The sequence below is a fragment of the Flavonifractor plautii ATCC 29863 genome (genome assembly GCF_000239295.1).
GTDB classification, from domain to species: Bacteria; Bacillota; Clostridia; order Oscillospirales; family Oscillospiraceae; genus Flavonifractor; species Flavonifractor plautii.
In genome coordinates this window covers 5,765-47,582 of sequence record NZ_JH417853.1, presented here as the reverse complement: position 1 = coordinate 47,582, position 41,818 = coordinate 5,765, and the positions used below count along the sequence as shown (strand labels likewise).

At 64.7% G+C, this 41,818-nt stretch carries 42 protein-coding genes; 18 read left to right on the top strand and 24 right to left on the bottom strand.

The window, feature by feature from the left end; genetic code table 11:
* The first annotated feature begins 134 nt into the window (after window positions 1–134).
* From HMPREF0372_RS18210 to HMPREF0372_RS18195, 4 genes are read left to right on the top strand one after another with little or no spacing between them, the layout of a single operon-like run.
* The gene (locus HMPREF0372_RS18210) at window positions 135–857 is read left to right on the top strand and encodes a WecB/TagA/CpsF family glycosyltransferase (protein ID WP_007495789.1); all 723 of its coding nucleotides are present in this window, start codon (window positions 135–137) and stop codon (window positions 855–857) included.
* A gap of 2 nt (window positions 858–859) precedes the next feature.
* Window positions 860–1,531 carry a dTMP kinase gene (locus HMPREF0372_RS18205; RefSeq protein ID WP_007495787.1) on the top strand — a complete coding sequence of 224 codons (672 nt, stop codon included), beginning with the start codon at window positions 860–862 and terminating at the stop codon, window positions 1,529–1,531.
* 29 nt (window positions 1,532–1,560) lie between these two features.
* Window positions 1,561–2,106 (top strand): DJ-1 family glyoxalase III, encoded by a 546-nt coding sequence (locus HMPREF0372_RS18200; protein WP_007495785.1) that lies wholly within the window; start codon window positions 1,561–1,563, stop codon window positions 2,104–2,106.
* A complete protein-coding gene (locus tag HMPREF0372_RS18195) occupies window positions 2,084–2,707 on the top strand; it encodes a 5-formyltetrahydrofolate cyclo-ligase (protein ID WP_007495783.1) in 624 nt (207 codons plus the stop codon). The genes HMPREF0372_RS18200 and HMPREF0372_RS18195 overlap by 23 nt, the downstream gene beginning before the upstream one ends.
* 5 nt (window positions 2,708–2,712) lie before the next feature.
* Here HMPREF0372_RS18195 and HMPREF0372_RS20230 read toward each other — a convergent pair whose 3' ends face one another.
* Window positions 2,713–2,883 (bottom strand): hypothetical protein, encoded by a 171-nt coding sequence (locus tag HMPREF0372_RS20230; protein WP_007495781.1) that lies wholly within the window; start codon window positions 2,881–2,883, stop codon window positions 2,713–2,715.
* Between the two features lie 99 nt (window positions 2,884–2,982).
* Between HMPREF0372_RS20230 and mltG the strand changes: the two genes are divergently transcribed.
* From mltG to HMPREF0372_RS18155, 8 genes are all read left to right on the top strand, one after another.
* Window positions 2,983–4,167: an endolytic transglycosylase MltG gene (gene mltG, locus HMPREF0372_RS18190; RefSeq protein WP_007495779.1), complete on the top strand. Its 1,185-nt coding sequence runs from the start codon at window positions 2,983–2,985 to the stop codon at window positions 4,165–4,167.
* Window positions 4,160–5,377, top strand: a complete 1,218-nt coding sequence (locus HMPREF0372_RS18185; RefSeq protein ID WP_007495776.1) for a peptidase U32 family protein — start codon at window positions 4,160–4,162, stop codon at window positions 5,375–5,377. Before mltG ends, HMPREF0372_RS18185 begins: the two co-directional genes overlap by 8 nt.
* Window positions 5,374–6,504, top strand: a complete 1,131-nt coding sequence (locus HMPREF0372_RS18180) for an acyltransferase (protein WP_039998031.1) — start codon at window positions 5,374–5,376, stop codon at window positions 6,502–6,504. Before HMPREF0372_RS18185 ends, HMPREF0372_RS18180 begins: the two co-directional genes overlap by 4 nt.
* 202 nt (window positions 6,505–6,706) lie before the next feature.
* Entirely contained in the window at window positions 6,707–7,207 is a 501-nt protein-coding gene (locus HMPREF0372_RS18175; protein WP_007495771.1) for a hypothetical protein, read from the top strand.
* 261 nt (window positions 7,208–7,468) lie between these two features.
* A complete protein-coding gene (gene alaS / locus HMPREF0372_RS18170; RefSeq protein ID WP_007495769.1) occupies window positions 7,469–10,138 on the top strand; it encodes an alanine--tRNA ligase in 2,670 nt (889 codons plus the stop codon).
* Between the two features lie 361 nt (window positions 10,139–10,499).
* Complete coding sequence (locus HMPREF0372_RS18165; RefSeq protein WP_007495767.1) at window positions 10,500–10,679, top strand: DUF4250 domain-containing protein; 180 nt, start codon at window positions 10,500–10,502, stop codon at window positions 10,677–10,679.
* 120 nt (window positions 10,680–10,799) lie between these two features.
* Window positions 10,800–11,138, top strand: a complete 339-nt coding sequence (locus HMPREF0372_RS18160; RefSeq protein WP_007495764.1) for a histidine triad nucleotide-binding protein — start codon at window positions 10,800–10,802, stop codon at window positions 11,136–11,138.
* A gap of 2 nt (window positions 11,139–11,140) precedes the next feature.
* Window positions 11,141–13,159 (top strand): hypothetical protein, encoded by a 2,019-nt coding sequence (locus HMPREF0372_RS18155; RefSeq protein ID WP_007495762.1) that lies wholly within the window; start codon window positions 11,141–11,143, stop codon window positions 13,157–13,159.
* A 49-nt stretch (window positions 13,160–13,208) separates the two neighbouring features.
* Here HMPREF0372_RS18155 and HMPREF0372_RS18150 read toward each other — a convergent pair whose 3' ends face one another.
* The 6 genes from HMPREF0372_RS18150 to HMPREF0372_RS18125 form a co-directional block, all read right to left on the bottom strand.
* Complete coding sequence (locus HMPREF0372_RS18150) at window positions 13,209–14,189, bottom strand: lysozyme inhibitor LprI family protein (protein WP_007495760.1); 981 nt, start codon at window positions 14,187–14,189, stop codon at window positions 13,209–13,211.
* 139 nt (window positions 14,190–14,328) lie between these two features.
* Window positions 14,329–14,523: a helix-turn-helix transcriptional regulator gene (locus HMPREF0372_RS18145; RefSeq protein WP_039998035.1), complete on the bottom strand. Its 195-nt coding sequence runs from the start codon at window positions 14,521–14,523 to the stop codon at window positions 14,329–14,331.
* On the bottom strand, window positions 14,520–14,819 hold the full coding sequence (locus HMPREF0372_RS18140) for a hypothetical protein (protein ID WP_101707374.1): 300 nt from the start codon (window positions 14,817–14,819) through the stop codon (window positions 14,520–14,522). Before HMPREF0372_RS18140 ends, HMPREF0372_RS18145 begins: the two co-directional genes overlap by 4 nt.
* Before the next feature lie 84 nt (window positions 14,820–14,903).
* Window positions 14,904–16,289: an alanine/glycine:cation symporter family protein gene (locus HMPREF0372_RS18135; protein ID WP_007495754.1), complete on the bottom strand. Its 1,386-nt coding sequence runs from the start codon at window positions 16,287–16,289 to the stop codon at window positions 14,904–14,906.
* Window positions 16,290–16,316: 27 nt separating this feature from the next.
* Window positions 16,317–17,003, bottom strand: coding sequence for an MgtC/SapB family protein (locus HMPREF0372_RS18130; protein WP_007495752.1), 687 nt, complete (start codon window positions 17,001–17,003; stop codon window positions 16,317–16,319).
* A 3-nt stretch (window positions 17,004–17,006) separates the two neighbouring features.
* The gene (locus tag HMPREF0372_RS18125; RefSeq protein ID WP_007495750.1) at window positions 17,007–19,196 is read right to left on the bottom strand and encodes a DNA topoisomerase III; all 2,190 of its coding nucleotides are present in this window, start codon (window positions 19,194–19,196) and stop codon (window positions 17,007–17,009) included.
* Between the two features lie 131 nt (window positions 19,197–19,327).
* On the opposite strand from HMPREF0372_RS18125, the gene HMPREF0372_RS18120 reads away from it, so the two are divergent.
* Entirely contained in the window at window positions 19,328–19,525 is a 198-nt protein-coding gene (locus tag HMPREF0372_RS18120) for a hypothetical protein (RefSeq protein WP_035301048.1), read from the top strand.
* 21 nt (window positions 19,526–19,546) lie between these two features.
* On the top strand, window positions 19,547–19,732 hold the full coding sequence (locus HMPREF0372_RS18115) for a hypothetical protein (protein WP_007495746.1): 186 nt from the start codon (window positions 19,547–19,549) through the stop codon (window positions 19,730–19,732).
* A 44-nt stretch (window positions 19,733–19,776) separates the two neighbouring features.
* Here HMPREF0372_RS18115 and HMPREF0372_RS18110 read toward each other — a convergent pair whose 3' ends face one another.
* The gene (locus tag HMPREF0372_RS18110) at window positions 19,777–20,103 is read right to left on the bottom strand and encodes a winged helix-turn-helix transcriptional regulator (protein WP_007495744.1); all 327 of its coding nucleotides are present in this window, start codon (window positions 20,101–20,103) and stop codon (window positions 19,777–19,779) included.
* A gap of 120 nt (window positions 20,104–20,223) precedes the next feature.
* On the opposite strand from HMPREF0372_RS18110, the gene HMPREF0372_RS18105 reads away from it, so the two are divergent.
* The gene (locus HMPREF0372_RS18105; protein ID WP_007495743.1) at window positions 20,224–20,835 is read left to right on the top strand and encodes a LysE/ArgO family amino acid transporter; all 612 of its coding nucleotides are present in this window, start codon (window positions 20,224–20,226) and stop codon (window positions 20,833–20,835) included.
* Window positions 20,836–20,881: 46 nt separating this feature from the next.
* Here the strand turns inward: HMPREF0372_RS18105 and pepT are convergent, their stop codons facing one another.
* Window positions 20,882–22,099, bottom strand: a complete 1,218-nt coding sequence (gene pepT, locus HMPREF0372_RS18100) for a peptidase T (protein ID WP_353936643.1) — start codon at window positions 22,097–22,099, stop codon at window positions 20,882–20,884.
* Between the two features lie 83 nt (window positions 22,100–22,182).
* Between pepT and HMPREF0372_RS18095 the strand changes: the two genes are divergently transcribed.
* Complete coding sequence (locus HMPREF0372_RS18095; RefSeq protein ID WP_007495739.1) at window positions 22,183–23,118, top strand: alpha/beta hydrolase; 936 nt, start codon at window positions 22,183–22,185, stop codon at window positions 23,116–23,118.
* A gap of 4 nt (window positions 23,119–23,122) precedes the next feature.
* Here HMPREF0372_RS18095 and HMPREF0372_RS18090 read toward each other — a convergent pair whose 3' ends face one another.
* The 14 genes from HMPREF0372_RS18090 to mraZ all read right to left on the bottom strand — a co-directional run bounded on the left by HMPREF0372_RS18090 (window position 23,123) and on the right by mraZ (window position 37,808).
* On the bottom strand, window positions 23,123–23,473 hold the full coding sequence (locus HMPREF0372_RS18090) for an arsenate reductase family protein (RefSeq protein ID WP_007495737.1): 351 nt from the start codon (window positions 23,471–23,473) through the stop codon (window positions 23,123–23,125).
* Between the two features lie 109 nt (window positions 23,474–23,582).
* A complete protein-coding gene (gene ftsZ / locus HMPREF0372_RS18085) occupies window positions 23,583–24,683 on the bottom strand; it encodes a cell division protein FtsZ (protein WP_007495735.1) in 1,101 nt (366 codons plus the stop codon).
* 61 nt (window positions 24,684–24,744) lie between these two features.
* Window positions 24,745–25,131 carry a small basic family protein gene (locus tag HMPREF0372_RS18080; protein WP_007495733.1) on the bottom strand — a complete coding sequence of 129 codons (387 nt, stop codon included), beginning with the start codon at window positions 25,129–25,131 and terminating at the stop codon, window positions 24,745–24,747.
* Window positions 25,131–25,886, bottom strand: a complete 756-nt coding sequence (locus tag HMPREF0372_RS18075) for a DUF881 domain-containing protein (protein WP_226916534.1) — start codon at window positions 25,884–25,886, stop codon at window positions 25,131–25,133. The genes HMPREF0372_RS18080 and HMPREF0372_RS18075 overlap by 1 nt, the downstream gene beginning before the upstream one ends.
* On the bottom strand, window positions 25,864–26,745 hold the full coding sequence (locus HMPREF0372_RS18070; protein ID WP_007495729.1) for a cell division protein FtsQ/DivIB: 882 nt from the start codon (window positions 26,743–26,745) through the stop codon (window positions 25,864–25,866). The genes HMPREF0372_RS18075 and HMPREF0372_RS18070 overlap by 23 nt, the downstream gene beginning before the upstream one ends.
* 84 nt (window positions 26,746–26,829) lie before the next feature.
* The gene (gene murA / locus HMPREF0372_RS18065; RefSeq protein ID WP_007495726.1) at window positions 26,830–28,077 is read right to left on the bottom strand and encodes a UDP-N-acetylglucosamine 1-carboxyvinyltransferase; all 1,248 of its coding nucleotides are present in this window, start codon (window positions 28,075–28,077) and stop codon (window positions 26,830–26,832) included.
* 59 nt (window positions 28,078–28,136) lie between these two features.
* The gene (murG, locus tag HMPREF0372_RS18060; protein WP_039998026.1) at window positions 28,137–29,264 is read right to left on the bottom strand and encodes an undecaprenyldiphospho-muramoylpentapeptide beta-N-acetylglucosaminyltransferase; all 1,128 of its coding nucleotides are present in this window, start codon (window positions 29,262–29,264) and stop codon (window positions 28,137–28,139) included.
* 175 nt (window positions 29,265–29,439) lie between these two features.
* The gene (gene ftsW, locus HMPREF0372_RS18055; protein ID WP_007495722.1) at window positions 29,440–30,588 is read right to left on the bottom strand and encodes a putative lipid II flippase FtsW; all 1,149 of its coding nucleotides are present in this window, start codon (window positions 30,586–30,588) and stop codon (window positions 29,440–29,442) included.
* 88 nt (window positions 30,589–30,676) lie between these two features.
* Window positions 30,677–31,657 (bottom strand): phospho-N-acetylmuramoyl-pentapeptide-transferase, encoded by a 981-nt coding sequence (gene mraY / locus HMPREF0372_RS18050; RefSeq protein WP_007495720.1) that lies wholly within the window; start codon window positions 31,655–31,657, stop codon window positions 30,677–30,679.
* 121 nt (window positions 31,658–31,778) lie between these two features.
* Window positions 31,779–33,215, bottom strand: a complete 1,437-nt coding sequence (locus HMPREF0372_RS18045) for a UDP-N-acetylmuramoyl-L-alanyl-D-glutamate--2,6-diaminopimelate ligase (protein WP_007495719.1) — start codon at window positions 33,213–33,215, stop codon at window positions 31,779–31,781.
* 35 nt (window positions 33,216–33,250) lie between these two features.
* Complete coding sequence (locus tag HMPREF0372_RS18040) at window positions 33,251–35,674, bottom strand: penicillin-binding transpeptidase domain-containing protein (protein WP_007495718.1); 2,424 nt, start codon at window positions 35,672–35,674, stop codon at window positions 33,251–33,253.
* A 179-nt stretch (window positions 35,675–35,853) separates the two neighbouring features.
* The gene (locus HMPREF0372_RS18035) at window positions 35,854–36,408 is read right to left on the bottom strand and encodes a hypothetical protein (protein WP_007495717.1); all 555 of its coding nucleotides are present in this window, start codon (window positions 36,406–36,408) and stop codon (window positions 35,854–35,856) included.
* 40 nt (window positions 36,409–36,448) lie between these two features.
* On the bottom strand, window positions 36,449–37,390 hold the full coding sequence (gene rsmH, locus HMPREF0372_RS18030; RefSeq protein WP_007495716.1) for a 16S rRNA (cytosine(1402)-N(4))-methyltransferase RsmH: 942 nt from the start codon (window positions 37,388–37,390) through the stop codon (window positions 36,449–36,451).
* A gap of 1 nt (window position 37,391) precedes the next feature.
* Window positions 37,392–37,808: a division/cell wall cluster transcriptional repressor MraZ gene (gene mraZ, locus HMPREF0372_RS18025; RefSeq protein WP_007495715.1), complete on the bottom strand. Its 417-nt coding sequence runs from the start codon at window positions 37,806–37,808 to the stop codon at window positions 37,392–37,394.
* A gap of 450 nt (window positions 37,809–38,258) precedes the next feature.
* On the opposite strand from mraZ, the gene HMPREF0372_RS18020 reads away from it, so the two are divergent.
* On the top strand, window positions 38,259–39,683 hold the full coding sequence (locus tag HMPREF0372_RS18020; protein ID WP_007495713.1) for a Na+/H+ antiporter NhaC family protein: 1,425 nt from the start codon (window positions 38,259–38,261) through the stop codon (window positions 39,681–39,683).
* On the opposite strand, the gene HMPREF0372_RS18015 is transcribed toward HMPREF0372_RS18020, so the two are convergent.
* Window positions 39,677–40,369: a Crp/Fnr family transcriptional regulator gene (locus HMPREF0372_RS18015; protein ID WP_101707372.1), complete on the bottom strand. Its 693-nt coding sequence runs from the start codon at window positions 40,367–40,369 to the stop codon at window positions 39,677–39,679. The genes HMPREF0372_RS18020 and HMPREF0372_RS18015 overlap by 7 nt on opposite strands.
* A 156-nt stretch (window positions 40,370–40,525) precedes the next feature.
* Between HMPREF0372_RS18015 and HMPREF0372_RS18010 the strand changes: the two genes are divergently transcribed.
* Window positions 40,526–41,770 carry an aminotransferase class V-fold PLP-dependent enzyme gene (locus HMPREF0372_RS18010; RefSeq protein WP_007495709.1) on the top strand — a complete coding sequence of 415 codons (1,245 nt, stop codon included), beginning with the start codon at window positions 40,526–40,528 and terminating at the stop codon, window positions 41,768–41,770.
* The last annotated feature ends 48 nt before the right edge of the window (window positions 41,771–41,818 follow it).

The window sequence follows — 41,818 nt, the reverse complement described above, 5'->3', positions numbered from 1 at the left end:
TCAGATGTCCAATATGTATTGTAGTCCTACACTTTCCCGCCCCTGATTTCCCGGTTTCCGCATGGACTTTTTTCGCTATCTATGGTAAAATGGCATGAAATTATGGACAGAATTCCAATCGGAGGCAATGTATTTTGAGGACTGATGTTTTGGGCGTCGGCTTCGACGACCTGACGCTGGAGGAGGCTGCGGCGGCCGGCGCAGCCCTGGTGGAGGCCGGGGGCTTCCACTACGCGGTCACCCCCAACCCGGAGTTTCTGCTGGCCGCCAAGCACAATCCGGCCTTCCGGCAGGCCTTGCTGGGGGCCGATCTGGTGCTGGCCGACGGCGTGGGGGTGGTCTACTCCGCGAAAATCCTGGGCCGCCCGCTGAAGGGCAAGGTACCGGGCATCGACTTTGCCCAGCGGCTGCTGGCGTGGATGGCCCGTCACGGCAAGCGGCTCTTCCTGCTGGGGGCCAAGCCCGGCGTGGCGGAGCTGGCCGCCGCCAACCTGAAGGACGCCCACCCCGGCCTCATCGTCTGCGGCACCCATGACGGGTATTTCCGGGAGGACGGCCCGGTGGTGGAGGAGATCAGGGCCGCCGCCGCCGACGTGGTGTTCGTCTGCCTGGGGGCCCCCAAGCAGGAGCTGTGGATGGTGGAGCACGGCCCCGCCACCGGCGCCCACCTGATGGTGGGCCTGGGCGGCTCCCTGGACGTGTTCGCCGGCGTGGTGGAGCGGGCCCCGGAGGGCTTTCAGAGGTTGGGGCTGGAGTGGCTCTACCGCCTGGCCAAGGAACCGAAGCGCATCGGACGCATGGCCAAGCTGCCTCTGGTGCTGGTCCAGGCGGCGGGCGCCCGGCTGCGGGGGAAGTGAGCATGCAGGGAAAGCTGATTGTGTTTGAGGGCACCGACGGGTCGGGCAAGTCCACCCAGTTCCGCATGCTCTGTGAGCGGATGGAGCGGGAGGGACGCCCCTTCCGGCGGCTGATCTTCCCCCAGTACCAGGAGCCCTCCTCCGCCCTCTTGAAAATGTATCTGAACGGGGAGTTCGGTTCCCACCCCTCCGACGTGAATCCCTACGCGGCCTCCACCTTTTACGCGGTGGACCGCTATGCCTCATGGAAAAAGGTGTGGGGGGACTACTACCGGGGCGGCGGGCTGGTGCTCTCCGACCGGTACACCACCTCCAACGCCGTCCACCAGGCCAGCAAGCTGCCCGAGGCGGAGTGGGAGGGCTTTTTCCGCTGGCTGTTTGACTTCGAGTGCGGCAAGCTGGGCCTGCCCCTCCCCGATCTGGTGGTCTATCTGGACATGCCCACGGAGCAGGCGGTGCGCCTCCTCCGCAGCCGGGAGGCGTCCACCCATACCAAGGGTGACATCCACGAGGTGGACACCGGCTATCTCGCCCTGTGCCGCAAAACCGCCCTCCGGGCGGCGGACTGTCTGGGCTGGGTCAAAATCCCCTGTGTAGACGGGGCGGGTGCGCTCCGCTCCACAGAGGACATTCACCGTGACATCTGGGCGGTGGCCGCCCGTATTTTAGGATAGAAGAACAGAAAAGAAAGGTGCTGTTTCACATGGTAGCGATTCTGTTGGGAACCGGATTTGAGGAGAGCGAGGCCCTGGTGCCCGCCGATCTGCTGCGCCGGGCGGGCGTTGAGGTCCGACTGGTGGGCGTGGACGGCCCCGCCGTCACCAGCGCCCACGGCGTCACTGTCACCGCCGACCTGACGCTGGCCGAGCTGGACCGGGAGGCGGTGGACATGCTGGTGCTCCCCGGCGGTCTGGGGGGCGTGGAGGTGCTCCAGGGCGACCGCCACGTACAGGCCCTGATCCAGCACTGCTACGACGAGGGCCGGTGGCTGGCCGCCATCTGCGCCGCCCCCACCATTCTGGCCAACCTGGGCTTTCTGGACCGGCGCAGGGCGGTGTGCTACCCCGGCATGGAGGAGCTGATGGGCTCCGCCGTGGTGCAGAAGGGCGCTCCCGTGGTGGCGGACGGCCACATCATCACCGGCGAGGCCGCCGGCTCCTCCTTCCCCTTCGGCCTGAAGCTGGTGGAGGTGCTCAAGGGGGCGGAGGCCGCCCGGCAGGTCTGCCATGCCGTCCACTACCACGGCTGAGAAGGCGGAGCTGCGCCGCCGGGCCCGCCAATATCTGAGCGGGCTCTCTCCCCAGGCCCGGCGGACGAGCGATGACGCCCTGTTCGCCCGCTTTCTGGCCCTGCCCCAGGTGGAGGCGGCGGATACCCTGCTGCTCTACCACGGCATGGGGGGCGAGCCCGACACCGCCCGCCTCCTCCCCGCCCTCTGGGCGCGGGGCAAGGCGGTCTGCCTGCCCCGCTGTCTGCCGGGCCATGGCATGGAGGCCCGGCTTGTCCGGCCGGACAGTGCGCTGATCCCCCACCCCTATGGGATGCTGGAGCCGGGGGAGGACTGCCCCCTGGTGGGCAAGGACGCCATCGGCCTTGTGCTGGTGCCCGGTCTGGCCTTCGACCCCTCCGGCGGCCGTCTGGGCCAGGGGGGCGGCTTTTATGACCGCTGGCTGGCGGATTACGCCGGCTGTACCGCCGCCCTGTGCCGGACGGCGCTGCTGCTGCCCCAAGTCCCCCGCGCCCCCCATGACCGGGGGGTGGAGCTGGTGCTCACCGAGCACGGCCTGTACCGGGCGGATGCGCAGAGGAGCGGGGCCCAAAGGCCCCGCTCCTCGCCGGACGGTACGTAAACGGCTCAGCAGCAGCCGTCGTTGCACCCGCAGTTGTTGTTGCAGCCACAGTTGCAGCCGCAGCCACTGCCGCCCCAGCTTCCGCCGCAGCAGCAGCAAAGGATGATGATAATCAGGATGATCCACAGGCAGCCGCAGCCGTTGCCGCCGCCCCAACCATTGTTACCACAGCACATTCTTGATTCACCTCACTTGTTTTATCTGGCTCATACTATGTGGGGGGCGGCAAAGTGGTTCCCGGCGGGTCATCTGTTTTTTCGTTAGGAGTTGAACCTATGTCTCAGGAAGAATACCGGAATGAGGGCCGCCGACCGGCCCAGTCGAGGAGCGGCCACGGCGGCAGGCGGGTTTCCCCCTCCCACCCGGAGGGAGAACGCCGCTCCGCCCCCCGCCGCCGGAAAAAGCGTCTCGGCGGCTGGGGTGTGCTGCTCTATGTCATTTTTGTGCTTGGCATCTCCGCCCTCCTGGCCGGCGTGGGCTGGATCTGGGCCAACGATGTGCTGGCCCTCAACAAGCCCGCCCTTACCGCCGTGGTGGAGATCGACGAGGGGGACACGGTGGGCCAGGTGGCCGACAAGCTGGAGGAGCAGGGCCTCATCGAGTACAAGATGGTGTTTAAGCTCTTCTGTTCCCTGACCCACACCTCCGGCAAGGCCGGAGAGGAGGGGGCCAAGATCACCCCGGGCACCTATGAGCTGAACACCGACATGGACTACCGGGCCCTCATCTCCAGCATGGGCTCCTCCTCCGCCAACCGCATGACCACCACCGTCACCATACCCGAGGGCATGACAGAGGCCCAGATCTTCTCCCTTCTGGAGGAGAAGGGGGTGTCCACGGTGGAGCAGTTGGAGGAGGCCGCTGCCAATTACGACTTCAAGTTCTCCTTCCTCAAGGGCGTGGTGCCCCTGGGCGATCCCAAGCGGCTGGAGGGCTACCTGTTCCCCGACACCTACGAGTTCTATATGGGCGAGGAACCGGTGAGCGTGCTCAACAAGATGATCCTCCGCTTTGACGAGATCTTCACCGACGAGATGCGCCAGGAGGTACAGAACGACGGCCGCACCATCCAGGACGTGGTGACCGTGGCCTCCATGATCGAGAAGGAGACCGACGGCTCCGACCAGGCCAAGATTGCCTCGGTCATCTACAACCGCCTGGACAACCCCACCAGCGAGACGGCGGGCTATCTGAACATCGACGCCACCATCCTCTACGCCACCGGCGGCACCGAGGTGGACCTCAACGCCGACACCCCCTACAACACCCGGACCCACAAGGGCCTCACCCCCACGGCTATCGCCAGCCCCGGTGTAGATGCGCTGAAGGCCGCGGTGTACCCCGACTCCACCAGGTACTACTTCTATGCCCTGGGGGACGACGGAAAGCACCACTTCTTCGCCACCTACCGGGAACAGCAGAACTTTATCGCCTCACAGGAGCGGTATCAAAATGGCTGAGAAAACAATCGAACTGCTCTCCCCTGCCGGGGACATGGAGCGCCTGCGCATGTCCCTGGCCTACGGGGCCGACGCCGTCTATCTGGCGGGCCCCGATTTCGGCATGCGCTCCTTTGCGGGCAATTTCACCCCTGAGGAGCTCAGGCAGGCCGTGGAGCTGTGCCACAGCCGGGGAGTGGCCGTCCACGTCACCTGCAACACCATGCCCCGCAACGACGAGGCAGCCCGCCTGCCGGAGTGGCTGGAGTTCCTCCAGGCGGCCGGGGTGGACGCCGCCATCCTGGCCGACGTGGGGGTGCTCTCCCTGCTGAAAAAGCACGCCCCCGGCGTGAAGGCCCACATCTCCACCCAGGCCAGCGTCTCCAACTACCAGGCGGCGGCCGCCTGGTATGAGCTGGGGGCCAGCCGGGTGATCCTGGCCCGGGAGCTGTCCCTGGACGAGATCCGGGAGATCCGGGCCAAGGCCCCCCCGGCGCTGGAGCTGGAGGCCTTCGTCCACGGGGCCATGTGCGTCAGCTACTCGGGCCGCTGCCTGCTGTCCAACTACATGACGGGGCGGGACGCCAACCGGGGCGCCTGCGCCCAGCCCTGCCGCTACCAGTACGCCTTGGTGGAGGAGAAGCGCCCCGGCGAGTATTTCCCCATCGGGGAGGACGCGGGCGGGGCCTTCATCCTCAACTCCAGGGACATGTGCATGATCGACCACGTGCCCGAGCTGATGGACGCCGGACTGGATTCCCTGAAAATCGAGGGCCGGGCCAAGAGCGCCTACTACGCCGCCATTGTCACCGCCGCCTACCGCCACGCCATCGACGCCGCCCGGGCCGGGGAGCCGCTGGACCCGGTGTGGCGGGCCGAGGTGGACAAGGTGAGCCACCGCCCCTACTCCACCGGCTTCTACTACGGCGAACCGGGGCAGCACACCGCTCACGCCCGCTACCTGCGGGACTGGCAGGTGGTGGGAGTGGTCACCTCCTGCGCCCCCGACGGCGCCGCCCTGTGTGAGCTGCGCAACAAGTTCGCCGCGGGAGACGAACTGGAGCTGGTGGGTCCCGGCGTGCGCCCCGTCTCCTTCCGGGTGGAGGGCCTGACCGACGGGGACGGCCTGCCCATCCCGGAGGCCCGGAAGCCCCAGATGCCCTTCCGTCTGAGGCTCCCTGTCCAGGCCCCGCCCCTGTCCCTCCTGCGGCGGAAGGCGGTGGGCCTGTGAGCGCGCTGTCCCGACGCCGCTGGGACTACGATCTGCTGCGGGTAGCCTCCATGGTGGGGGTGGTCTACCTCCACACCGCGGCGGGCGCCCTGCGCCAGCTTGGCACCCCCCTGTGGCACTTCTCCAACCTGCTCTCCTCCCTGGCCACGGCGGCGGTGCCCCTGTTCTTCATGCTCTCCGGTGCGCTGCTCCTGTCCCACCCCCGGACGGCGGAGCTGGGCACCCTGTTTCGCCGCCGCCTGCCCAAGGTGCTGATCCCTCTGCTGGCCTGGTCGGGCGTTGTCATCGCCCTGGCCGGCGTGCTCTCCGGCCCCCAGGCCGCCCTGGACAAGCTCATTCCCCTGCTCAATACGCCGGTGATGGTGCCCTACTGGTTCTTGTACGCCCTGGTGCCCATCTATCTGGTCTCTCCGCTGCTCAAAAAGATGACCGATGGGCTGAGCGAGGCCCACTGGAACTACCTGGTGGGCCTGTGGCTGATTGCCACCATCGGCATGGACACCCTCTGCGATCTGGCCCCCGCCGGCCCCTGGCAGAGCGCCCTCACCGTCCACTGGACGCTGAATCTGGACTTTGTGGGCGGCTATCTGGGCTACTTCCTTCTGGGCGCCCGGCTGGCCCGGCTGCAAAAGCTCCCCCGCCGGGGGGCGCTGTGGGGCGTGACGGCGGCCAGCTTTGCCGTCATCGCCGCCGGCACCTTCTGGCTCACCAGCCGCACCGGCGTCTACGACGAGCGCATCAAGAGCTATCTGCATCTCTTTACCGCCGTGCTGGCTGCGGCCCTGTTCCTGCTGGCGCGCTCCTATGGGGAGGGCCGGAGCAGCGGGCGGGCCCTCACCGCCCTGTCCGGGCTGTCCTTCGGCGTCTACCTGGTACACCCCATGGCCATCCAGTTCTGGCAGAAGGCGTGGACAGCCTGGATCACCCCCGCGGTGGACACCATCCCCCTCCAGCTCGGCTACTATCTGGCCATCCTGCTCAGCTGCCTGGCGGGCGTGGCCCTGCTCATGTCCGTCAAGCCCCTGTGCTGGCTCTTTACCGGCCAGAGCTTTTCCTCTGCCTGCCGGGAGTGCAACCTGTTCGCCCTGTTCCGGCGGAACCCTTCCAAGCAAACCCCGGCGTCCTAATCATGCACAGCAGGGCGGCCCATGAGGCCGCCCTGCTTCTCAATTTATTTTTATTGTTTTTCATTAAATTTATGTTGACATACAGTTTATTGTGGCGTATACTGGCCGCAAGAGGTGATGCTGTCTGAAACCAAGAGGAACCGTCCCCGGCCGCTTCGGCGGATTCGCCGCCGGACATTTTATCCTCTCCCTTTTGGGCTGGATGGGATGGCTGGGGCTGGCCGGCCTGCCCGACTGCGCGCACGGCCGCGCCCTCTTTTCCTGGTATGTCCTCCTGCTGATGGCCCTCTATGTGCCCGCAGGCTGGGTGGTCTCCCGCCTGCGGGGCTGGCCCCGCCCAGACCGGAAAACCACCTGCAGGGCCGTGCTCTATCCCGCCCTGTGCGCCTGGGGCTGGGCCTTCGGGGGCCTTGGCCTCCTGCTGCTCTTCTCGGGGCGGGAGGCGCTGTTCCCCCTCGCCTTCACGGGCTTTGCCCTTCTGGCCTTCTCCTTTCTGCTGGCCAGCCCTTCCGCCCTGTTCATGCTCCTCACCCTGGATCTGCTCTCAGGCTCCCTGAGGGACGCCGGGGTAAACGCCTTTTTCCAGTCCTCTGCCTGGTTCGCGGCCATGTTCCTGGCCGGCCTGCTGCCGCCCATGCTCTTCTTTTTGGGCTCGCTCCTGCCGAAAAAGCGGTTGACAACGGCGAAAAATGTGATAAAATAATTCAGCTATCACAAGAAACGCGATGACGAAGCCAAGCAGGCCACGCCGCGCCGAGCGAGAGGGGACGGTGAGAGCCCTCCGCGACACGGGTCTGCGCGCCACTTCCGAGCTGCCCGGGACGACCGGGACGCCCCATCCCCGTTACCGGATGACTGAGATGCCCCTTTCCGGGGCAAATTAGGGTGGTACCGTGGAGTGAACCTGCTCCGCCCCTAACCGGGGCGGAGCTTATTTTTTTACAGATAGGAGTTTGGTCTGTCCATGCACAAGAACTACGGCCTCAACGAGCTGCGCGAGATGTTCCTGAAATTCTTTGAGACAAAGGGGCATCTGCGCCTGCCCAGCTTCTCCCTCATCCCCCAGAACGACGCCTCCCTGCTGCTCATCAACAGTGGCATGGCGCCCATGAAGCCCTGGTTCACCGGGGAGCAGGAGCCGCCCCGCCACCGGGTGACCACCTGCCAGAAGTGCATCCGCACCGGCGATATCGAGAACATCGGCCACACCGCCCGCCACGGCACCTACTTTGAGATGCTGGGCAACTTCTCCTTCGGCGACTACTTCAAGCGGGACGCCATCCACTGGGCCTGGGAGTTTTTGACCTCCCCCGAGTGGGTGGGCCTGGAGGCCGACCGGCTCTACCCCTCCGTGTTCGCCGGCAACGAGACCACCCCCGCCGACGACGAGGCCTTCCGCATCTGGAACGAGGAGATCGGCATCCCCGCCGAGCGCATCTTCAAGTTCGGCAAGGAGGACAACTTCTGGGAGCACGGCTCCGGCCCCTGCGGCCCCTGCTCCGAGATCTACTACGACCGGGGCCCCGAGTGGGGCTGCGGCAAGCCGGGCTGCACCGTGGGCTGCGACTGCGACCGCTATATCGAGGTGTGGAACATCGTGTTCTCCCAGTTCGACAACGACGGGGAGGGCCACTACACCGAGCTCAAGCAGAAGAACATCGACACCGGCATGGGCCTGGAGCGGCTGGCCTGCGTGTGCCAGAACGTGGCCTCCCTGTTTGACGTGGACACCGTCATGAACATCACCAACAAGGTGTCCGAGATCACCCACGCCCACTACGGCGAGACCGCCGCCAAGGACGTGTCTCTGCGGGTGATCACCGACCACATCCGCTCCTCCGTGTTTATGATCTGCGACGGCGTGCTCCCCTCCAACGAAGGCCGGGGCTACGTGCTCCGCCGGCTCCTCCGCCGGGCTGCCCGCCACGGCAAGCTGCTGGGCGTCAACGAGCCCTTCCTCTACGAGGTGTGCGACACCGTTATCCATGAGAACGAGGGCCACTATCCCGAGCTGCGGGAGCGGCAGGACTATATCACCAAGGTCATCCGCACCGAGGAGGAGAACTTCGCCAAGACCATCGACAGCGGCCTGAAGATCTTTGGCGACATGCTGGCCGGGCACAAGGCCAAGGGGGAGAGCACCTTCTCCGGCGCCGACGCCTTTAAGCTGTATGACACCTACGGCTTCCCCATCGACCTGACCCTGGAGATGGTGGAGGAGCAGGGCATGAAGCTGGACGAGGCGGAGTTCCACAATCAGATGGACGAGCAGCGCCAGCGCGCCCGGAAGGCCCGGGAGGCCTTGGGCGATCTGGGCTGGGCTGGCGTGGAGTTCGGCAAGGACGTGCCCGAGACCCAGTTTGTGGGCTATGACCACACCGCCATTGACGGCGCCAAGGTGGTGGCCCTGGTGGTGGAGAACGAGCAGGCCGAGGAGCTCATGCCCGGCGTGGAGGCCATCGTGGTGCTGGACAAGACCCCCTTCTACGCCGAGATGGGCGGCCAGGTGGCCGACCACGGCGTCATCTCCGCCGACGGCGTCACCTTCCAGGTCACCGACGTGCAGAAGAACAAGGGCGGCAAGTATATGCACACCGGCAAGCTGACCCAGGGCGTGCTGAAGGTGGGCGGCACCGTCTCTGCCTCCATTGATGTCAAGCGCCGCAAAGCCGTCATGCGGGCCCACTCCGCCACCCATCTGCTGGACGCCGTGCTCCACCAGGTGCTGGGCGACCACGTGCACCAGGCCGGCTCCCTGGTGGAGCCCGACAAGCTGCGCTTCGACTTCACCCACTTCGCCGCCCTCACCGCTGAGGAGCTCTCCCAGGTGTCCGCCCTGGTCAACGAGGCGGTGCTGGAGGGCTACGAGGTGAGCACCGAGGTGCTCCCCATCGAGGAGGCCAAGCAGCGTGGTGCCATCGCCCTGTTCGGCGAGAAGTACGGCGACACCGTCCGGGTGGTGGACATGGGCCAGGGCTTCTCGGTGGAGTTCTGCGGCGGCACCCACCTGGACAACACCGCCAAGGTGGGCGTATTCCACATCGACAGCGAGTTCTCCGTGGCCTCCGGCGTCCGGCGCATCGAGGCCACCACCGGCCTTAAGTCCCTAGAGACCATGAACCGGGCCCAGTCCCTTCTCTTTGAGACCGCCGCCGTCCTCAAGGCCAAGCCCGCCGAGCTGCGCGAGAAGGCCGAGCAGAATATGGCCGAGCTGCGGGAGATGCGCCACACCGTCGAGAAGTTCCAGGCCAGGGAGGCCGCCGGCGAGACCGAGCGCTTCCTCATGGGCGGCCACGATCTGGGCGAGCTGAAGGTGCTCACCGCCACCCTGCCCAACGCCGACGCGGCCAAGCTGCGCCAGATGGGCGACATGCTGCGGGACAAGCAGCCCAATGTGGTGGCCGTCCTGTCCGCTGTCAACGACGGCAAGATCACCTTCCTGGCCGTCTGCGGCAAGGAGGCTGTGTCCAAGGGCGTCAAGGCTGGTGACATCATCAAGAATGTCACCGCCATCTGCGGCGGCAAGGGCGGCGGCAAGCCGGACAGCGCCATGGGCGGAGGAAATGACCTGCTCAAGCTGGACGACGCGCTGGCTAAAGTAGACGACCTGGTCGCCGAGAAGCTGGGGCTGTAACAAAAGCACCCGCTTCGGTAGAAGGCGCGTCGTCCAGCTCCGCCGCAGCTGCGGCGTCTCAAGCGTTTTGCCGCAGGCAAAATCTTGATGCCAGGGCGATTTATTCGCCCTGAGCAGATTATAATGCGGGGTCCCCCGCACGACATGGTCGTGTGGGGCGTGACGCGCTGGCCAAGGTAGACGACCTGGTCGCCGAGAAGCTGGAGCTGTAAGCCGCCGACGGGCGGGTGCGGGCACCCGTCCCTACGGCATGGCGCAGATGCTTGCCGCCCCACAGATAAACGTGTGCAGCAGAGGCACTTATCGCATTTGCCGCATAGAATCAAACGAACACATTTTTACCCAAAGGAGAGTTACACCTATGCTTCCCCAGGACCCTATGATTCTGCTCAGTTACCTCAATACCAAGCTGCGGGACTTTTACCCCACACTGGACGCTCTATGCGACGACCTCCAGATCGACGTGGGCGAGGTCAGCCGGCGGCTGGCCGCCATCGACTGCCGGTACAGCCCGGAGCGGAATCAATTTGTCTCCTGTTGAGCGCACGAACGGGGGCCGCGGAAGCATCCGCGGCCCCCGATTTTTTCCGCCTCAAAGGAATGACATTCCGCTTCCTGTGTGCTATACTAGAGTCAAATCCGCGGAAAAGGAGGATATAGCATGAGCGATTGTCTGTTTTGCAAAATCGCGGCGGGGGAGATCCCCTCCAACAAGGTTTACGAGGACGAGCTGGTGTACGCCTTTTACGACATCGACCCCCAGGCACCCACCCATTTCCTGGTCATCCCCAAGGCCCACATCGGCTCCTGCGGGGAGATCTCCCCGGAAAATTCCGCCGTGGTGGCCCACGCCTTTGAGGTCATCTCTCGGGTGACGAAGGAACTGGGCATCACCGATTTCCGGGTGGTCTCCAACTGCGGCGAGCAGGCCGGCCAGTCCGTGCACCACCTGCACTTCCACGTGCTGGCGGGCCGGGACATGACCTGGCCTCCCGGCTGAGTATGAAGCCGCGCACCCTGCTCCAGGGACTGGCCGGACTGGCGGCGTGGGGCTGCCTGTCCGGCCTGGCTCTGGTGCGTCTTTGGGCCGTGCTATACGGCCGCGTGCCCGGCCCGGCCATTCTGGCCGCCGCCGCGGCGCTGGCCGCCCTGGTGGTGGGAGCGGCGCGGCGGCTCCGGCTGGTCCCCCGCCTGCTGCTCCCGTTCGGCCCCACCTGGAGGACCGCCCTGCTGGCTGGGGCGGCCTTTTTCCTTGGGGCTTTGCTGGATACCAGCTACGGCCTCTTCTCCGAGGGAGATATGGCTATCGGGCGCCTCCCCTTCCGGCTGGCCTGCGCCCTGGGCAGCGGGCTGGTACTGGCGGGCGTCGTGCTGGCCCTGGCCACCGCCGCCCGGCGGTTCGGCCGCCTGGAGCTGCCCCGCGGGAGGTGGCTGCTGCTGCTGGCCCTGGCGGTGAACGTTCTCACCGCCCTCTACGCCGCGGGCTCCGCCACGGTCTACTACTGGGATAGCAACATCTATTGGAGCTCCAGCACCATGCTGGCGGGTCAGAACCTGGATCTGGCCCAGGTGCGGCTGGTGCTCCAGAGTGTCATCACCCAGGAGTACAACTACCTGCTCTCCTGGCCCATCTCCCTGGTGATGCGGGTGCTGGGTACCGGGCGGTACGTCTACCTCTTCGCCATCGCCAACCTCTACGTCCTGCCCGCCCTGGCGGGCATGGCGGCCCTGGCCCGGCGGGTACGCCGGGGCGGCCTGCTGCTGGCCTGCGCCACCCCTATGCTGCTCTACACCGGGCTGACCGGCTTTGTGGACGTGGCGGCGGCGGGGGCCGGCATCTGGGCCTTTGTGATCTACACCGATCAAGAGCGCCCTCAGTCGGCCCGCGGCATCCTCACCGGGGCCCTGCTCACCCTGGTGTTCCTGCTGCGGCGGTACTTCTTCTTCTTTACCGTGTCCTTCGGGCTGGCATCCCTGGCCGCCCTGGCGGTGCGCCGCAGTCAGTGGAAGTCCTTTGCCGCCATGGCCGCCTCCGGCGTGGTGTGCTCCCTGTTCTTCGGGCAGAGCTTCCTGGTTGAACAGGTACTGCGCTCCAACTACTTTGACACCTACTCGGCCTACGACCAGGGCCGGTGGGTGGACGCGGTGATGCTGTGCCGCTACTTCGGCTGGGTGCTCATGGCCGCCGCCCTTGTGTGCGTGGTGTGGTGCCTCCTCCGGCGGCCTGCCGCCCGGTACACGGCCCTGCTCACCCTGGCGCAGCCGGTGCTGTGCCTGCTCCTGTTCACCCGGGTGCAGTCCCACGGGCAGCAGCACCTGCTGCTCTATCTGCCCGCCCTGTGCGCCGCCCTGGCCCTGGGGCTGGAGGCCCTGCCCGCCCGCAGACCCGTCCGGGCGGGGGCCTGGGTTCTGGCCCTGTGCATGCTGGGCAGCTCCCTCCTCCCCCGGCCCCAGCCCGCCAGCCCCCAGGAGATCGGCTCCCTGGCCCCCCTGCCCACCTTCACCTACGCCCCGCCCCAGCGGAGCGATCTGGCCCAGTTGGTGGCCCTGCGGGTGTATGTGGATGGACTGTCCGCCCAGGAGCCAAAGACAGCGGCGGTGATCGCCTCCTCCTTCGTCTTCAACTCCAGCATCCTTGACAACACCCTCCGTTCGGCGGGCATTCCCCAGCCGGAGGGCCCCAAAACCGCCGTCGCCACCTTCGCCTCGGTGGACAAGCGGGACGGCTTCTCCTGGGCCGCCCTGGAGTGCGACTACCTCATCGTGGCCGACCCCATTCAGTACCACCTGGGGGAGCAAAACCAGCACCTGGTCACCGTCCTGGCCCAGCCGGTGCTGGAGGGCACCGGCATCGGCACCGCCTACCGGCGGCTGGACGTTTCCTTCCCCCTCCAGGACGGGGTGACGGTGTACGTCTACGAGCGGACGCGGGACATCGCGCCGGAGGAGTACCAGGCCATTTCGGCGGAGCTGACCGCCCTCTACCCGGAGTACGCGGCCCAGTACCATTCGCCGGTATAGCAAAAAACGCGGGTGGGCACGGCAAACTGCCGCGCCCACCCGTGCTTTGTCATGCAAGATATTCCAGCAGCACATAGACCCGCTCCCGGGTCAGCTCCGCCGCCCGCTGGGCCTGGAGCATAATCGCCAGAGAGCCGCCGCCCGCCTCCTCGCCCGTCCGGGCGAGCTGCTCCTCCTTCCAGGCGATCCACTCCAGCTCCTCCGCCGTCAGGGCCTCCATGTCCGCCTGAGGCAGCATCTGCCGCAAGACGGCCCATACCTCGTTGAGCTGGATGTCCCACAGGTCGAACATCTGCGCCGATAACTCGTTGAGCTCCCCCTGGCTCAGGGAGGTGTCCTCCAGGATCTTCGTTTCGTATTCCGCCGCCGTCTCCTCCGCCCACTCCACGTCGGTTCGGACGCGCTCCACCCAGTCATAGCTCTCAAAGCCCTGCTGGTGCGCCTCGTTATTCAAGGCGTAGAAGGGCAACTTATCCCTGGTGTTCTCGTAGTACCCCACCCAGCCCCGGAACTCCTGGGGCAGCTCGCCCAGGGGCGCGCCGGGCAGATAGACCAGAATCTCCTCCGCATCCTCCAGGCCGTAGGGGGCGGTATAGTAGTACTGGATGCCATCAATCACCTCTTCGGTGCCCGCCTCTTTCTCATAGCTGATCTCAGCGATGCCCATGGAGTAGGTGTAGTCGTTCACCTGCACCGGCTGGGCAAACCGGCCGGTAAATTTGCAGTTCCACTGCACCGCACGGATGTCCGGCTCTCCACCCCCCATGTCGGTGTCGTGGTACTCGCCATAAAAGCTGCCGTCCGGCCTCACATACAGCACCGTGCCCCAGCTCCCCGCGCCGCTGGCAAACACAAACTCATACTGCCTCAGTTCCGCGAAGGTGAAGCCATGCTCCACGGCCGGTTGCGGAGCGCCTGTCGCCTCCGGTTGCTCCGAAGGGGTGGGCGGCGGAAGGGTCTCCCCGCAGCCCGCCAGGGTGAGGGCGATCACTCCGGCCAGAGCGAAGGCCGCTGTGTTATTTATCCGCATTTGATACACCTCATGTCGGTCAGGTGGATACAGTGTACCACTTTTGTTGACATAATTCTTCTAAAAAACGTTACAAATTCCTCTCAAATGGTTACGGCGCGGGAACGCCCCCCGAACCGAATCAGTTCGGGGGGCGTTCTCAGCCCTCTAGGGTAAACAGCTCTTCCACCGGGGTCTCCAGCAGGCGGGCCAGCTTCATACCCAAGGCCAGAGTGGGGCCGTACTTGTCGCTTTCGACGGCGTTGACGGTCTGGCGGCTCACCCCCAGCAGGGCGGCTACGTCCTCCTGCCGCAGGCCGCGGGCCTTACGCAGCTCCTTGACCTTGTTCTTTATCCGCCCAGCACCAGCAGCAGTGAAAATGTTAACAGGGCCACAGTGAGAATAACCCACAGTACAAATTCCCGCTTTACCCGGTCGTCCCCCGCTCTGGCCCGGTCGATCCACTGCACCAGGCAAAAAATCATTACCTGGGCCCCCAGCAGGAAGGCGGGCAGGGTAGTGTCCCCTCCGTGAAATGCCTCCCACACCGACCAGACCACCAGGGCCAGCACCAGGAAGAACCAGGCGGCACGGCTGGCGCGCAGGGTGATCTGCAGCTCCATCTCATCCATCTTACGGATTCCTTTCATAAATGTATACCTCCACATGTCAAATAATTTTTACATTAGGAAGCATACACCCATGGTTCAAAAATGTGAAGAAGTTTTGACTTCTCATTTGTCTACGCGTGGAATTTCAGTCTGGTCTACCTCGTCCAGATTCCCCAAATAGTGCCTGGTCTCCCGGGCAACCACCCCGCTCAGCAGCAGGACGGCGACCAGGTTGGGGATGGCCATGAGGGCGTTAAGGATATCAGCGATGGTCCACACCAGATCCAGGGCCAACACCGGGCCAACCACCACCACGGCGACGAATACCAGCTTATAGGGCAGCAGGGCCCTCTTGCCCCATAGGTACTGGGCGCACCGCTCGCCGTAGTAGGACCAGCCCAGGATGGTGGACCAGGCGAAAGTGATGATGCCCACTACCAGGATTACAGGCCCGAGTACGGGGATCTGTGCAAAGGCCAGGGTAGTGAGTTGGCCGCCGTCGGATATCTGTGCCATGTCGATGGCGGGGTTCTTCATGATGGTAGTGACCAGCACCAGACCGGTCATAAGGCACACCACCACAGTGTCCCAGAAGGTGCCGGTGGCAGATACCAGAGCCTGCCGCACCGGGTTACGGGTCTGTGCGGCGGAGGCCACCAGTGGGGCGGAGCCCATGCCCGACTCATTGGAGAACAGCCCCCGTGCCACGCCGAAGCGCATGGCTGCCATGAGCCCCTGCCCTACCAGTCCGCCCGCCGCCGCGCCGGGGGTGAAAGCCAGCCGGAGAATGGTGGACACGGCGGGGGCCAGGAAGTCCCAGTTGATCGCCAGAATGATGATACACCCCAGCACGTAGAAAGCCGCCATAAAGGGCACCAGCTTCTCGCACACGCTGGCGATGGACTGGATACCGCCGATGATGACCACGCCGGTGAGAAGGCCGCCCACGACGCCGATCGCGATGGGCGGAATACCCACGGGTATGTTGTTCTCAATGACCTCGGCGATAGCGTTGATCTGGGTACCGCAGCCGATGCCGAAGGAGGCCAGGGCAGCCAGGGCGGCGAAGAGCACCCCCAGCCACTTCAGGTTCAGTCCCCGTTCCAGGGCGTACATGGCACCGCCCTGCATCCTCCCGTCGGGGGTGCGAACCCGGTACTTTACGGCGATAAGGGACTCGGCGTACTTGGTGGCGATTCCGAACACGCCGGCAAGCCAGCACCAGAACACCGCACCAGGGCCGCCCAGGAATATGGCGGTACCCACACCGATGATGTTGCCCGTGCCGATGGTGGACGCCAGGGCGGTGGTGAGGGCCTGGAACTGGCTCACATCGCCGGGGGCGTCTTGGTCCTTGCGCACGGACAGACGGATACCGGTAAAGGTCTTGCGCTGAATGAAGCCTGTGCGCACTGTCATAAACAGATGGGTGCCCAGCAGCAGCACGATCATAGGCATGCCCCAGATGAAGTCATCCAGCCAGTTGATTCCGCTGATTATCGCTTCCATACATTCTGCCTCTCTTTCGCTCTTGTGTCAGCCCGGATGGTGCATCTCCACCGAACGGATGGCGGGCATGCCCTTCAGTGTCCGCAGGATGTCCTCGGCGGTGTACCCGGCGGGGAAGAGCACATCGCACTTCACCTCTGCCCTCCCGTCTGCCAGGCGGGTCACCCGCACCCCCTCCACGGCGGACACCCGCTCCTCCAGCAGGCGGCGCACCTCCGCCGGATCGCTCTCCGCCTCGCTCAGTTCCAGGACGACGGTGCCCGTACGCTGGGTCTTGACCAGGGGGGATGAGCGGTGGAGAATTACCTGGAAGAGGACGATCAGCACCGTGGCCACGCCGCCGGTGACGTATAGCCCAGCCCCCACGGCGATGCCCACCCCAACAGTGGCCCACAGGCCTGCGGCGGTGGTGACGCCGCTGACCGTCCGCCCGTGGGTAAAGATGACCCCCACGCCCAAAAAGCCGATGGCGGTCACCACCCCCGCCGCCACCCGCGAGGCGTCCAGAGAGATTCCCCCCAGGCCGATGACATCAAAAAAGCCGTACTTGGACACCACCATCATCAGCGCGGCGGATAGGGCCACAATGATGTGAGTGCGGATGCCCGCGCTCTTGGAGCGCCGCTCCCGCTCGAAGCCGATGGCCCCGCCGCACACCGCTGCCAGAATAATGCGCAGCAGGTACTCCAGCTCCTGGATCGAAAACCAGCTCATGCTTCAATCTCCCTTCTGCTGCGCCATCCATTTGGCCAACTGCTCGGCCAGGGCGGAGGAGCCCTTCTCCTCCCGCTGCTCCTGCTGGGCCAGGTAGCGGCGCACGTCTCCCTTGCCCGCAGACTTCTGGGCCCGCCGCTTCTTGAAGTCGGACAGCTTCTCCCGGTAGCCGCACACGCAGGCGAACAGCTGCTTCTCCCCCTCGCCCCGCAGCTCCATCCTCTTGTGGCAGTTGGGGCAGCGGGCGTTGGTGGTCTGCTTGACGCTGCGGCGGTAGCCGCACTCCCGGTCGGGGCACACCAGCATCTCCCCCCGCTTGGTCTTGACCCGCAGCAGGTACTTGCCGCAGTCGGGGCAGGGGGTGCGGGTCTGGTTGTCGTGGCGGTAGGCCGCGTCGCTGGCCTTCACCTGGGCCACCAGCCGGGCGGCAAACTGCCGCATCTCGTCCACGAAGGCCCCCTCCTGCTCCCGCCCCTGGGCGATCTCCCCCAGGCGGCGCTCCCACTGGGCGGTGAGGGTGGCACTGCGCAGCTCCTCCGGGGCTAGGCCCACCACTTGGACGCCCTTGGAGGTGGGTACCAGCTCCTTTCCCCGCCGCTCCACATAGAAGGCGGAAAACAGCTTCTCGATGATGTCCGCCCGGGTGGCGGGGGTACCCAGGCCGCCGGTCTCCTCCAAAATCCGGCCCTGCTCCCGGTCGGCCACCTGGGCGGCCGGGTGCTCCATGGCGGTGAGGAGGGTGGCCTCGGTGTACCGCTTGGGGGGCGCGGTCTTGCCCGGGTTGGCCCGGGCGGACTGGACGGTCAGGCGCTCCCCCTCCGCCAGGGTGGGGAGGCTCTGCTCCTTCTCGTCCCCCTCCTCGTCCTCCTCCTCCGGGGCAAAGGTGCGGTCGTAGGCCGCCCGCCAGCCTGGGGAGAGCACCGCCTTCCCTCTGGCGTGGAGGGTTTCCCCCTCCACCTCCAGGGTGAGGGCCACCTCCTCGTACTCGAAGGGGGGCAGCAGCACGGCCAGGAAGCGGCGGACGATCAGATCATAGATGTTGCGCTCCGGCCCGGTGAGCCGCCACAGCTCCACCGGCTCCTCGGTGGGGAGGAGGGCGTGGTGGTCGGTGACCTTGGCGGCGTTGACCAGATATTTGGTCTGGAGGGGACGGCTGCGCAGCAGCTCCGCCGCCAGGGGCTTGTAGTCCTCCACCATCACGCTGCGCAGCCGCTCCGGCAGGGTAGGAACCACGTCGTCGGGGATGTAGCGGGAGTCGGTGCGGGGGTAGGTGACCACCTTATGGATCTCATAGAGGTTCTGGAGGATGGCCAGGGTTTCCTTGGCGGAGTAGGCGTACTTCTTGTTGGCGTCCCGCTGGAGCTCGGTGAGGTCGTAGGCCGCCGGGGGCGGTGCCTGCCTGCGGGTGCGCCTGAGGCGGGTCACCACCCCCTCCTTCCCCGCCAGCCGGGCGGCCAGCTCCTCCGCCCGCTCCCGGTCAAAGAGCCGCGCCTGGCCGTTCGGATCCCGCCAGGTGGCGGTGAAGCCGGGCAGCTTTGCGGTAACCGTCCAGAACTCCTGGGGGACGAAGCGGCGGATGGCCTCCTCCCGCTCCACAATGAGGGCCAGGGTGGGGGTCTGCACCCGCCCGGCGGAGAGCTGGGCATTGTGCCTGCACGTCAGGGCCCGGGTGACGTTGAGGCCCACCAGCCAGTCGGCCTCGCTGCGGGCGCGGGCGGAGCGGAACAGGTTGTCGTACTCCGCCGCGGGCCGCAGGTGGGCGAAGCCCTCCCGGATGGCCTTGTCGGTCTGGGAGGAGATCCACAGGCGCCTGGCCGGCCCCTTCCACCCGGCCTTCTCCAGAATCCACCGGGCCACCAGCTCCCCCTCCCGGCCTGCGTCGGTGGCGATGACCAGCTCGCCCACGTCCCCCCGGCGAAGCTGGGCCTGGACGGCCCGGAACTGCCGGCCGGACTGGGGGATCACCACCGTCTTCATCCGCTCGGGCAGCATGGGCAGGGTGAGCATATCCCACTTGGCCCACGCCTTGTCGTAGTCCTCCGGGGGCGCCAGCTCCACCAGGTGCCCCAGGGCCCAGGTGACGATGTACTTCTCCCCCTCCAGATACCCCTCTCCGGACTGTTTGCAGCCCAGCACCCGGGCCAATTCCCGAGCTACCGAGGGCTTTTCCGCCAAAACCAGTGTTTTCGCCATACGATCTTCTCCTAACCGCCGAAACCCGGCGTTTTTCCGCATTTCTGCCTGGATCCGGCTCCTTGACTTTCCCCGGGGCGTATGATAGATTGGAGACGGTAAAAGGGCCTCTGTCTGGAAAGGAGTTTCTCATGAACCTCTCGTTTCCCGCCTCTTATCTACAGGCCAAGCTCAACGCGGAGCTCCCGCCTCCCCACGATATGACCCTGGACGAGCGCGCCTGCCGCCGCAAAGCCCGGGAGGCCGAATGGAACTTCCGCGTCTCCAAGGGCTACGTGAAGGACACCTTCTGGAACCATCTCCGTTTCCGTCTCACCGACCGGGACTGATCCGCCGGAAAGGAGCCTTTTATGGATTTCTTCTTCGACAATCTCGAGGGGCGGCTCAGCTCGACGCTCCCCCACTACGACCGCCCCGACGGGGACGAGCAGGATTGCCGCAAACGGGCCCGCGACGCGGAGTGGAACTTCCGCGTCTCCAAGGGCTATGTGAAGGACACCTTCTGGAACCGGCTCTGGTTCCGCCTCACCCACTGACCCTATCTGTCTGGCCGCAGGCTCCGCCTGCGGCCTTTTTGCGCCTAGAGGGCCATGCTCCAATCGCCCAGCGCGTCCAAAATGGGGATGAGCTGGCGGCACGGCTCGGTGATGGCGTACTCCACCCGGACAGGGACCTCCAGGTACTCCCGCCGGTGAACCAGTCCGTCCCCCTCCAGCTCCCGCAGGGCGTTGGCCAGCACCGTGTTGGATACCCCGTCCAGGGTCTTTTTCAGCTGGTTGTACCGGGTGGGGCCGTTGTTGTAGAGGGAGCAGAGAATCTGCATCTTCCACTTGCCGCCGATGAGGGCCATGGCCCGGTTCAGCGGGCAGGTCTCCATGCAGGGGCAGTTTTCGTGTTCCATGGGCATAAGGTCAGTTCCTCCTTACCTGGTACGGAAATTCTGCGCTCTTGCCACAGCGGGCCATAGGTGCTAATATAATACCAGGTAAAGAAAAAAAAGGAAAGTCTTTTTTAGGAGGAAGCCCCCATGCCGACCTATCTCCAGGGCCTGACCATCGGTCTGGCCTATGTCGCCCCCATCGGGATGCAGAACCTGTTCGTCATCAACTCCGCCCTGACCCAGCCCCGGCGGCGGGCCCTGCTCACCGCCCTGATCGTGATCGCCTTCGACATCAGCCTGGCGCTGGCCTGCTTCTTCGGCATCGGCGCGCTGGTGGAGCGCTTCGACTGGCTGCAGCGCCTGATTCTGATCGTGGGCGGCTGCATCGTGGTGTGGATCGGCATCGGCCTGCTGCGGGATAAGCCCACCCTGGACCGGGACGTGGACGTGAGCATCCCCCTGCCCAAGCTGGCCGCCAAGGCCTTTGTGGTCACCTGGATCAATCCCCAGGCCCTGATTGACGGCACTATGCTGTTCGGCAGCTTCCGGGCCGGCAACCCGGGCGCGGTGGCCTCCCAGCTCATGCTGGGCTCCGCCTCCGCCTCCTGCCTGTGGTTTCTGGGCATCACCATCCTGATCTCCTTCTTCTCCGCCAAGTTCAACGACAAGATCCTGCGGGTCATCAACATCGTCTGCGGACTGATCATCATCTTCTACGGAGCCAAGCTACTCCTCCAGTTCTTCCAGACCCTGCTGTAATCTACCAAAAGGCGCCCCCTCTGAGAGGGGGCGCCTTTTGGTAGATTTACTGCCGCGTCAGCAAATTGACCAGCACCTCGGTCATTTTGGTGAGGGCCTGGGCCGGGATATACTCATGCACCCCGTGGAAGTTCACCCCGCCGGTGCACAGGTTGGGGCAGGGCAGGCCCATGTAGCTCAGCCGCGCCCCGTCGGTGCCGCCCCGGATGGGCACCTCCACCGGCGTTACCCCGGCGGCCTCCATGGCGGCCCGCGCCCGGAGGATCAGGTACATGTGGGGTTCAATCTGCTCCCGCATGTTGTAGTAGGAGTCCCTGAGGACGAGCTCCACCGTGCCTGCGCCGTACTTGGCGTTGAGGTAGTCCGCCGCCCGGCCCAGGTACTCCTTGCGGGCCTCGAACCTGGCCCGGTCATGGTCGCGGAGGATGTAGTGCAGCTCCGCCTCCGTCTCGCTGCCCTTCATGTCGTGGAGGTGGTAGAAACCCTCATACCCCTCGGTGTGGGCGGGGGTCTCCGCCGGGGGCAGCATCCCCGCGAACTCCAAAGCGATCAGGATTGCGTTCTTCATCTTGTTCTTGGCCGAGCCTGGGTGGATGTTCACCCCGTGGAAGTACACGCCCGCGTTGGCCGCGTTGAAGTTCTCGTACTCCAGCTCGCCCAGCTCGCCGCCATCCACAGTGTAGGCCACCGCCGCGCCGAAGCCCTCCACGTCGAAATGGTCGGCACCCTGCCCAACCTCCTCATCCGGGGTGAAGCCCACGGCAATGCGGCCGTGGGGGAGCTCCGGGTGCTGGAGCAAGTACTCCACGGCGGACATAATCTCCGCCACACCCGCCTTGTCGTCCGCCCCCAGCAGGGTGGTGCCGTCGGTGACGATCAGCTCCTGACCCTTGTATTTGGCCAGGCTCTCAAACTCGGCGGCCCTCATGACGATGCCCTTCTCCTCGTTGAGCACCAGGTCGCCCCCCTCGTAGCGGACAACGCGGGGCTTCACCCCCGCCCCCGGCGCGTCTGGGGAGGTGTCCATGTGGGCGATAAGGCCCACGCACGGGATTCCCTCGCACCCGGCGGTGGCGGGCAGCCAGGCGTACACATAGCCGTACTCGTCCATGTGGGCGTTGTGCAGCCCCATCTGGGCCAGCTCCTCGGCCAGGGCTGCGCCCAGCACCTTCTGCTTGGCGGTGGAGGGGATGGCGTCGCTGTGCTCGTCGGACTGGGTATCATATGTCACGTAGCGCAAAAAGCGGTCAATGGCGGTCATAATGCTCTTCCTTTCTATTGACGGGCGCCGGGCCTTAGGCTAGACTGATATTGTTGCTATTCTATCACAAAAGGAGCCGGGTTTCCATGGTGATCAAACAAGAATTTACCTTTCCCTCCAGCGATGGGGTCCACACAGTTGCCGCCGCCTGGTGGCGGCCGGAGGGGCCGCCCCGGGGGGTGGTGCAGCTGGTCCACGGCATCTCGGAACACATCGGCCGGTATGACTCCTTCGCCCGCTTCCTGGCGGAGCACGGCTTCGCCGTCGTGGGCCACGACCACCTGGGCCACGGCCGCACGGCGCGGAACCCCTTGGAGTTCGGCTGGTTCGCCGACCGGGACGGCTGGAAGCACGTGGTGAAGGACGTCCGCGCCCTGCGGGAGCGGGTTGGGGCGGAGTACCCCGGTCTGCCCTGCTTCCTGCTGGGCCACTCCATGGGCTCCTTTGTGGTGCGGGGCTACCTTATGTTCTGGCCGGGCACGGTGGACGGGGCCATCCTCTCCGGCACCGGGCAGGAGCCCCCTGCCACTGTAGCCGCGGGGCGGGCGCTGTCCGCCCTGCTCATCCGCCTCAAGGGGCCCAGGGCCCACAGCGCCCTGCTGGACGCCCTCTCTGTGGGGCGGTACAACGGCCAGTTTAAGCCCGTCCGCACCTCGGCGGACTGGATCTCCCGGGACACGGTGGTGGTGGACGCCTACCGGGCCGATCCCCTGTGCCGCTTCCTTCCCACCGTGGGCATGTACCACGACATGATGGTGGGCCTCCAGCTCCTGGCCAAGCCAGCCAATCTGGCCCGCATGGACCCGGACACGCCGGTGTACTTCTTCGCCGGGGACCGGGACCCGGTGGGGGCCAACGGCGCGGGGGTCAAAAAGGTGGCCGGCTGGTTTCGGGATGCCGGGGTAAAGGATCTCACCGTCCGGCTCTACCCGGAGGGGCGGCACGAGATGCTCAACGAGGCCAACCGGGACGAGGTGTACCGGGACGTGCTCTCCTGGCTGGAGCGCCGCCTGCCCGCCTAGGGTCTCAGCCCAGCCGGGCCGCCCACTCGGCCTCTCGGAAGCCCACCAGCACGAAGTCCTCCCCTACCAGAATGGGGCGTTTGACCAGCATACCGTCGGTGGCCAGCAGGGCGAACTGCTCATCCTCGCTCATGCCGGGCAGCTTGTCCTTCAGGGCCAGGGCCTTGTACTGCAGGCCGCTGGTGTTGAAAAAACGCTTGAGGGGCAGGCCGCTGAGGGCGTGCCAGCGGCGCAGCTCCGCCTCGGTGGGGTTCTGGGTCTTGATGTCCCGCACCTCAGCGGGCAGGCCCCTGGCCTCCAGCCACGCCTTGGCCTTCTGGCAGGTGGTGCACTTGGGGTAACAGACAAACAGCATGGGAATCCTCCTTTCGGTATTCAGCTCTATGGTATCACAGCTTTCTCCCCTTGAAAAGGGGGAAAAGCGGCCTGGGCCACATGGCCCGGGCCGCTTTTGTAATAAATGTTTACTTGCCCCGGTTAAAAATCTTGAAGATGTCCTCGAAGGGATCCTCCTCCGCAGGGGCGGCGGGGGCCGCCGGAGCCTGAGGCTGGGCCTCGGCCTTCTTCTCCGCAGCGGCGCTGAAGGGCTTGTTGGGCATAGCTCCCTCCACCTCCTCAAAGCCGGTGGCGATGACGGTGACGCGGATCTCATCCTCCAGAGTGTCGTCGAAAGCGGCGCCGAAGATAATAAGCGCGTCGGGGTGGGCGGCCTGCTGCACCAGGTTGGCCGCGATCTCCACTTCCTCCAGACCGATGTCCATGGAGCCGGTGACGTTGACCAGCACGCCCTTGGCGCCGTTGATGGAGGTCTCCAGCAGGGGGCTGGAGATGGCCATCTTGGCGGCATCCTCGGCCTTGTTCTTGCCGCCGGCGCGGCCAACGCCCATGTGGGCCATGCCTGCGTTCTGCATGACGGCGGTGACGTCTGCAAAGTCCAGATTGATGAAGCCGGTATTCTTGATCAGATCGGAGATAGACTGCACCGCCTGGCGGAGCACGTCGTCGGCGATCTCGAAGGCATTGGCAAAGGTGATCTTCTGATCGGTGGCAAACTTCAGCCGCTCATTGGGGATGATCACCAGGGAGTCCACCCGGGTTCGGAGTTCCTCGATGCCCTTCTCGGCCTGCATCATACGGCGGCGTCCCTCGAAGTTAAAGGGCTTGGTGACCACGCCAACGGTGAGGATGCCCATCTCCTTGGCGATGTCGGCCACGATGGGGGCCGCGCCGGTACCGGTGCCGCCGCCCATACCGGCGGTGATGAACACCATGTCCGCGTCCTCCAGGGCCTTGGACACAGCGGAACGGCTCTCCTCAGCGGACTTGCGCCCCACTTCGGGGTCGCTGCCCGCGCCCTGCCCGCCGGTGAGCTTCTCACCGATCTGAATCTTAAACGTCGCGCTGGAAATGGCAAGCGCCTGCTTGTCCGTGTTGACCGCGATAAAATCCACACCCTTGGTGCCGGATTTCACCATCCGGTTGACTACGTTGTTGCCGCCGCCGCCGACGCCGATGACCTTGATGGTAACGACATTATCGGGACCGGTATCCAGTCCAAACGCCATAACTGCTCCTCCTATGTGAACCGAATTCGTTGTAACTGCGCGGGTAAGGCCGAAAAAGGACTTATTTTGTGCCGTCCTCCCCGTCTCTAACTATATCTTGACTTATTTTAGCTCTCTTTTGCTTGGAGGTCAATAGCTCCCGCCGGATTTCCGCAAAGTTTTGGAACATCCGGGTGCCGAACACCAGCACGGCGGCCAGGTAGAGGGGCAGTCCCAGCTTCTGGCCCAGCCAGGTGAGGAACACCGCGATAGCCGCGTTTCCGATGGTGCCGGAGAGGAACACCCCCAGTTTGAACTCCCCCTTAACCCGGGCCCGGAAGCCGCCCAAAGCGGAGTCCAGGGCGGCCAGCAGCCCTGCGGCCACATAGAGGGACCACTGGGCTGGGATGGTCCAGGGGAAAAAGGCGCCGATGAGCAGGCCGGCCACCAGTCCAATCAGTTCCAGCATCAGCCCACCGCCTCCTCTCCGCCCTCATCCGCCGGGATGGGCCTGGCGTACTGGTACTCCACGGTGCCGTTGTATTTCGGAATGAGCAGTTGGTCGCTGGCAGTGACCTTCACGGTGATGCCCCACTGGCTGAGCACGTCCACCACGCCGTTGCGCATGGTCAGCGCACTGTAGAGGGTGTCCGGATCGCCGATGGCAAAGACCACGTAGGGCGCGGCGTACCGCCGCCCGTTCACCGTTACCACCGCGCCAGTGCAGCGCACCTCGCTGGTGGCCAGAATACGCTCTCCGTTGAGGGAGATGGCCTCCGCCCCGGCGGAACGCAGCTCATTGATGACGGAGAGCAGGTCGTTGTCGTGGATGAGGTAGTCGGCCTCGTTTCCGGTAACGTTAGCCTGACTGGAGTCCTCCAGGATGATGGTGACGCCGGGGCCCTCCACATCGGTGAGTCCGGCGGTGATCTCCAGTTGCTCCAGCTCGGCCTTGAGGGCCTGGCTGCCCGCCTCGCCGGAGGCGGCCTGCTCCCGGTAGAGCTCCAGCTCACCCTGGAGCTGCTTCACCTGGTCAGCCAGGCCGTCCTTCTGATCCACCACCTCGTTGTAGAGGTTCTGAAGGGTTTCCAGGCGGCTAGCGTTGGTGGCGTCAGCCGCTCCCGCCAGCTTGACGCTGCGCAGTTGGGCCGCCAGCAGGAAGCCCACCACCACGCATACCACCATGACGGCCAGCTCCCCCTTATTCTGCATCTGTCTTCTCATTGGCATCGTTCTCTCCTTGTGTTCCGGCCTCCGCCGCGGGCGGCGGGCTGAGCTCCGGCGCAGCGGATGCCTCCGGCAGCCACCGCTTCGGCAGCAGATGTCCCTCCTGGTTGTCGTAGGTCAAGTCCAACGTGCCGGTTCGCGGGATTCCCTTCTCATCCATGGTCCAGAGGGTCTGCTGTAGATAATAGGTCTTCTGCGTAAAATCTCCGTTCATTGGGAACAGAACGGTCAGGTTCGCCCCATAGCCGAAGCGGATTTCATTGTTGGAGGTGAGATCCAGGAAGCTGGTGAGGCTGCCCGTCATCTGCCGGGCCTGTATGGCCGCCAGGAAGCCCTTGAGCTGGTCCAGCTTGTCCTGCTGCTCCGGCGGCACGGTCAGAACGCTGCCCACCGAGGGATTGACTGCCTCCAGCCCCCGCACCTGTGCCTTGCCCTCCGTCAGGGACGCCCCGCCGCTCTCCAGCAGCTTGCAGTCGGTGTCCATCAGCCAGCGGCTGCCGCCGCTCTCAATCCACGCCACCGGAACGCTTGCCGTCACGTGGATGACAAAGGTGTCGGGGTATTTCCGCTCAAAATTCACGGTACCGATATAGGGGAGCTGGGTGTAAATACGGCTGCTGATCTGGTATTTGTTGAGGGTAAACAGGTTGTCCCCCTGCTCCACGCCGGATACCCGGCGGATCTCCTCCTCCGTATAGGGGGAGTCCCCCGTGATCTCCACGGTGCTCACCCGGAAGAATACCACACAGCCCATCAAAATGGCGGCGAAGATGATCAGAACGGACAGCAGCTTATAGAGCGCGCTGAAGCGCCCCCGATTCCGCCGCCGTCCCCGTCTGTTCCTTCTCGCCGCCATTCCAACTGCTCTCCTGTCTGTTCTGGTTTCTGTCAGTATCCCACAGAAAGGTTGCGGATTTGTGAACGTATCCTAAGAAAACCCTTAAATCCGCCGGATCTCTGCGCCCAGGCGGCGGAGATCTCCCTCCAGGGACTGGTAGCCCCGGTCGATGTGGTGCACACCGGCAAGCTCGCTGCGTCCCTCCGCTCCTAGGGCGGCCACCGCCAGCGCCGCTCCGCCCCGGAGATCCGTGGCCCGCACCTGGGCCCCGTGGAGCCGCGGCACGCCGTACACCACCGCCACACGGCCCTCCACCCGGATGTCCGCCCCCATGCGGGAGAGCTCATCCACGTGGCGGTAGCGGCTCTCGAAAATGTTCTCCACAAAGACGGTGCAGCCCTTCCCCCGGGTCAGGGCGGCCATGAGCGGCGCCTGGGCGTCGGTGGGGAAGCCGGGGTAGGGGGCCGTGCGCACCGGCCGCACCCCCTGGAGGGGGCCGTCCCGGCGCAGGCGGATGGACTCCGCCCCACTCTGCACGTCGCACCCCGCCTCCCGCAGCACGGCGCTCACCGTGGACAGGTGGCGGTAGTCCACCCCCGTCACCTCCACCGTACCGCCGGCGGAGGCCGCCGCAGCCAGGTAGGTAGCCGCTACGATGCGGTCGCCCATGACGGCATAGCTGCCGCCGTGGAGGGGGACGCCGCCCTCCACGGTGATCACCGAGCTGCCCGCCCCGTGCACCTTCGCCCCTATAGCCCTCAGAAAGCCCTGGAGATCCACGATCTCCGGCTCCCGGGCGGCGTTGGTGATGGTGGTGGTGCCGGCGGCGCACACCGCCGCCAGCATGGCGTTCTCCGTGGCCCCCACGCTGGGCAGGGAGAGCACGAGGTCCGCCCCCCGCAGGGCTCCCTCAGCCCGCAGGCCGCCGCCGTCCTCGGTGATGCGGCCGCCCAGGCCCCGGATGGCCCCCAGGTGGAGGTCGATGGGCCGGGGCCCCAGCTCACACCCGCCGGGGGCGCACAGCTCGGCCCGTCCCATGCGTCCCAGGATGGCCCCCAGGAAGATGACGGAGGAGCGCATCTCCCGCATCAGCGCGTCGGGCACGTCCCAGCCCGTGGGGGCGGAGGCGTCCACCACCACGGCGTCCCCCTGCCGCTCCGCCCGGCAGCCCAGGTGCCGGAGGATGTCCAGGGAGGCCGCCACGTCGGACAGCTCCGGGCAGTTGTGGATGACGCACTCGCCCGGGGCCAGAAGGCAGGCCGCCAGAATGGGCAGTACGCTGTTTTTTGCCCCGTGTATCCGCACAGAGCCGTCCAGGGGGTGTCCCCCCTCGATGATGTAAGCACTCATAGATCCAGCCTCCGCAAGTCGTTTGGTACGCTATCCTATGCGGAGGGAGGACGGCTGGTTCAGTTGGCCCGTTTTTCCATCAAACGGACCAGAGTCTGGTAGATTTGCTCCGCCGCGTCGGGCACCGCCATGTCCCGCAGGGCGCGGCTCATGGCCTCCCGCCGGGGGGCGTCGGAGAGCAGCCCGGTCATAAGCGCGTACAGCTTCTCTCCAGAGGACTCCCCCTCCGGCAGCAGTACCGCGCCGCCGGCGTTGGCCAGCACCCTGGCATTCTTGGTCTGGTGGTCGGCCACCACGTTGGGGGAGGGCACCAGCACCGCCGGCTTGGCGATGGCGGCAATCTCCGCGATGGTGGACGCCCCCGCCCGGCACAGCACCAGATCAGCGGCTGCCATCACCAGGGGCATGTCGTAGATATACTCCCGCACATCCACCTCCGGGTGGTCCGCCAGGCCGCTGCCCTGGAGGGCGTCCAGCACCGCCCGGTAGTCCCGGCCCGCGCCGTGGATGTGGTGGAAGGGGGCGCCGTCCCGGCACTCCAGGGCGATGCACTCCGCCATCTGGCGGTTCATCACCTCCGCCCCCAGGCTGCCCCACACAGAGAGCACCAGGGGCCGGTCATCGGTGAGGCCCAGCTCTGCCCGCGCCTCCTTCCGGGTATAGCGGAAGAAGTCGGTACGCACCGGCGTGCCGGTGACCACCACCTTTCCGGGGTCGTCGTAGTGGCTTCGGCTCTCCTCAAAGCCCACCATCACCACGTCCACCACCTTGGACAGGGTCTTGGTGGTCAGGCCGGGGACGGCGTTGGACTCGTGAACGGCGGTGGGAATCCCCCGCTTCGCGGCGGCCTTCACCACCGGGAAGGAGGCATAGCCGCCGGTGCCCACCACCAGGTCAGGCTGAAAGCGGTCCAGGATGGCGTTGGCCTGCTTCCTGGACTTGTTCATGTTCAGCAGGGTTCTGACGTTGTGGCCGATGGAGGCCGGAGAGAGGGACCGCCGGAAGTTGGTGATGGTCACCGTCTCAATGGGGTACCCCTCCTTGGGCACCAGCCGGGTCTCCATGCCGCCGTCGGCGCCCACGAACAGCACCTCACAGCCGGAGTTGCGGGTCTGGAACATCTGGGCCAGGGCCACGGCGGGATTGACATGGCCCGCCGTTCCCCCGCAGGTAAAGAGGACTCTCATTCCTTTTTTCTCCTCCTCGTAATGTAGGGCGGCCGCTGGTCGCCCCTGCGGCCTAAAAAGCTTCACCCGCCATAGGGTGAAAGAAATTCAGAGGATGTGCGCAGCAGGACATGCGCCTGCGGAGCACACCACTGTCCCTGGCCGCGCAGGGGAACAGCGTCCTCCCTGGACTTTTTTACTCCTGTCTCGGCGCCGGGATCTGCCGGGAAACGGAAAGGATGATGCCCATCTCCGCCAGTTGGATCATCAGCGCCGTACCCCCGTAACTGAAAAACGGCAGGGAGATGCCGGTGGTAGGGATCAGGTTGGTGACCACGGAGATGTTCAGGAACACCTGTACCGCGGTCAGGGTGGTGATACCCACCACCAGAAGGGCGCCGAAGCGGTCTCTGGCGTGGATGGCAATCCAGTAGCCCCGCATGACCAGCAGGGCAAAGAGAATGAGGACGATTCCGGCCCCGATCAGGCCCAGCTCCTCGCACACGATGGCAAAGATGAAGTCGTTCTCCGGCTCGGGCAGGTAGAGGAACTTCTGCCGGCTCTTGCCCAGGCCCAGGCCCAGCAGTCCGCCGGAGCCGATGGCGTAGAGGGACTGGATAATCTGATAGCCGCCGTCCCGGGGATAAGCCCAGGGATCCTGCCACACCAGGATGCGGGTGGACTGGTAGCCGCTCATCATGAGCACCACCAGCCCCATCAGGGCCGCGCCGCCGCCGGCAAACCAGTAGAGCTTGATGCCGGCGGCAAAAAGCACCGCCGCCGCGCCGGCCAGAATCAGGATTGTACCCGACATGTGGGGCTCCAGCATCATCAGGCCCACAATCAGCAGCAGGATGAGTCCATAGGGCACCAGTTCCAGAAAGCCGATGCGGTCCAGGAAGCCCACCACACCGCTGAGCGGGCTGCGGGGGGAGAGGCGGCGCGGCTTCTCCGTGTTCCGCTTGGACAGCCGGGCGGAAAAGTACATGATGACGGCCACCTTGGCGATCTCCGACGGCTGGAAGGTTCCGATGCCCGGTACGGCGATCCACCGCTTCACGCCGTCGGAACGGCTGGTGTGGATGCCGGGGATGAGCACCGCGACGAGCAGCAGGACAGCCAGCCCAAGGGCGAAGACCGACAGCCAGCGGAAGGTCTGGTAGTTGATCTTCGAGGTGATATACATCACGGTCAGGCCAGCCGCGGCAAAGAGGGCCTGGCGGAAGAAGTAGAAGGTGGGGCTTTTGTCCTCCTGCAAGTACGCCGTGGCGTAGGAGGCGGAAAACACCATGATCACGCCGATGCCGGTGAGCAGGAGCACCAGCATCAGGAAGGGCAGGTCCATGGGTCCCCGGGCCAGTTGCTCCTCAATGGTCAGGTCGCGCTTGCGTTTTGCCAGGGGGCTCCCCTCCTTTCTCTCAACTCAGGGTGGATTACCGGCCCATGACTCCAAGAAAGGCCAGCACACAGGCCAGCAGGGTCACGCCGGAGAACACACAGAACAGCTTCACCTCGCTCCAGCCGCCCAGCTCCAGGTGGTGGTGCAGGGGCGCCATGCGAAAGATCCGCTTGCCGTGGGTCAGCTTGAAGTAGCCCACCTGGAGAATGTCGGACAGGGTCTCCAGGATGTAGATGATGCCCACCAGGATGAGCACCAGGGGAATATCCAGGGCGAAGGCCAGTCCGCACACCGCTCCCCCCAGAAAGAGAGAGCCAGTGTCGCCCATAAAGACCTTGGCGGGGTGGAAGTTATAGATCAGGAATCCGCACAGCCCGCCGAACAGCCCGGCGGAGAAGATCCCCAGCTCCAGTTGCCCCCAGAAGCAGGCCACGGCGGTGAAAAAAAGCATCACGGGCATGGTGACGCCGGTGGCCAGTCCGTCGATGCCGTCGGTGATATTGACGGCGTTCACGGTGCCCACCATGACAAAGGCGGCGAACACCATATAAACGGGCCAGGGGAGGGACAGGGTCACGTTCACAAAGGGGATGTAAAGGTCGGGAGTCAGATAGTGGTGGTTGCGCATCAGCACCGTGAACACGATGGCCGCCGCCAACTGGAGCAGAAACTTCTGCGGTGCGGTCAGGCCGGTGTTCTGGTGCTTTTTCACCTTCACATAGTCGTCAATATAGCCGATCACGCCGAACACCAGGGCGAACAGGAGCACAAAGCCGCCGCCGAAGCGCCCTGCGGCAAAGTCCGGCCACCCCAGCAGCAGAACCGCCGCAGCGGAGCCGATGATGAACATCAGCCCTCCCATAGTGGGCGTCCCCTGCTTCGACATGTGCCAGGTGGGGCCGATCTCCTTGATGGACTGCCCGGCCTTCATGCGCCGCAGCAGGGGGATGAGCCCCTTCCCGCCCAGGGCGGCCGCCGCAAAGGCCACCACAAAGCTGATTACAATCCTTAACATCTCTTTTGCAACCTCCAAAGCCTCTCAACATTCCAAATTGCGGCCCATGTGAGCCGGTTCGATATTTTATCACAATCCCGGCATGGTTTCCACTCGAAAAAGCAACAAACTTCCTCGCCTCTCAGGCGAAATAGGCGGCGATTTCCTCCCGCTCGTCCAGGTGGTACTCCACGCCGTCCACCTCCTGATAGGTCTCGTGGCCCTTACCGGCCAGCACCACCGTGTCCCCCGCCCGGGCCAGCGAGAGGGCCCGCCGGATGGCGGCGCGACGGTCGGGCTCCACCACGACCTCCGCCGGAGCCCCCTCCAGGCCGGGCAGAATGTCGTTGATAATGTCCATGGGCACCTCAGTACGGGGATTGTCTGAGGTGACTACCGCCACGTCGGCCAGAGCCCCGGCGACAGCCCCCATACGGGGCCGCTTGGTGCGGTCCCGGTCGCCCCCGCAGCCGAACAGGCAGATCACCCGCCCCGGCGTGAAGTCCCGCACGGTAGTGAGGATGTTTTCCAGGGCGTCAGGGGTGTGGGCGTAGTCGATGAGCACCGTGTAGTCCGTGGGGGTGGGCACCACCTCGATGCGGCCCTTCACCCCCCGGGCCGCCCCCAGTGCGGCGGCACAGCCGTCCAGCGGCAGGCCCAGCACCAGCCCGCAGGCCAGCACACCCAGAGCGTTGTAGATGGTAAAGCCTCCAGGTATAGGCAGCCTTACCCGGGAAATGGCGTCCCTGGTCACCGCCTCAAACTCTACCCGCTGGGGGAACAGGCGGAGGTTCTTGGCCGTGAGATCCGCCTCGTCCCGGCACTCCGAGTAAGTAAAGGTCGGAATCGGCACCGTTTCGGCATAGTACCGGCCCGCCTCGTCGTCCAGATTGAGCACCGCAGCGGCGCACTGGCGGAACAGCAGCCCCTTGGCGTCCCGGTAGGCCTCCATGGTACCGTGGAAGTCCAGGTGGTCCTGGGTCAGATTGGTGAAGATACCCGCCCGGAAGGGGATGCCGTCCAGGCGGTGGAGCACCAGGGCGTGGGAGGATGCCTCCATCACCACGTGGGTACACCCCGCATCCGCCATCTCCCGCAGCAGCTCCTGCACCTCGTAGGACTCCGGCGTGGTGCGGTGGGCGGGCAGGCTCTCCTCCCCGATCAGGTTCTGGTTGGTGCCGATCAGCCCCACCTTTGTGTGGAGGCACCCCTCCAGCATAGCCTTGAGCAGATAGGTGGTGGTGGTCTTTCCGTTGGTCCCGGTGACCGCCAGCAGGGTCAGTTCCCGGGCCGGATGGCCGAACCAGTTGGCTGAGGCGATGGCCAGGGCGGCCCGGGTGTCCTCCGTCACCAGCCAGGGGCCCTCCCCCTCCGGGGGGCGCTGGCAGAGCACCGCCGCCGCTCCCCGTTCCAGGGCCTGCCGGATGTACCGGTGTCCATCGGTCTTGTACCCCGGAAGCGCCACAAAGAGGCAGCCGGGGGTCATGTCTCGGGTGTCACAGCAGATTCCTGAACATTCCACATCCTGGACATGCCGCGCGGCCAGCGCCACGCCGTCCAACAGCTCATTCAGCTTCATGCCCTCACCCCGTTTCCCGTGTTGTCGGCCCGTTTTTACAGGCCCGCGCCGCTGGCCGTGCTGTCGGTAAAGCGTACCTCAATGGTGGTACCCCGGTTGACCGAGGCGCCCGCGGCGGTGGACTGTTCATAGGCCACCACGTGAGAGCCGTACTCGGTGGCTCCGGTGGCCCGCATGTAGAGACCCGCATCAGCCAGCTTCTGCCTGGCCTGCTCGGCGGTAAGGCCGATGACGCTGGGCACCTGCACCTGGTCGGTTGGCACCGCCTCGCCCATGTAGAGCACCACCTGGCTTCCGCCGGGGATGGATGCCCCCGCCGCCGGGATCTGTCCGGTGACGGTACCGCCGTCGCCCACGGTGCGCAGGGTCAGGCTGTTCTTCTGGAGGGCGGAGGTGGCGTCCGCCAGATTCAGTCCGGACAGGTTGGGCACCAGCACGTCGGCGTTGGCGGTATAGGTCTTCTCCACGCCCAGGTGGCCCAGAATATCCTCCAGCAGTTCTCCGGCCATCAGTGCCGCCATATTGCCGCCGCTGATATACCAGCCGCCGGCGGTGGTATTGGAGCCGGGGAAGGCGGGCTTGGGGTTGTCGTAGGCCAGCAGGATAATCACCTGCGGGTCATCCGCTGGGGCGAAGCCCAGGAAGGAAACGATGGTATGGTCGGTCTCCAGCGTCTCGGAGGAGCCGGTCTTGCCGCCGATGCGGTAGCCCTCCACCCGGGCATTCTTGCCGGTGCCGCCGTCCACCACCTTCTCCAGGATCGCACGGCAGCGCTCACTGGTCTGCGCGCTGACCACCTGTCGCACCTCGTTGGGCTCATTGTGCTGGAGCACATTGCCCTCGCCGTCGGTCACCTGGCTGACCACATAGGGCTGCATCAGGTGGCCGCCATTGATGACGGCGGAGGCCGCTGTGATGAGCTGAATGGGGGTCACCTGGAACCGCTGGCCGAAGGATGCGGTGGCCAACTGGACGGTGTTGAAGTCCTCCCGGGGCCAGATCAGGGAACTGGTGTCCATCTCGCCCTGCATGTCTATGCCGGTTTTCTCCAGGAAGCCGAAGCCCTCCAGATAGTCATAGAACTTCTCCGCTCCCAGGGCCTGGCCGATCTTGACGAAGGCCGGGTTGCAGGAGTTCGCCACCGCCAGGGCCAGATCCTGATCCCCGTGGCCCGGCGCCTTCTTGGAGCAACTGATGGGCCTGGACCAGCCCTCTACCATGATGTAGCCGGGGCAGTAGAAGTGGCTGTTCTCGGTGACCACGCCCTCCTCCAGGGCGGCGGCCAGGACGATGGACTTGAACGTGGAGCCGGGCTCATAGGTACTGGTGATTGCCTTGTTGGTCCACTGGGTGTAAAGCACTTCGGTCTCTGCCGCAGAAATGGCCTTGTCGCGGGCCTCCTCGCTGGAAGCCCCCTCTGCCAGGGCCTTCTGGTAGGCCTCCTCCTTGGTGTACGCCCCGCTCTCGATGTCCGCCAGATACTGGTTGAGCACCGGATCGCTCACCACCCTGGGGTTGTTCAGATCGTAGGTGGGGGAGTTGGCCCAGGCCAGAATTTCGCCCGTATTGGGGTCCATGGCGATGCAGAAGCCGCCGTCCTGCACCTCGAACTGCTCGATGCCCTTTTTCAGTATGCTCTCACAGTAGGACTGGATAGCGCTGTCCAGGGTCAGGGTCAGATTGTCGCCGTCAGTGGCGTCGTAGTAGTCCTCATAGCGGTAAAGCATCTGTGTGCCGTCGCCGTTTTTGGCGGTGACGATCCGCCCCGTCTCGCCCGAGAGAGCCTCGTCGTACTGAGCCTCAACTCCATAGGCGCCCCGTCCTTCGCTGTAATTCACCCAGCCGATCACCTGGGCCGCCAGGCTGTTTTTGGGATAGTAGCGCTTGGTGGTGGGCGGGGTGTAAATGCCGGTGATATGGTTTTCGTTGATGAAGGAGATCACCGCGTCCCGCTCGTCGTCCTCCACCCGCCATTTGATCATCTCATACATGGAGCTGGTCTTGGCCAGGCGCTTGAGGATGTCCGCCTCGTCCAGATCCAGGATTTGGGCCAGGTTGGAGGCAATAAACTCGTTGGTGGGCTCCGGGTAGTCCAGTGTCTTCCCATTCTCTGCTGCGTTCGCCGCCTTCTCTCGATACGCCTCCTGGCAGGCCAGGATCTCTTTGGGGGAGAGCTGGATGTTGTAGACCGTGGCGCTCATGGCCAGAGTCTCCCCGCTTCGGTCGTAGATGGTGCCCCGGTTGGCCTCCACCGTGCTGTCGGCGGTCTGCTGCTCCACCGCCATTCCCTGGTATTTGTCGTAGTCGCGGATCTGGATCTGCCAGAGCCGGACCAGCAGCGGCACGAACGCCGCCACGCCGAACAGTGTCAGCAGGAACAGGGTGCGCACCAAAATGGTGCGGTTCGCCCGCCGGTCCGGCTGCTGCTGGACCATACGCTTTCTCTTTCTGTCTGCCATGGCTGGCTCACCTCACTCAAGAAATCTCGTCTGCCGCTCTCCCGCGGGATTGGGTGATATATCGCAGGAGGGCGTAAGAAAATTGCTTTTCTTACGCCCTCTCTGCTCGTTCTCTTCAAGGGCCGCCCGGGGCAGCCCGTCTGTTTCTCTGGGGTCTGCAGATCACTATATGGCCGTACTCACTGGAAATATGCCACAATCTCGGAGGCAATGGACTTTACACTCTCAAACATGCCGTCCAGTCCAGCGACCGCCTCGTCCTGGTTGAAAAAGGTCACGGTGTCCGGCTCGGACAGGTCCACATACACCACCTGCCCGTTCTGCGGCCGGACCATGGCGCCGCTGGCTGTCATGGTCTCCTCAATGCTGCTCAGATCATAAGACAGCTCATACGCGGTGCGCAGCTTGGCCTCCTCCGACTGGAGAGCAGTCATCTCACTGCGCAGCTCCACCACCTGCTGGGAGATGGTGGTCAACTGCACATAGCTGAACAGCAGCAGCACGGCAAACACGCCCACCGCCAGAAATCCCACCACAGCGAAGGGGGAAACCAGTCCCGCCTCCCGTACCCGCACCCGGGGCCGGACCACCGCCCGCTCCCGCGGCCGAACCATGGGCCTGGGCCGAAGAACCTCCTCCCGCTGGAGCTGCCGCGCCGCGGAGCCATCATACGCGTCATAGGGTACGCGGCTGTAATTCGTGTATCTGCTTCTGCGCTTGACGGCAGTTGCCATGAGTCCGTCCACTCCAATCTCTTTGGTAAATTCCGTGCTTCTACCGTTTTTCCGCTACCCGGAGCTTGGCGCTGCGGGCCCGGGGGTTCTCCTCCAGCTCTGCCGCTCCGGAGACAATGGGCTTTTTGTTGACCAGCTTCACCTGGGGCTTCTTCCCGCACACACAGACGGGAAAATCCGGCGGACAGGTACACCCCTTGGCGAAAGCCGCCAGGGCATTTTTCACGATACGGTCCTCCAGCGAGTGGAAGGAGATCACCGCCAGCCGCCCACCGGGGTTCAGCCGGGGCACCGCCTCCCGCACCATCCGGTCCACCGAGCCCAGCTCGTCGTTGACGGCGATGCGGATGGCCTGGAAGGTCCGCTTGGCCGGGTGCTGTTTCTCCCGCAGGGCCGCAGGGGGCATGGCCCCCTTGACGACCTCCACCAGCTCCAGCGTGGTCTCAATGGGGCGCTTGTCCCTGGCCCGGACGATGGCTCCCGCGACGGCGGGGGCGTACCGCTCCTCCCCATATTGCCAGAGGATGCGCCGCAGCTCCTCCTGGGGCCACTCGTTGACCACCGCCCGGGCCGTCAGGGTGTCGGTCTGATCCATGCGCATGTCCAGGGGGGCGTCCGTCCTATAGGAAAAGCCCCGGGATGCGTCGTCCAACTGGGGGGAGGACACCCCCAGATCAAAGAGCATGCCGTCCACCCCGTCCAGGCCCAGCCCGTCCAGGATGGCGTCCAGCGCACAGAAATTGCTGTGTACCAGGGTGACCCGCTCCCGCCACGGCGCCAGCCGCTCCTCCGCCGCGTCCAGAGCCGCCTGATCCCGGTCCACGCAGATGAGCCGCCCGGTGGTCAGCCGCCGGACAATCTCCCGGCTGTGGCCCGCCCGGCCCAGAGTGCCGTCCAGATACACGCCCTCCGGCCGGATGGCCAGGGCCTCAATGCACTCGTCCAGCAGCACCGGCTTGTGGGAAAATACCTGCTCACTCATATCAGAATCCAAGCGCCTCCATACAGGCCGACATCTTCTCCGGCGTCATCTCTTCCTCCTCCTGGGCCTGCCATGCGTCCGCGCTCCAGATCTCCGCCCGGTCGTTGACACCCAGGATCACCACGTCCTTGTCCAGACCGGCATACCTGCGCAACTTCTGGGGAATGACGATACGGCCCTGGCTGTCCAGTTCACACTTGGCCGCGTTGGCGAATAGGGGGCGCATGGCCTTGGATTGACTCATAGGCAGGGAGGAAAATTTTTCTGTAAACCGGTCCCAGGTAGACTGGGGATAGATGGCCAGGCAGGCGTCTACACCCATCGCCAGATAGAAGGTGACACCCAGCTCCTCCCGGAGCTTTGCGGGAATGAACAGACGGCCCTTGGCATCAATGCTGTGCTCATAGGTGCCGGTCATGCTGCTCACTTCCCCCCACTTTACTGCTTAAGAGCGGTGATTTGCTCCACTTCGCCCCACTTTCTTCTCTAGTATAAATGTTCTGTTACAGAATTGCAACAGTTTTTTCTTCTTTTTTAACGGGAAAAATGCCGATTTTTCCACTGAAACCCCTGCTTTTCGGCACTAAAAACATATGTTCGATTGCATTTCGTTACAAATGGTATCAAAAAACCGCCATCCCTTGCGGTTTGGCGGCAAAAAAGTCCTATATTTTGCGGTATTACGTAAACAAAAAAACGGTGCAGTCCCGCCGCGCACGCGGTTCGGGATTCGGGTATATTCTCCCAAAAACACCACCTCTTTTGTAAAGCATTTAATAGTATTTATGGAAAATGCAGGTATACTTTTAACCACAACAGATATCTGTTCCACAAAATTGAACACATCCGTGCTGAAAAGGGGGTACCTATGGATCAAACACAAGCCGCACCGGAAGCGCACATCACCTACTACGGCGGAAAGTGGGTGGCCTTCGCGCCCATCCTGCTGGCCATCGTGGGGCTAATTTACATCGCGGTCAAGCAGGCGGACGTACCGGAATACTGGGTGGTCTTTCTCCTCCCCATGATCGTCTGCCTGTTCCTGGCCAAGGACAAGACGGCCTACTGCGAGGCCATTATCGAGGGTGCCACCAACAAGGTGGGGGGCATCCTGATCATGGCGGTTCTACTGGCCGGAATCTGCGGGCAGCTCATTGAGACCAGCGGCCTGGTGGACACCCTGGCCCACTATCTCATTGAGCTCAACTTCCTGGGCAACAAGTTCGTGGCCGCCTCTTTTCTGCTCACCTGCCTGATCGCCTTCTCCACCGGGACCTCGGTGGGCACCATCTTCGTGGTCGGCCCCATTCTTTACCCCATCGGCTATCTGGTCGGGGCCACGCCGGCGCTGATGATCGGCGCCATCGTATCGGGAGCGGCCTTCGGCGACAACGTCTCCCCGGTGTCGGACACTCTGATTGCGGCCTCCTCCTCTCAGAAGGTGGACCTGGGCGGCGTTTTCCGCAGCCGCCTGAAATATGTCCTGCCGGCCGCGGCGTTGACGCTGATCCTCTATCTGGCGCTTGGCTCCCGCGGTGAGGCCGCGGATCTCTCCGCCGTCCAGAGTGCCGCGGTCCGGCCTACGGCCCTGCTGTTCCTGCTGGTGCCTGTGGTGGTGGTGGTCTTCTGCCTGCTCCAGCGCCACCTGCTGGAGGCGCTGAGCTATGGCATCGTCACCGGCGTACTCCTGGGACTGGTCACCGGCACCATCACCTTCAGCGACATCATTTCCGTCCCGGAACCCCTGAGCGCAGGCGGCCTCATCATGGAGGGCATCGAGGGCGCGGTCCCCACCATTCTGCTGGTTATGCTGCTGTTCGCCCAGATCCACCTGCTGGAAAAGGGCGGCTGCATTGATATGATGATCCAGTCCATGGACCGCTTCATTGTCGGTCCCCGCTCCGCCGAGGGCGCCATCGTCGCCATCTGTATCCTGCTCAACGTGGCCACCGGCCTGAACACCGCGGCCATCGTGGGCACCGGTCCCCTGGCCAAGCGGCTGGGGGAGGAGTATCAGCTCCACGGCTACCGCACCGCCAACCTCCTCATCTGCTCCGGCGGCACCCTCAACTACCTGATGCCCTATATGGTGCCGGTGGTGTGCGCCGCCATGATGACAGCCGTCGACCTGCCCGGCGCGGTTCCCGTCTCCACACTGGAGATCGTCACCCACCAGTTCTATCCCATTCTTTTGCTGGTTATGACTATCTTCGCCATCGTCTCCGGCTACGGGCGCACCCTCCTGCCAGACAGCCGCGCCTTCCGGGAGAGCGAAAGGGCTGTGCGCTACTGACCCTCTCCCCGCGCCAGCCGCTCCAAGGCAGGAAGGGCCCGCAGGATGTAGCGGCCCTCCCGTTTGAGGAGTATCCCCTCCTCCTCCATGCGCTTCATCACCTTGTTGGTGGTGATGCGGCTTGTATTGATGATACCGGCCACATCCTGGTGGGTAAAGCGGATGGAGATGCGCACCCCCTCCGGGCAGGGCCGCCCATACTGGGCCGCCAGATTGAGGAGGGTCCGGGCAATGCGCCGCTCCGCCTGATCAAAGGAGAGCTCCCGCACCTGACCGAGCAGCACCGTGTTTTTCCGAAAGCAGAGCTCCAGGAACCGCTGATTCAGCGCCCAGTCCTCCCGCAGCGCCCCCAGCATGGCCAGCCGGGGGACGGCATAGGCCCAGGTGTCCACAATCGCCAGGGCCGCCGACGCGTGGGGATGCCGCTGCAGACAGGCGCTCTCCCCGCACAGGGCGCCCCGCTCCGCGATGTAGAGCTGTTTCTCGTGGCCGTCCGCCCGTGAGGTAGAGATGCAGGCCCGCCCCCGCTGAATGATGTAAAAATGCTCCGCCGGCTGCCCCTGAGTGTAGAGAAAGGTCTTTTTTCGGAACAGGCGCGGCGTTCTCCCCTCGGTCAGCGGGCGCCATGCCGCCGGCTCGACGCTGATCCAGGGTGAGGCATCCGTCAGAATACCGGTCTCTGTCATAATCTGTTTTCCCAACTCCATAATTGGTAATTTTTTACCATTATAGCGTTTGATCTCAAAAAGTCAGTCGATTGGAGGGATGTTGCTTCACCAGTGAAGGAAAACCAGAGGAATACAACCCAGCCATCACCCACAAAAATATAGGAGGTAGTACTTATGTCCGTCGATTTTGAAGCGATCCGCAAGCAGGAGTGGCCCGTTCTGGAGCAGATGGTCTTTCTCGACGCGGCCTGCGTCAGCTTCGCCCCCCAGCGCACGGTGCGGGCGGTGAAGGCCTTCGCCGACATGACCGCCACCCAGGAGGAAGAGAACTCCAGCGCCCACCACATCGCCATGGACTCCCTGCGCGGCAAGGCATACGACGAAGCCGCCAAGCTGCTCAACGCCGACCCGGAGGAGATCGCCCTGGTGGAGAGCACCTCCCACGGGCTGAACATCGCCGCCCGCGGCATTGAGCTGGCCGACGGCGACAACATCATCACCACCAATCTGGAGTTCATTCAGGTGGCCCTGCCCTGGTGTGTGATGCGCCGGGAGAAGAAGATCGAGATCCGGGTATGCAAGACCAAGGACAACCGCTTCACGGTGGACGACTTCGCCGCCCTGGCCGATGAGAGGACCCGCATCATCGTCATGTCCACCCTGGAGTGGTGCAACGGCTGGGCCAGCGACATGAAGGCCATCGGTGATTTCTGCCAGGAAAAGGGGATCTTCCTGGTGGTGGACGCGGTGCAGCAGTTGGGCGTCACCAAGATTGACACCAAGCAGTGCCACTTTGATCTACTGGTGGCCGGCGGCCACAAGTGGCTGAACAGCCCCTACGGCACCGGCGTGCTCTATGTCAACAAGAACTCCCTGTCCAAGATCAAGCAGAGCTATGCCGGCTACCTGAACACCACCGTTCCCGAAGGCGGCTGGGGCGCCTACTGGGAGAATCCCGCCGCTCCCTCCGTCCACGACTGGACCTTCCCGGAGACCGCCCGCAAGTACGAAATCGGCGGCACCTCCAACTACACCGGCGCCATTGCCCTGGGGGAGAGCCTGGGCCTGGTCAACGAGATCGGCATCGAGAACATCCAGGAACACATCTGGGCGCTCAGCGCCTACTGCATGGATCAATTGGAGGCCATCGGCGCCACCATCATCACCCACCGCGACCCGGGCCGGCGGGGCGGCATCGTCATTGCCCGCCTCTATGACGATCTGGATGTGGACCGCTGGGTACTCAAGCAGCTCCACGCCCGCAAGATTTTTATTGCCCAGCGCTTCACCGACTACGTGGGCGGCTTCCGCATCTCCTGCCAGTACTTCAACAACCACGCCGACATCGACGCCATGGCGGCGGCTATGAAGGAGCTCATCCAGGAGATCGGACGCGCCCCCGACTACAAAGCCCCCTGAGCCCTCTCCCACAGCAAAGCAGAGCCCGCCGGCGGAAGTTCCGCCGGC

Excerpts from the sequence above, each read along its gene's own strand:
- HMPREF0372_RS18205 (WP_007495787.1), top strand. The coding sequence starts at position 860 with ATGCAGGGAAAGCTGATTGTGTTTGAGGGCACCGACGGGTCGGGCAAG.
- HMPREF0372_RS18200 (WP_007495785.1), top strand. The coding sequence starts at position 1,561 with ATGGTAGCGATTCTGTTGGGAACCGGATTTGAGGAGAGCGAGGCCCTG.
- HMPREF0372_RS18195 (WP_007495783.1), top strand. The coding sequence starts at position 2,084 with ATGCCGTCCACTACCACGGCTGAGAAGGCGGAGCTGCGCCGCCGGGCC.
- HMPREF0372_RS20230 (WP_007495781.1), bottom strand. The coding sequence starts at position 2,883 with ATGTGCTGTGGTAACAATGGTTGGGGCGGCGGCAACGGCTGCGGCTGC.
- mltG (WP_007495779.1), top strand. The coding sequence starts at position 2,983 with ATGTCTCAGGAAGAATACCGGAATGAGGGCCGCCGACCGGCCCAGTCG.
- HMPREF0372_RS18185 (WP_007495776.1), top strand. The coding sequence starts at position 4,160 with ATGGCTGAGAAAACAATCGAACTGCTCTCCCCTGCCGGGGACATGGAG.
- HMPREF0372_RS18175 (WP_007495771.1), top strand. The coding sequence starts at position 6,707 with ATGGGATGGCTGGGGCTGGCCGGCCTGCCCGACTGCGCGCACGGCCGC.
- alaS (WP_007495769.1), top strand. The coding sequence starts at position 7,469 with ATGCACAAGAACTACGGCCTCAACGAGCTGCGCGAGATGTTCCTGAAA.
- HMPREF0372_RS18165 (WP_007495767.1), top strand. The coding sequence starts at position 10,500 with ATGCTTCCCCAGGACCCTATGATTCTGCTCAGTTACCTCAATACCAAG.
- HMPREF0372_RS18160 (WP_007495764.1), top strand. The coding sequence starts at position 10,800 with ATGAGCGATTGTCTGTTTTGCAAAATCGCGGCGGGGGAGATCCCCTCC.
- HMPREF0372_RS18155 (WP_007495762.1), top strand. The coding sequence starts at position 11,141 with ATGAAGCCGCGCACCCTGCTCCAGGGACTGGCCGGACTGGCGGCGTGG.
- HMPREF0372_RS18150 (WP_007495760.1), bottom strand. The coding sequence starts at position 14,189 with ATGCGGATAAATAACACAGCGGCCTTCGCTCTGGCCGGAGTGATCGCC.
- HMPREF0372_RS18140 (WP_101707374.1), bottom strand. The coding sequence starts at position 14,819 with ATGAAAGGAATCCGTAAGATGGATGAGATGGAGCTGCAGATCACCCTG.
- HMPREF0372_RS18135 (WP_007495754.1), bottom strand. The coding sequence starts at position 16,289 with ATGGAAGCGATAATCAGCGGAATCAACTGGCTGGATGACTTCATCTGG.
- HMPREF0372_RS18130 (WP_007495752.1), bottom strand. The coding sequence starts at position 17,003 with ATGAGCTGGTTTTCGATCCAGGAGCTGGAGTACCTGCTGCGCATTATT.
- HMPREF0372_RS18125 (WP_007495750.1), bottom strand. The coding sequence starts at position 19,196 with ATGGCGAAAACACTGGTTTTGGCGGAAAAGCCCTCGGTAGCTCGGGAA.
- HMPREF0372_RS18120 (WP_035301048.1), top strand. The coding sequence starts at position 19,328 with ATGAACCTCTCGTTTCCCGCCTCTTATCTACAGGCCAAGCTCAACGCG.
- HMPREF0372_RS18115 (WP_007495746.1), top strand. The coding sequence starts at position 19,547 with ATGGATTTCTTCTTCGACAATCTCGAGGGGCGGCTCAGCTCGACGCTC.
- HMPREF0372_RS18110 (WP_007495744.1), bottom strand. The coding sequence starts at position 20,103 with ATGCCCATGGAACACGAAAACTGCCCCTGCATGGAGACCTGCCCGCTG.
- HMPREF0372_RS18105 (WP_007495743.1), top strand. The coding sequence starts at position 20,224 with ATGCCGACCTATCTCCAGGGCCTGACCATCGGTCTGGCCTATGTCGCC.
- HMPREF0372_RS18095 (WP_007495739.1), top strand. The coding sequence starts at position 22,183 with ATGGTGATCAAACAAGAATTTACCTTTCCCTCCAGCGATGGGGTCCAC.
- HMPREF0372_RS18090 (WP_007495737.1), bottom strand. The coding sequence starts at position 23,473 with ATGCTGTTTGTCTGTTACCCCAAGTGCACCACCTGCCAGAAGGCCAAG.
- ftsZ (WP_007495735.1), bottom strand. The coding sequence starts at position 24,683 with ATGGCGTTTGGACTGGATACCGGTCCCGATAATGTCGTTACCATCAAG.
- HMPREF0372_RS18080 (WP_007495733.1), bottom strand. The coding sequence starts at position 25,131 with ATGCTGGAACTGATTGGACTGGTGGCCGGCCTGCTCATCGGCGCCTTT.
- HMPREF0372_RS18075 (WP_226916534.1), bottom strand. The coding sequence starts at position 25,886 with ATGAGAAGACAGATGCAGAATAAGGGGGAGCTGGCCGTCATGGTGGTA.
- HMPREF0372_RS18070 (WP_007495729.1), bottom strand. The coding sequence starts at position 26,745 with ATGGCGGCGAGAAGGAACAGACGGGGACGGCGGCGGAATCGGGGGCGC.
- murA (WP_007495726.1), bottom strand. The coding sequence starts at position 28,077 with ATGAGTGCTTACATCATCGAGGGGGGACACCCCCTGGACGGCTCTGTG.
- murG (WP_039998026.1), bottom strand. The coding sequence starts at position 29,264 with ATGAGAGTCCTCTTTACCTGCGGGGGAACGGCGGGCCATGTCAATCCC.
- ftsW (WP_007495722.1), bottom strand. The coding sequence starts at position 30,588 with ATGGACCTGCCCTTCCTGATGCTGGTGCTCCTGCTCACCGGCATCGGC.
- mraY (WP_007495720.1), bottom strand. The coding sequence starts at position 31,657 with ATGTTAAGGATTGTAATCAGCTTTGTGGTGGCCTTTGCGGCGGCCGCC.
- HMPREF0372_RS18045 (WP_007495719.1), bottom strand. The coding sequence starts at position 33,215 with ATGAAGCTGAATGAGCTGTTGGACGGCGTGGCGCTGGCCGCGCGGCAT.
- HMPREF0372_RS18040 (WP_007495718.1), bottom strand. The coding sequence starts at position 35,674 with ATGGCAGACAGAAAGAGAAAGCGTATGGTCCAGCAGCAGCCGGACCGG.
- HMPREF0372_RS18035 (WP_007495717.1), bottom strand. The coding sequence starts at position 36,408 with ATGGCAACTGCCGTCAAGCGCAGAAGCAGATACACGAATTACAGCCGC.
- rsmH (WP_007495716.1), bottom strand. The coding sequence starts at position 37,390 with ATGAGTGAGCAGGTATTTTCCCACAAGCCGGTGCTGCTGGACGAGTGC.
- mraZ (WP_007495715.1), bottom strand. The coding sequence starts at position 37,808 with ATGACCGGCACCTATGAGCACAGCATTGATGCCAAGGGCCGTCTGTTC.
- HMPREF0372_RS18020 (WP_007495713.1), top strand. The coding sequence starts at position 38,259 with ATGGATCAAACACAAGCCGCACCGGAAGCGCACATCACCTACTACGGC.
- HMPREF0372_RS18015 (WP_101707372.1), bottom strand. The coding sequence starts at position 40,369 with ATGACAGAGACCGGTATTCTGACGGATGCCTCACCCTGGATCAGCGTC.
- HMPREF0372_RS18010 (WP_007495709.1), top strand. The coding sequence starts at position 40,526 with ATGTCCGTCGATTTTGAAGCGATCCGCAAGCAGGAGTGGCCCGTTCTG.